General features: G+C 71.8%; 53 protein-coding genes (1 of these 53 running past the window's edge). 16 read left to right on the forward strand and 37 right to left on the reverse strand.

The window, feature by feature from the left end; translation table 11 throughout:
* Nucleotides 1-564: 564 nt before the first annotated feature.
* A complete protein-coding gene (msrA, locus tag E1289_RS09400; RefSeq protein ID WP_131977539.1) occupies nt 565-1,215 on the reverse strand; it encodes a peptide-methionine (S)-S-oxide reductase MsrA in 651 nt (216 codons plus the stop codon).
* A gap of 520 nt (nt 1,216-1,735) precedes the next feature.
* Here msrA and E1289_RS09405 point away from each other — a divergent pair.
* The 7 genes from E1289_RS09405 (at nt 1,736) to E1289_RS09435 (ending at nt 9,743) form a co-directional block, all read left to right on the forward strand.
* A complete protein-coding gene (locus E1289_RS09405) occupies nt 1,736-3,052 on the forward strand; it encodes a cytochrome P450 (RefSeq protein WP_243712720.1) in 1,317 nt (438 codons plus the stop codon).
* A gap of 44 nt (nt 3,053-3,096) precedes the next feature.
* Nucleotides 3,097-3,972, forward strand: coding sequence for a terpene synthase family protein (locus tag E1289_RS09410; RefSeq protein ID WP_207928881.1), 876 nt, complete (start codon nt 3,097-3,099; stop codon nt 3,970-3,972).
* Nucleotides 3,969-5,606, forward strand: coding sequence for a prenyltransferase/squalene oxidase repeat-containing protein (locus E1289_RS09415; protein WP_131977545.1), 1,638 nt, complete (start codon nt 3,969-3,971; stop codon nt 5,604-5,606). Before E1289_RS09410 ends, E1289_RS09415 begins: the two co-directional genes overlap by 4 nt.
* Before the next feature lie 205 nt (nt 5,607-5,811).
* Nucleotides 5,812-8,292, forward strand: a complete 2,481-nt coding sequence (locus tag E1289_RS09420; RefSeq protein WP_131977548.1) for a nitrate- and nitrite sensing domain-containing protein — start codon at nt 5,812-5,814, stop codon at nt 8,290-8,292.
* Entirely contained in the window at nt 8,289-8,714 is a 426-nt protein-coding gene (locus E1289_RS09425) for a roadblock/LC7 domain-containing protein (protein ID WP_131977551.1), read from the forward strand. Before E1289_RS09420 ends, E1289_RS09425 begins: the two co-directional genes overlap by 4 nt.
* Complete coding sequence (locus E1289_RS09430) at nt 8,711-9,133, forward strand: DUF742 domain-containing protein (RefSeq protein ID WP_131977554.1); 423 nt, start codon at nt 8,711-8,713, stop codon at nt 9,131-9,133. Before E1289_RS09425 ends, E1289_RS09430 begins: the two co-directional genes overlap by 4 nt.
* On the forward strand, nt 9,114-9,743 hold the full coding sequence (locus tag E1289_RS09435) for an ATP/GTP-binding protein (RefSeq protein WP_131977557.1): 630 nt from the start codon (nt 9,114-9,116) through the stop codon (nt 9,741-9,743). Before E1289_RS09430 ends, E1289_RS09435 begins: the two co-directional genes overlap by 20 nt.
* 89 nt (nt 9,744-9,832) lie before the next feature.
* On the opposite strand, the gene E1289_RS09440 is transcribed toward E1289_RS09435, so the two are convergent.
* From E1289_RS09440 to E1289_RS09530, 19 genes are all read right to left on the reverse strand, one after another.
* Nucleotides 9,833-10,753: a polyprenyl synthetase family protein gene (locus E1289_RS09440; protein WP_207928885.1), complete on the reverse strand. Its 921-nt coding sequence runs from the start codon at nt 10,751-10,753 to the stop codon at nt 9,833-9,835.
* Nucleotides 10,754-10,886: 133 nt separating this feature from the next.
* The gene (gene nuoN, locus E1289_RS09445) at nt 10,887-12,485 is read right to left on the reverse strand and encodes an NADH-quinone oxidoreductase subunit NuoN (RefSeq protein ID WP_131977563.1); all 1,599 of its coding nucleotides are present in this window, start codon (nt 12,483-12,485) and stop codon (nt 10,887-10,889) included.
* Nucleotides 12,482-14,062: an NADH-quinone oxidoreductase subunit M gene (locus E1289_RS09450; RefSeq protein WP_131977566.1), complete on the reverse strand. Its 1,581-nt coding sequence runs from the start codon at nt 14,060-14,062 to the stop codon at nt 12,482-12,484. The genes nuoN and E1289_RS09450 overlap by 4 nt, the downstream gene beginning before the upstream one ends.
* Nucleotides 14,059-15,975, reverse strand: coding sequence for an NADH-quinone oxidoreductase subunit L (gene nuoL / locus E1289_RS09455; protein ID WP_131977569.1), 1,917 nt, complete (start codon nt 15,973-15,975; stop codon nt 14,059-14,061). Before nuoL ends, E1289_RS09450 begins: the two co-directional genes overlap by 4 nt.
* A gap of 9 nt (nt 15,976-15,984) precedes the next feature.
* The gene (gene nuoK / locus E1289_RS09460; RefSeq protein WP_131977572.1) at nt 15,985-16,284 is read right to left on the reverse strand and encodes an NADH-quinone oxidoreductase subunit NuoK; all 300 of its coding nucleotides are present in this window, start codon (nt 16,282-16,284) and stop codon (nt 15,985-15,987) included.
* Nucleotides 16,281-17,201, reverse strand: coding sequence for an NADH-quinone oxidoreductase subunit J (locus tag E1289_RS09465; RefSeq protein ID WP_131977575.1), 921 nt, complete (start codon nt 17,199-17,201; stop codon nt 16,281-16,283). Before E1289_RS09465 ends, nuoK begins: the two co-directional genes overlap by 4 nt.
* Nucleotides 17,198-17,809, reverse strand: coding sequence for an NADH-quinone oxidoreductase subunit NuoI (nuoI, locus tag E1289_RS09470; protein ID WP_131977578.1), 612 nt, complete (start codon nt 17,807-17,809; stop codon nt 17,198-17,200). Before nuoI ends, E1289_RS09465 begins: the two co-directional genes overlap by 4 nt.
* Entirely contained in the window at nt 17,796-19,142 is a 1,347-nt protein-coding gene (nuoH, locus tag E1289_RS09475) for an NADH-quinone oxidoreductase subunit NuoH (protein ID WP_131977581.1), read from the reverse strand. The genes nuoI and nuoH overlap by 14 nt, the downstream gene beginning before the upstream one ends.
* Nucleotides 19,139-21,652, reverse strand: coding sequence for an NADH-quinone oxidoreductase subunit G (locus E1289_RS09480; protein ID WP_131977584.1), 2,514 nt, complete (start codon nt 21,650-21,652; stop codon nt 19,139-19,141). The genes nuoH and E1289_RS09480 overlap by 4 nt, the downstream gene beginning before the upstream one ends.
* Nucleotides 21,649-22,947 carry an NADH-quinone oxidoreductase subunit NuoF gene (gene nuoF, locus E1289_RS09485; RefSeq protein ID WP_131977587.1) on the reverse strand — a complete coding sequence of 433 codons (1,299 nt, stop codon included), beginning with the start codon at nt 22,945-22,947 and terminating at the stop codon, nt 21,649-21,651. The genes E1289_RS09480 and nuoF overlap by 4 nt, the downstream gene beginning before the upstream one ends.
* A complete protein-coding gene (gene nuoE / locus E1289_RS09490; protein ID WP_131977590.1) occupies nt 22,944-23,723 on the reverse strand; it encodes an NADH-quinone oxidoreductase subunit NuoE in 780 nt (259 codons plus the stop codon). The genes nuoF and nuoE overlap by 4 nt, the downstream gene beginning before the upstream one ends.
* Nucleotides 23,720-25,096, reverse strand: coding sequence for an NADH-quinone oxidoreductase subunit D (locus E1289_RS09495; RefSeq protein ID WP_131977593.1), 1,377 nt, complete (start codon nt 25,094-25,096; stop codon nt 23,720-23,722). The genes nuoE and E1289_RS09495 overlap by 4 nt, the downstream gene beginning before the upstream one ends.
* The gene (locus E1289_RS09500; protein ID WP_131977596.1) at nt 25,093-25,839 is read right to left on the reverse strand and encodes an NADH-quinone oxidoreductase subunit C; all 747 of its coding nucleotides are present in this window, start codon (nt 25,837-25,839) and stop codon (nt 25,093-25,095) included. The genes E1289_RS09495 and E1289_RS09500 overlap by 4 nt, the downstream gene beginning before the upstream one ends.
* A gap of 1 nt (nt 25,840) precedes the next feature.
* On the reverse strand, nt 25,841-26,386 hold the full coding sequence (locus E1289_RS09505) for an NADH-quinone oxidoreductase subunit B (protein WP_131977599.1): 546 nt from the start codon (nt 26,384-26,386) through the stop codon (nt 25,841-25,843).
* A complete protein-coding gene (locus E1289_RS09510) occupies nt 26,387-26,746 on the reverse strand; it encodes an NADH-quinone oxidoreductase subunit A (protein ID WP_131977602.1) in 360 nt (119 codons plus the stop codon).
* A gap of 263 nt (nt 26,747-27,009) precedes the next feature.
* Entirely contained in the window at nt 27,010-28,266 is a 1,257-nt protein-coding gene (locus E1289_RS09515) for a geranylgeranyl reductase family protein (protein ID WP_207928882.1), read from the reverse strand.
* Nucleotides 28,267-28,397: 131 nt separating this feature from the next.
* Nucleotides 28,398-29,099: a demethylmenaquinone methyltransferase gene (locus tag E1289_RS09520; protein WP_131977608.1), complete on the reverse strand. Its 702-nt coding sequence runs from the start codon at nt 29,097-29,099 to the stop codon at nt 28,398-28,400.
* Between the two features lie 351 nt (nt 29,100-29,450).
* The gene (locus E1289_RS09525) at nt 29,451-29,690 is read right to left on the reverse strand and encodes a DUF4229 domain-containing protein (RefSeq protein WP_131977611.1); all 240 of its coding nucleotides are present in this window, start codon (nt 29,688-29,690) and stop codon (nt 29,451-29,453) included.
* A 65-nt stretch (nt 29,691-29,755) separates the two neighbouring features.
* Nucleotides 29,756-30,736: a threonine/serine dehydratase gene (locus E1289_RS09530; RefSeq protein ID WP_131977614.1), complete on the reverse strand. Its 981-nt coding sequence runs from the start codon at nt 30,734-30,736 to the stop codon at nt 29,756-29,758.
* Between the two features lie 248 nt (nt 30,737-30,984).
* Here E1289_RS09530 and E1289_RS09535 point away from each other — a divergent pair, with 248 nt between their 5' ends.
* On the forward strand, nt 30,985-31,188 hold the full coding sequence (locus E1289_RS09535) for a BldC family transcriptional regulator (protein WP_021593176.1): 204 nt from the start codon (nt 30,985-30,987) through the stop codon (nt 31,186-31,188).
* Between the two features lie 75 nt (nt 31,189-31,263).
* Here E1289_RS09535 and E1289_RS09540 read toward each other — a convergent pair whose 3' ends face one another.
* Together E1289_RS09540 and E1289_RS09545 are read right to left on the reverse strand one after the other, a co-directional pair.
* Nucleotides 31,264-31,518 carry a hypothetical protein gene (locus E1289_RS09540; RefSeq protein ID WP_131977617.1) on the reverse strand — a complete coding sequence of 85 codons (255 nt, stop codon included), beginning with the start codon at nt 31,516-31,518 and terminating at the stop codon, nt 31,264-31,266.
* A 14-nt stretch (nt 31,519-31,532) separates the two neighbouring features.
* Nucleotides 31,533-32,528, reverse strand: a complete 996-nt coding sequence (locus tag E1289_RS09545; RefSeq protein ID WP_131977620.1) for a hypothetical protein — start codon at nt 32,526-32,528, stop codon at nt 31,533-31,535.
* Nucleotides 32,529-32,665: 137 nt separating this feature from the next.
* Between E1289_RS09545 and E1289_RS09550 the strand changes: the two genes are divergently transcribed.
* Entirely contained in the window at nt 32,666-32,950 is a 285-nt protein-coding gene (locus E1289_RS09550; RefSeq protein WP_131977623.1) for a PLD nuclease N-terminal domain-containing protein, read from the forward strand.
* A 39-nt stretch (nt 32,951-32,989) separates the two neighbouring features.
* Here the strand turns inward: E1289_RS09550 and ccsB are convergent, their stop codons facing one another.
* From ccsB to E1289_RS09580, 6 genes are all read right to left on the reverse strand, one after another.
* Complete coding sequence (gene ccsB, locus E1289_RS09555; RefSeq protein WP_131977626.1) at nt 32,990-33,982, reverse strand: c-type cytochrome biogenesis protein CcsB; 993 nt, start codon at nt 33,980-33,982, stop codon at nt 32,990-32,992.
* Nucleotides 33,983-33,986: 4 nt separating this feature from the next.
* Nucleotides 33,987-35,759 carry a cytochrome c biogenesis protein ResB gene (locus tag E1289_RS09560; RefSeq protein WP_131977629.1) on the reverse strand — a complete coding sequence of 591 codons (1,773 nt, stop codon included), beginning with the start codon at nt 35,757-35,759 and terminating at the stop codon, nt 33,987-33,989.
* A 1-nt stretch (nt 35,760) separates the two neighbouring features.
* Nucleotides 35,761-36,504: a cytochrome c biogenesis protein CcdA gene (locus E1289_RS09565; RefSeq protein WP_131977632.1), complete on the reverse strand. Its 744-nt coding sequence runs from the start codon at nt 36,502-36,504 to the stop codon at nt 35,761-35,763.
* Nucleotides 36,505-36,517: 13 nt separating this feature from the next.
* Entirely contained in the window at nt 36,518-37,108 is a 591-nt protein-coding gene (locus E1289_RS09570; protein ID WP_243712718.1) for a TlpA disulfide reductase family protein, read from the reverse strand.
* A gap of 45 nt (nt 37,109-37,153) precedes the next feature.
* Complete coding sequence (locus E1289_RS09575; protein WP_131977635.1) at nt 37,154-37,792, reverse strand: histidine phosphatase family protein; 639 nt, start codon at nt 37,790-37,792, stop codon at nt 37,154-37,156.
* Between the two features lie 73 nt (nt 37,793-37,865).
* Complete coding sequence (locus tag E1289_RS09580) at nt 37,866-38,792, reverse strand: LysR family transcriptional regulator (RefSeq protein WP_131977638.1); 927 nt, start codon at nt 38,790-38,792, stop codon at nt 37,866-37,868.
* Nucleotides 38,793-38,865: 73 nt separating this feature from the next.
* Here E1289_RS09580 and E1289_RS09585 point away from each other — a divergent pair, with 73 nt between their 5' ends.
* Together E1289_RS09585 and E1289_RS09590 are read left to right on the forward strand one after the other, a co-directional pair.
* Nucleotides 38,866-39,816, forward strand: coding sequence for an EamA family transporter (locus E1289_RS09585; RefSeq protein WP_131977641.1), 951 nt, complete (start codon nt 38,866-38,868; stop codon nt 39,814-39,816).
* Nucleotides 39,816-40,712, forward strand: coding sequence for a dihydrodipicolinate synthase family protein (locus E1289_RS09590; protein WP_131977644.1), 897 nt, complete (start codon nt 39,816-39,818; stop codon nt 40,710-40,712). Before E1289_RS09585 ends, E1289_RS09590 begins: the two co-directional genes overlap by 1 nt.
* Before the next feature lie 18 nt (nt 40,713-40,730).
* On the opposite strand, the gene hemL is transcribed toward E1289_RS09590, so the two are convergent.
* Nucleotides 40,731-42,026, reverse strand: coding sequence for a glutamate-1-semialdehyde 2,1-aminomutase (gene hemL / locus E1289_RS09595; RefSeq protein WP_131977647.1), 1,296 nt, complete (start codon nt 42,024-42,026; stop codon nt 40,731-40,733).
* Nucleotides 42,027-42,266: 240 nt separating this feature from the next.
* On the opposite strand from hemL, the gene E1289_RS09600 reads away from it, so the two are divergent.
* The gene (locus E1289_RS09600; protein WP_131977650.1) at nt 42,267-43,982 is read left to right on the forward strand and encodes a serine/threonine-protein kinase; all 1,716 of its coding nucleotides are present in this window, start codon (nt 42,267-42,269) and stop codon (nt 43,980-43,982) included.
* A gap of 31 nt (nt 43,983-44,013) precedes the next feature.
* On the opposite strand, the gene E1289_RS09605 is transcribed toward E1289_RS09600, so the two are convergent.
* The 8 genes from E1289_RS09605 to E1289_RS09640 all read right to left on the reverse strand — a co-directional run bounded on the left by E1289_RS09605 (nt 44,014) and on the right by E1289_RS09640 (nt 52,774).
* Entirely contained in the window at nt 44,014-44,658 is a 645-nt protein-coding gene (locus tag E1289_RS09605; protein WP_131977653.1) for a bifunctional DNA primase/polymerase, read from the reverse strand.
* 115 nt (nt 44,659-44,773) lie between these two features.
* Nucleotides 44,774-45,757 carry a porphobilinogen synthase gene (gene hemB, locus E1289_RS09610; protein ID WP_131977656.1) on the reverse strand — a complete coding sequence of 328 codons (984 nt, stop codon included), beginning with the start codon at nt 45,755-45,757 and terminating at the stop codon, nt 44,774-44,776.
* 84 nt (nt 45,758-45,841) lie between these two features.
* Nucleotides 45,842-47,371, reverse strand: coding sequence for a uroporphyrinogen-III synthase (locus E1289_RS09615; RefSeq protein WP_279487181.1), 1,530 nt, complete (start codon nt 47,369-47,371; stop codon nt 45,842-45,844).
* Nucleotides 47,372-47,502: 131 nt separating this feature from the next.
* A complete protein-coding gene (gene hemC, locus E1289_RS09620) occupies nt 47,503-48,432 on the reverse strand; it encodes a hydroxymethylbilane synthase (RefSeq protein WP_279487184.1) in 930 nt (309 codons plus the stop codon).
* A 61-nt stretch (nt 48,433-48,493) separates the two neighbouring features.
* Nucleotides 48,494-50,089 (reverse strand): glutamyl-tRNA reductase, encoded by a 1,596-nt coding sequence (locus E1289_RS09625; RefSeq protein WP_207928883.1) that lies wholly within the window; start codon nt 50,087-50,089, stop codon nt 48,494-48,496.
* A 46-nt stretch (nt 50,090-50,135) separates the two neighbouring features.
* The gene (locus E1289_RS09630; RefSeq protein ID WP_131977664.1) at nt 50,136-50,876 is read right to left on the reverse strand and encodes a redox-sensing transcriptional repressor Rex; all 741 of its coding nucleotides are present in this window, start codon (nt 50,874-50,876) and stop codon (nt 50,136-50,138) included.
* A gap of 343 nt (nt 50,877-51,219) precedes the next feature.
* Complete coding sequence (locus tag E1289_RS09635) at nt 51,220-51,498, reverse strand: glutaredoxin family protein (protein WP_131977667.1); 279 nt, start codon at nt 51,496-51,498, stop codon at nt 51,220-51,222.
* 1 nt (nt 51,499) lies between these two features.
* On the reverse strand, nt 51,500-52,774 hold the full coding sequence (locus E1289_RS09640; RefSeq protein ID WP_131977670.1) for an antibiotic biosynthesis monooxygenase: 1,275 nt from the start codon (nt 52,772-52,774) through the stop codon (nt 51,500-51,502).
* A 213-nt stretch (nt 52,775-52,987) separates the two neighbouring features.
* On the opposite strand from E1289_RS09640, the gene E1289_RS09645 reads away from it, so the two are divergent.
* The 4 genes from E1289_RS09645 to E1289_RS09660 form a co-directional block, all read left to right on the forward strand.
* A complete protein-coding gene (locus E1289_RS09645) occupies nt 52,988-53,641 on the forward strand; it encodes a sigma-70 family RNA polymerase sigma factor (RefSeq protein WP_131977673.1) in 654 nt (217 codons plus the stop codon).
* A gap of 191 nt (nt 53,642-53,832) precedes the next feature.
* The gene (locus E1289_RS09650; RefSeq protein ID WP_131977676.1) at nt 53,833-54,015 is read left to right on the forward strand and encodes a hypothetical protein; all 183 of its coding nucleotides are present in this window, start codon (nt 53,833-53,835) and stop codon (nt 54,013-54,015) included.
* Nucleotides 54,016-54,029: 14 nt separating this feature from the next.
* Nucleotides 54,030-54,902, forward strand: a complete 873-nt coding sequence (locus E1289_RS09655; protein ID WP_131977679.1) for an HAD-IB family hydrolase — start codon at nt 54,030-54,032, stop codon at nt 54,900-54,902.
* A gap of 27 nt (nt 54,903-54,929) precedes the next feature.
* On the forward strand, nt 54,930-57,203 hold the 5' portion of the coding sequence (locus E1289_RS09660) for a BTAD domain-containing putative transcriptional regulator (protein ID WP_131977682.1). 912 nt of this gene lie beyond the right edge of the window; the window shows 2,274 of its 3,186 coding nt (coding positions 1-2,274); its start codon is at nt 54,930-54,932; the stop codon falls past the right edge of the window.

Raw genomic sequence — 57,203 nt, forward strand, 5'->3', positions numbered from 1 at the left:
CAAGACGTGTATAAGAGACAGCCATCCTGACGCCTCCACGCCCCCTCCACCCCACACCGGCGTCAAGACGGGCGATCACCGCTCACACTCAAACGGCCAGCGAGCGAATGCCATGTGGCACTAAGCGACCTGCCAAGCGGAGTCGGCCTCCCCGCAACGACAGAATGCACGTGTGGAGCGCTTCGAGACGGCAAGCATGCAGCTCATCCCAGGACAGCTGATCCGGGCCAAGGGTTCTCAGCCATCACCCCTGGGGCGTGATCACAGAAATTGTCGGTCATCCTGGCGTGGGATCGTCAATCGACATGATCGAGCAGTTCGGCGCCACGCACCGAGGAGACGACCTGCAAGCGGCGTATCCACCGGTCGGCGCTGAGATCGACGCCGTGGTTGAGCAGACGCGCAGGTTCTCTGTCCCGGCATGGGTGAGAACTCCGCCAGCGACCGGACGGCCCGGCGAGGCCGCATCGTCCTCACCAAGCTAGAGCAGTACCGAGACATCCCCGCGGTCCGCAAGGTACTCGACACGCACGCGGCCTGAGGGCCGTTCCAGCAGTTCAGCCCTTACTCGGCAGGAGCGACGCCCACGGGACAGCTCAAGCCGGTTCCGCCGATGCCGCAGTAGCCGCCTGGGTTCTTGTGGAGGTACTGCTGGTGGTAGTGCTCGGCGTAGTAGAAGTCGGTGGCCTTGGTTATCTGGGTGGTTATGGGGCCGTGGCCGGCGGTGGTGAGGACGTCTTGGTAGGCGTCGCGGGAGGCTTCGGCGGCCTTTTGTTCCAGGTCGGTTCTGTAGAAGACGGCTGAGCGGTACTGGGTGCCGACGTCGTTGCCCTGGCGCATGCCCTGGGTCGGGTCGTGGGCTTCCCAGAAGATGCGGAGCAGGTCTTCGTAGGTGATTTTCGCGGGGTCGTAGACGACGCGGACGGTTTCGGTGTGGCCCGTCTGGCCGCTGCAGACCTCTTCGTAGGTGGGGTTCGGGGTGTAGCCGCCCTCGTAGCCGGCGGCGGTGGAGATGACGCCGGGGGTCTGCCAGAACTTGCGTTCGGCGCCCCAGAAGCAGCCGAGGGCGAACTCGGCGATCTGGGCGCCCTCCGGGTAGGGGGGTGCGAGGGGGGCGTCGAGGACCTCGTGGCGCGGTGGTACCGGGATGGGCTCGTCCCTGCCGGGGAGTGCCTTCTCCGGAGAGACCATCTGGGTCTTCGCAAAGCCGAACATGCCTCCAGGTTAGCTCGCCGGGGGAAGTGATGTCCGGGAGCAGGTTGGGCCCTTTGGGGTGTTTCGGGCGGCTGGAGGCGTCCTCACCCCGACTTTACGCGTGAGGTGGGGGTTCGGGTACGGGGCTTGGGTCAGGCGTGGCGCGCAAGGCCCTGATGTAGGCCAGTTGATCGATATTTCGGCAGTTCAAATGGTCAATCCATCGAACTGGTAATCGATTCTGAGAGTACCGACAGAGGTCGAACGATCAGTCAAATCGACTCCGACTTTTACGACGCATTGCTTGTGAAGTGAGGTATGTCACGCGCAGATCGTCATATTTCCTACCAAGAGGATGCTTGTTTTCGTTAAATGATCATGTGATACTCCCCTCGAACCCGGCAAGTCCCGACAAACCTCCTAAACCGCCCGTTCATCAATGCTCTCGGGTCTCCCGCCGCCCGGACCGCTTACGTCACAACGTCAAAGGGGTCGAAAGATGGCCATCGATGTCGGCACCCGGTCCGCCCGTAAAGCACCGATGTTGTCGTTCCGGCACGTCAGGAAGGTGCTAAGGGAGCCATTGGAGACGTTCGAGCGGCTCGGGCAGGAGGCGAACGGGGAGATCACAAGGGTGAATCTCGGGGTGTCCAGACCCTATCTGTTGACCCGGCCAGAGCACGTCCAGCACGTGCTGCGGGACAACGCCGCTAACTATCCGCGCGAGGGGATGATGTGGAAGCCGCTCACCCGGCTGGTCGGGGAGATCGCGGGTGAGGGGTCCGAATGGGCGCTCAACCGGGGCATCTTCCAGCGCCTGCTGTCGGGGCCGAACATCGCCTCGGTCACCGACGAGATGGCGCGTACGATCGCCGAGGGTGTCGGGCATTTGGCCGAGCGCGCCGGCGGGGACCCTGTGGACTCCCAGGCCGAGATGACCCGCATCGTGCAGCGCGCCATCATCCGCATCTTCTTCGGCGGCCGGATCTCCCTCACCGAGGCCGACCACCTGGCCGACGCGATCAGGACCGCGACCAGGTCGATCGGGTTCCGGATGCTGCTGCCGTTCGTCCCGCTGTCGGTCCCGCTGCCGGGCGACCGGTCGTTCAAGTCCGCGGTCCGGGCGGTGGACGAGGTCATCTTCCCGCTGGTCGAGGAGGCGCGCCGGGGCGAGGCCAAGGAGCGCGACATCGTCTCCATGCTGATCGAGACCAAGGACGAGCAGGGCCGCAGCCTCAACGACCAGCAGGTCCGCGACGGCGTGGTGGCGATGTTCACCGCCGGGACGGAGACGACCGCGACGGCCCTGACCTGGTTGTGGGTGGTGCTCGACTCGCATCCGGAGATAGCGGACAGGGTCTACTCCGAGATCGACGAGGTGCTCGGAACGGAGGCGCCGGGCAGGTCGCATCTGCCGGAGCTCCGCTACACCAAGATGGTCATCCAGGAGTTGCTCCGGGTGTACTCCGTCGGGTGGGTCATCCCCCGCACCTCCGTCGCCGACGACGTCATCGACGGGGTCAAGATCAAGGGCGGCAGCACGATCCTGATCAGTCCCTACCTCACCCATCGGCTCCACGACGTTTGGCCGCATCCCGAGGTCTTCGACCCTGAGCGGTTCTCCCACAGCCGGTCGAAGGGCCGCCACCGGTTCGCCTACATGGCGTTCGGCGCGGGTGCCCACCAGTGCGTGGGGACGCTCTTCTTCACCGTTGAAGCCCAGCTGATCGCCTCAACGCTGCTCCAGCGCTTCCGTCCCGTGGTGCGGAACGAGAACCCGATCAAGCCGCAGGTGAGACTCACGTTGATCCCGAAAGAGCAGGTGCAGATCGTCCTCGAGCCGGTGGGCCGGAGTTGAGGGCGCTGGAGGTCCCCGCAGCGGGGGATGAGATCCAGCGGGCATTGGAAGCGGGTAGGACCACCGCACTGGCGGCGGACTGCCAGCGCGACCTGCAGAAATGGGCAGAGTCCTACCCCGTTCTGTTCTCCGCACGGCCCTTCGACGCCCGGCTGTACAGCACGGTCGCCCTGGCCAACGCGTTCGGCGCGCCCTGGGAGTCCCCGGACCGGCTGCGCATCGCCGTCCGCGCGTCCCTGTGGGTGTTCGCCGCCGACTGGGTCGTGGACTACATCGCCAAGACGCGCGACGAGATCGACACGGTGGTGCGGGAATGCATGGCGGTACCGGACGGAACGGCACCCGTCGCGGAAGATACCGCGCCCGCAGCCGAACTCGCCCGGTGCCTGGCCGGTATCCAGGCCGACATCGCGACGGTGCCGGCGTTCAAGGCGCACGAGCCGGTGTGGCGCGAGCAGCTCCGGCGCTACCTGACCGCGATGGCCCAGGAGTGGGAGTGGAAGACCGCCGGCGCCCACCGGGACACCGGCGGGCTTACGTTCGAGCGGTACCTGGCCAATGCCGACAACTTCGGGTCATCGCTGGTCAACATCGGTCACTGGATCTTCACGGGCGACCGGGCCACGCTCGCTCACCTCGAAGCGCTGTGGAAGGTCAGCGCGGAGGTGCAACGCGTCCTGCGCCTTCTCAACGACCTCGCCACCTATGAGCGGGACGTCACCTGGGGCGACATCAACTCGCTGATGCTCGGCGTGGATCGTGCCACGGTCACCGGCCGTATCACCGCGATCGTCAACGAGTGCCGCGAACTGCTCCGCCCGCTCCGGGACACGTGCCCCACCGAAGCCACTTATCTCGAACGGCAGATCGGCTACAGCACCGGCTTCTACGGAATCACGGACTACTGGGGGCCCCTATGACCGTGGACGACCGTGCCGTGGCCGACCTGGCGCCCGCCGATCACGGGACGCAGGCTGACGAACTGGTGAGCGGGCTCCTCCGCGAGCCATGGGGGCAGGTCTCGCCATCGATCTACGAGACCGCGCGGCTCGTGGCCCTCGCCCCCTGGCTCGGCGGGCACGCGCGGCGCGTGACCTACCTCCTGGACTCCCAGCGGCCGGACGGCGGCTGGGGCGGGCCAGGGGGATACGCGCTCGTCCCGACGCTGAGCGCGGCCGACGCGCTCCTCGCCGTGCTGCGGCGGCCGCCGAACAGTACCGGCCACGCGGTTCTGGCACGTTCCGCCGACCGTGCGCTCGGAATGCTCACTGAGCTGATCCCGGCGCTCGGCGAGGACGGCATCCCGGACATGCCCGCGGTCGAGCTGATCACCGCCTCGCTCGTCGGCTCGGTCGGCGAGCACCTACGGGCCTTGCGGGACGCGCCACCCGCGGATCTCGGGCCCTGGCCGGACCGGCCGCCGCCCTCCCTGCCCGCCGGCATGGACCGCCGAAGGCTGGACCATATGCTCGCCGCGCTGGACGCGGGCCTCGTCCTGCCCGACAAGCTGTTCCACGCGCTGGAAACGGCGGGCCCGGCCGCGTCCCGCGCCATCGGCGTCCCTCCCACCCCGACGGGGACGATCGGCGCGTCACCGGCCGCCACTGCCGCGTGGCTCGGGGAGCGGGGGCCGCGCGAGCCCGACGCCCCGGCGCGCCGGTTCCTCGAGTCGGTCGTGACCCGCCATGACGGGCCCGTTCCGTGCGGCATCCCCATCACGGTGTTCGAGCGCTCCTGGGTGATCAGCACGTTGCTGCGCGCGGGCCTTTCCCCCGCCGTGCCGGCGGAGATGGTGGCGGACCTGTCCGCCGCCGTCGGCCCGGACGGCACCCCGGCCGCCGCCGGCCTGCCCGCCGACGCCGACACCACCGCGGTGACGCTCTACACGCTGTCGCTTCTCGGGGCCGGCCGGACGCCGGACGCTCTGTGGCGGTACGAGACCGACTCTCATTTCTGTACATGGCCCGGCGAGGACGGCTATTCGGCCAGCGTGAACGCGCACGCCCTCGACGCATTCGGGCAATATCTCAGGGACGCCCGCAGGAACCCGTCCACCGAAAATCCGCGGATCGTTCACCGCTGCGCTGCGACAGTAAGAAAACTCACATCCTGGCTTCAAGATCAACAACACGGGGACGGCAGCTGGCACGACAGGTGGCATGTGTCGCCCTATTACGCGACGGCATGTAGCGCGCTGGCGCTTTCCGAGTTCGGCGGCGAGCGGGCGCGGCCGGCGGTCGCCCGGTCGGTCCGCTGGGTGCTGGCAACGCAGCGTCCGGACGGCTCGTGGGGCACCTGGCACGGCACCGCCGAAGAAACGGCGTACGCACTCCAGATACTGATGCTCGTCCGGGTTCCGGCCGGGCACGCGATCGAACGAGCGGTGGCGGACGGCTCCCGGAGTCTGCGTCGCGCCGCCGGGAGCGCGCCGCGCCCGGCGCTTTGGCATGACAAAGATCTCTATCTGCCCACGGCAGTGGTCGAGGCCGCAATCCTCGCGGCGCTTCACCTCGTCGATCGCAAGGTGCCGCCGCAGTTGGACAGGTCACACTGACCTTACGAAAGCCGCAAAACCACCAAACCAGGACATCGCGCCTGCTGTGGGCATTCACCTTGAGTCGTTATGTCGGCGTTGCTAAAGTTCTTCCCAGCCCGGAACGCTAGCCTGTTTCGGTCACGCCCCCCGCGAGTCGGGTGCTTTGGCCCCGCCGGCCCCCTGGAAACGTCCGGGAGGCTTTCTATTTTCCTGGACAGGTAAAATGCGCTTGCGTAATTCACGTGTGCGGCTCAAGGTCACGGCGCTTCTGCTGTCGCTCGTAGCACTCTGGGGATTCGCCGCGTGGGTCACGCTGCGGGACGGGTTGAACCTCCTCTCGCTCAGCACGCTCGACACGAACACCGGGCGCCCCGGTTCCGACCTGATCACGTCCCTGCAGAACGAACGCCGTGCCACCTTGGTGTACCTGGGCCGTCCGAATCCCCAGCAGCGTGCCGCACTTGACGCACAGCGCGCACGCACCGACAAGACGGTGAAGCGGTTCCGCGAACTCGCGAGCGGCGACAACGTGAAAAGGGCATCGAGCGATGTCGGCTGGAAGCGCATCACGGAGACGCTCGACCAGCTCGACACCCTCGAGCACGGGCGCAGTGCCATCGACGCCGGGACGGATCGCGCGCAGGCGGCGCAGCCCTACAACGCCCTCATCGACTCCACGTTCCGCGTCTTCCGCGCCAGCGCCGGCCTCAACGAGGACGACATCGCCCGCGACAGCGCCACCCTCATCGACCTGACCCGGGCCAGGGAGGTGCTCTCCCGCGAGGACGCCCTGCTCGCCGGTGCCTTGGCGGCTGGCCGCCTCACCGGCGCGGAGGCGGTCGAGTTCACCCGGCTCGTCGGCGCGCAGCGATTCTTCTTCGACGAGGCGGTCGCCGAACTGCCGGACTCCGACCGCGCCGGCTACGAGCGGTACCTCGCGAGCGAGGAGTACCAGCGGTTCGCGTACCTTGAGGACCAGGTAATCCAGAAGTCGCGCACGGCCGCGAAGCCGCCGATCAGCGCGGCCGACTGGAAGTCTGCCGTGGAGCCCGTCATGGAGGGGCACGACAAGCTCGTCCTGGAAGGCGGCGACCGGATCGTCGAGCGCGCCGCGCCGGTCGCGACCGGCGTGATCATCCGGCTGGCGCTGGCCGGTGGTCTCGGACTGCTGGCGGTCATCGCGTCCATCATCGTGTCGATCACCACGGCCCGCGCCCTCGTGCGGCAGCTCGAACGGCTGCGCGCCGCCGCGTGGGAGCTGGCCGAGCAGCGGCTGCCCAGCGTGGTCGAGCGGCTGGGGCACGGCGAGAAGGTGGACGTGGCCGCCGAGGCCCCCGAGCTGCGGTTCGGTGACGACGAGATCGGCCAGGTAGGCAAGGCGTTCAACCAGGTCCAGCGGACCGCGCTGGCCACCGCCGTCGAGCAGGCCGAGTTGCGGCGCGGCATCCGGGACGTCCTGCTCAGCCTGGCCCGGCGCACCCAGACCCTCGTGCATCGGCAGCTCACCATGCTGGACACCATGGAGCGGCGCCGCGACATCGAGGTCAAGGAGCTGGAGGAGCTGTTCCGGCTCGACCACCTCGCGACCCGCATGCGGCGCAACGCCGAGAACCTCATCGTGCTGTCCGGCGCGCTGCCCGCCCGCGGGTGGCGCAACTCCGTCCCGATGGTGGACGTCGTCCGCGCCGCGGTCGGCGAGGTCGAGGACTACACCCGCGTCACCGTCCTGCCGTTCGGCCCGGTCGAGCTGGCCGGACGCGCCGTCGGCGACGTCACCCACCTGCTCGCCGAGCTGATCGAGAACGCCGTGTCGTTCTCCCCGCCCGACACCGTCGTGCAGGTCGGCGGGCACCTCGTCGCCAGCGGCTTCGCCATCGACATCGAGGACCGCGGGCTCGGCATGACCGACGACAAGCTCGCCGAGATCAACGAGCGGATCGCCGACCCGCCCGACTTCAACCTGCAAAGCTCCGTGCAGCTCGGCCTGTTCGTGGTCAGCAAGCTCGCCGAGCGGTACAACGTGCAGGTCTCGCTGAAGCGCTCCGCCTACGGCGGCACGACCGCCGTGGTCGTCATCCCCCGGGACCTGATCGCCGAGCCGAGCTCGGCGCCCGTCGAGGCCGGCGCCACCACGCGGAACGGCCTGGAGGTCCGCCGTCCGGCCGCGGCCGGCGCGTCCGCGGCCGGGCGGCCGGCGGCGCAGGGTGCCGACCGCCAGGCGGCCGGCACCAGGTCGTCCGGGGCGACGGCGACGCTGTCCCCGTCGTCCACCGGCCCGCAGTCCACCGGACCCGCGCTCGTGGCCGTGCCGCCGCCCGCGTCCGAGCCGGACGGCGGCGACGCACCGGACGGCGGCGCCGCGGACCGCGCACGCTCCCAGGAGGGCGCCGCCCCCGAAGACGGCGGTGAATCCGCAACCACCGAGCCGGAGGATCAGCCACCCGTGCCCGATATCTCCACCACACCGTCCGGTCTGCCCGTCCGGGTGCCCCAGGCGAACCTGGCCGAGCCCCTGCGGGCGGGCGAATCCACCGCCGAGGAGCAGGAGGAGGAGGAGGTGGCGGACCCCGGCCGCTCTCCCGAGGAGATCCAGCGGATCATGGGTTCCTACCAGCGGGGCACCAGGCAGGGCCGCTCTGCCGCGGCCCAGGCGGAACGGCAGGAAAGGCGCGAGAACGCAGCGGAAGGCGAGGAAGATCAGTGACGCAGAAGACCGGTTCGAGCTCCGATCTGGGCTGGCTGCTGGACGATCTGGTCCACCGGCTGCCGCACACCCGCAGTGCCGTGGTGCTGTCGGCGGACGGCCTGCTGATGGCGTCCTCCGAAGGCGTGACCCAGGATGACGGGGAGCATCTGGCCGCCGTCGCCGCCGGCATCCAGAGCCTCGCCAAGGGCGCGGGCGTCCGCTTCGGCGGCGGCCCCGTCCGGCAGACGATCATCGAGATGCAGTCGGCGTTCATGCTGGTGACGGTGGCGGGCAAGGGCGCCTGCCTCGCCGTGCTCGCCGAGGAGGACGCCGACGTCGGCCTCATCGCCTACGAGATGGCGATGCTCGTCACGGCCATGGGCCACCACCTCACCTCCCCGGCCCGGTCGGAGTCGGGCGCCGAGGGAGCGGCGACATGATGCCCCCCGAGGATCCGCAGGACCACTGGCCGGACGACACGGTGCCCCCCGCCGCCCGCGGCCGGCTGCTCGACGAGCAGGCCGGCCCGATGGTGCGGCCCTACGTGATGACCAGCGGCCGCATCGAGCCGACCCGCGGCGAGTTCGACCTCATCACCCTCGTGGTGGCGGTCGGCCCCGAGCCGGAGGGCGCGATCGGCCTCGGGCCGGAGCACCTGTCCATCATCCGGCTCTGCCAGTCGGTCATGTCGGTGGCGGAGATCACCGGCCACCTCGACCTTCCCGTCGCGACCGTGCGGGTGATGCTCGGCGACCTGCTCGACAAGGGGTTCGTCTCGATGCAGGAACCGGAACCCGAAGCGGACATGCACGACATCAGGCTCTACAAGGCGGTGATCGATGGTCTCCGGGCCCTCTAGCGCCGGGGGCGGACGGCACGGCGTGCGCGCCCGCAGGCTCCCCACGGCGGTCAAGATCGTGATCGCGGGCGGATTCGGCGTCGGCAAGACCACGATGGTCGCCACGGTGTCCGAGACCCGGCCGCTGCGCACCGAGGAGGTCCTCACCGACAAGAGCGTCGGCGTCGACGACATCTCCGGTGTGGAGCGCAAGGACACCACCACCGTCGCGATGGACTTCGGCCGCATCACGATGAAGGAGGACTACGTCCTCTACCTCTTCGGCACACCGGGCCAGGAACGCTTCTGGTTCATGTGGGACGAGGTCTCCCTCGGCGCCCTCGGCGCCGTCGTCCTCGCCGACACCCGCCGCCTGTCCGACTGCTTCCCGTCGGTCGACTACTTCGAGCGCCGCAACACCCCGTTCGTCGTCGCGGTCAACTGCTTCGAGGGCGCCAAGCGCTACGACCTGGCGGAGATCCAGATGGCCCTCAACCTGGGCCCCAAGGTCCCCGTCATGCTGTGCGACGCCCGCGACCTCGCCTCCTGCAAGCAGGTCCTCATCGACCTGGTCCTGCACGCCATGAAGGTCCGCGGCCTGTCCGAAGAACCCGAACCCCAGAAGGCGTAAGAGAACGAAGCGAGGCCGTGTGCCCGCCGACTGACATCGGCGGGCACACGGCCTCGCGCAGTAGATGCGGGGGCCTCGCCGCAGCGGGACTAACCGGTTCTCGACACTACGTAGTCGCAGAGGCCGGTGAAGGCGTCGCGGGCGGGGATCTCGGGGAGGGTGAGGAGTTCGGCGCGGGCGTCCTCGGCCCAGCGGCGCAGGTCGGCGCGGGCGCGGTCCATGGCCGGATGGGCGCGGAGGAGGGCGAGGGCCTCGGCGTGGCGGGCGTCGTCCTCGGAGAGGTCCTGGACGAGGAGCTCGCGGAGGCGGGCGTCGTCCGGGCCGGAGCCGATGCCGCCGAGGACGTGGTGGATCGGGAGGGTGCGGATGCCCTCGCGCAGGTCGGTGCCGGGCGTCTTGCCGGACTCCTCGGCCTCGGAGGCGATGTCGAGGATGTCGTCGGAGAGCTGGAAGGCCACGCCGATCTTCTCGCACGCCGAGGTGATGGTGTGCACCACGTGGGAGGAGGCGCCGGAGAGCAGGGCGCCGAAGTGGCCGGAGACGGCGATGAGGGACGCCGTCTTGTCGGCGACGACCTGCAGGTAGTGCTTGAGGGGGTCGTCGTCCGGGCGGGGGCCCACGGTCTCCTGCATCTGGCCGCGGACGAGGCGGCCGAACGCGCGGGCCTGCACCCGGACGGCCTCGGGGCCGAGGTCGGCCAGCAGGTCGGACGCGCGGGCGAACAGGTAGTCGCCGGTGAGGATGGCGACCGTGTTGGTCCAGCGCTGGTTGGCCGACTCCTGGCCGCGGCGGACGGTCGCCTCGTCCATGACGTCGTCGTGGTAGAGGGTGCCGAGGTGGGTGAGCTCGACGACGACCGCCGCGGGGACGACGCCGGGCGCCGCCGGGTCGCCGAAGTGGGAGGCCAGCAGTACCAGCATCGGCCGGAACCGCTTGCCGCCCGCCTCGACCAGGTGCTGGGACGCCTCGGTGAGCAGCGCGTCGTCGCCGCGGACGCACTCCATCAGCATTTCCTCGACGGTGCCGAGGCGGCGCCTGGCGTCGGCCGCCAGGGCGGCGTCGACGGGAAGCCCGAACGGGCCGGTCTCCGCTACGGCCGGCCCGCCGGACTTCTCAGCAGATGGGTGGCTCACCCAAGACTCCCTACCGGACGAACATGTCGGTCGTGGCTTGTCCCGCAAGGTCCAGAATGGGTTGTGGGAGTACGCCGAGTACCACAGTAGCCGTCAGGCCGAGCGCGACCGCGACCGCGGTCGCCGGCCCGGCCACCACGACCGGGCCGTCCGGGTCCGGATCGCTGAAGAACATGAGGACGATCACCCGGACGTAGAAGAACGCCGCGATGGCGGAGGCGATCACGGCGACGATGACCAGCGGGGTCGCGCCCTCCTCGACCGCCGCCTTGAACACCGCGAACTTCCCGGTGAAACCGCTGGTCAGCGGGATTCCGGCGAACGCCAGCAGGAAGAAGGCGAACGTTCCGGCGACGACCGGGGAGCGCTTGCCGAGCCCCGCCCAGCGCGACAGGTGGCCGGCCTCGCCGCCCGCGTCCCGCACCATCGTGACGACGGCGAACGCGCCGACCGAGGCGAACCCGTAGGCGAGCAGGTAGAACAGGGTGCTCGACAGGCCGTTCGGCGACGTGGCGATCACACCGAGGAGCAGGAACCCCGCGTGCGCGACCGAGGAGTAGGCCAGCATCCGCTTGATGTCGGTCTGCGTGATCGCGACGATCGACCCGACGACCATTGTGAGAATGGCCACAGCCCACATGAACGGCCGCCAGTCCCACTCCAGCGTCTCGAACGCGACGTAGTAGACGCGGACGATCGCGCCGAACGCGGACACGACGGTGCACGACGCCATCAGCGCCGTGATCGGCGTGGGGGCGCCCTGGTAGACGTCCGGCTTCCACATGTGGAACGGGACGCCGCCGAGCTTGAACAGCAGCCCGACCGACAGCAGCGCGACGCCCGCGAGCAGCAGGCTCTCGTTGCCCGCGTCCCTGCCGATCTGCGCGGCGATGTCCGACAGGCGCACCGACCCGGCGTACCCGTACAGCAGCGCGATCCCGTACAGGAAGAACGCCGAGGAGAACGCGCCCAGCAGGAAGTACTTGACCGCGGCCTCCTGCGAGAGGAGGCGCCTGCGGCGGGCGAGCCCGCACAGCAGGTACAGCGGCAGCGACAGCACCTCCAGCGCCACGAACATCGTGAGCAGGTCGTTCGACGCCGGGAACATGATCATGCCGCCGACGGCGAACATCATCAGCGGGTACACCTCGGTCTGCACGGCCCCCGCCTCGGCGGTGCGCTGCTCCGCCTCGCTGCCCGGCAGGGCGGACGCCTGCGCGGCGAAGTGCCCCTCGACGGCGCCGCCCGCCCGGCCGCTGCCGCGGTCGGCGATCAGCAGGAGGCTGACCAGCGCCAGCACCAGGATGGTGCCCTGCAGGAACAGGGTCGGGCCGTCCACGCCGAGGGCGCCCTCGGCGGCGACGCTGTGCGGGTTCTCGCGCCAGCCCAGCACGATCGTCCACCCGAAGGCGCCGGCGAGGCCGAGGAACGCGATCGGCACCTGGACGAAGTAGCGCGAGCGGCGTCCGACGAACGCCTCGACGACGACGCCGAGGATGGCCGCGCCGAAGACCAGCAGCATCGGGGCGACCTGCCCGTACTCGATGTGCGGCGCGGGGATGTCACCCCCCTGCGCGAGGACCGCGCTCACGTGACTGCTGGGGCTCATGGACGGGCTCCGTTCTCGGCGACGTTACCGGTGATGTCCGGCGCCGGGTCCCGCTGGTCGACCCGGGCCAGCGTCTCGTTCACCGAAGGGTTGATCACGTGCAGTACCGGCTGCGGGAAGAAGCCCATCGCCACGATGATCGCGAGGATCGGCGCGATGACCCACTTCTCCCGCACGGACAGGTCCTTCAGGCCCGCGACGGCGGGCACGGCCGGGCCGCCCATGGTCCGCTGGTACATCCACAGGATGTAGACGGCGGCGAGCACGACCGCGATGACGGACGCGATCGCGGCCCACTGGTAGCGGCCGTACGTGCCGACGATGACGAGGAACTCCGACACGAACGGCGCCAGGCCGGGCAGCGACAGGCTCGACAGGCCGGCGATGAGGAACGACCCGGCGAGGACGGGCGCCACCTTCTGCATGCCCCCGTAGTCGGCGATCCGCGCCGACCGCCGCCGGACGATCATGAATCCGACGACCAGGAACAGCGCGCCGGTGGCGAACCCGTGGTTCACCATGTACAGCGCCGCGCCCGACTGGGCCTGCGACGTCATCGCGAAGATGCCGAGCACGATGAACCCGAAGTGGGAGATCGACGTGTAGGCGACCAGCCGCTTCATGTCGACCTGCCCGATCGCGAGGACCGCGCCGTAGATGATGCTGGCGACGGCGAACACGATCACGACCGGGGTCGCCCACCGGGCCGCGCCGGGGAACAGCTCCAGGCAGAACCGGAGCATCCCGTACGTGCCGACCTTGTCGAGGACGCCGACGAGCAGCACCAGCGCGGGCGCCGGGGACTGCTGCGCCGCGTCCGGCAGCCAGGTGTGCACCGGCGCCATCGGCGCCTTGATCGCGAACGCGATGAAGAAGCCGAGGAACAGCCACTTCGCCGTCGTCGGGTCGATGTTCAGCCGCGCCAGCTCGGCGAACATGAACGTGCCCTGGCCGAGGCCGCCCTCGGCGGCCGGCTTCGCCGACAGCGGGTAGAGCCAGATGACCGCGACGAGCATCAGCAGCCCGCCGAACAGCGAGTACAGCAGGAACTTCACCGCGGCGTAGGAGCGCTGCGCGCCGCCGTAGGACCCGATGATGAAGTACATCGGGATGAGCAGCGCCTCGAAGAAGACGTAGAAGACGAACACGTCGGTCGCCGCGAAGACGCCGATCATCGTCGCCTCAAGGGACAGCAGCAGCGCGAAGTAGGTCTTCACCGACCGCTTCGGCGGGACGTCCACCCCGCCGGACCGGTCGGCCGCGCCCCACGAGCCGAGGATGACCAGCGGGACGAGGATGACCGACAGCAGGATCAGCGTCAGCGAGACGCCGTCGACGCCGAGCGCCCAGTGGATCCCGAACTCCCTGATCCACCAGTACTTCTCTTCGAACTGGAACCGCGGCCCGCCCGCGTCGAACCCCGCCGCCATGACCCCGGTGAGGGCCGCGACGAGGAGGGACACGCCGAGCGCGACCTGCTTGACCAGTGTCTCCCGTTCGCGCGGGATGAGGCTGACCAGCACCGCGCCCACCACCGGCAGCGCGATGAGGACGCTCAGCCAGGGAAAGTCGCTCATGAAATGTTCACCACCAGGAGCGCGGCCACCACGAGCGCGGCGCCGAAGGTCATCGAAAGGGCGTAGGAGCGGGCGAAGCCGGTCTGGACGCGCCGGAGCCGGCCGGACGTGCCGCCGATGCCGGCGGCGGTGCCGTTGACGAGGCCGTCGACGCCGCGCCCGTCGAACCAGACGGCGAGCCGGGTCAGCCACTGCCCGGGACGCATCAGCAGCGACTCGTTAAGCGCGTCGCCGTAGAGGTCCTTGCGCGCCGCGACCGTGACGAACGAGCCCTTGGGCGCCTCACGCGGCACCTTCCGGCTGCCGTACTGCCGCCACGCGACGGCCACCCCGATCACCATCAGGACGAGGGCGACCGCGCCGGTCTCGGTGATCAGGGCGAAGTGGTGTTCCTTCTCGGGCGCCCCGACGACCGGCTCCAGGAAGTGGGCGAACCCGCCGAGGATGAGGAAACCGCCCGCGGCGAGCGAGCCGACCGCCAGCAGGATCAGCGGGACGGTCATGATCTTGGGCGACTCGTGCGGGTGGACGTCGTCCGCCCAGCGCTTCTCGCCGAAGAACGTCATGAACATCACCCGCGACATGTAGTACGCGGTGATGCCGGCGCCGAGCAGCGCGCACGCGCCGAGGATCGCGCCGGACGTGCCGCCCTTGTCGAACGCCGCCTCGATGATCCCTTCCTTGGTGAACCAGCCGGACAGCCCGGGGAAACCGATGATCGCGAGGTATCCGAGGCCGAACGTGGCGTAGGTGATCATCATGACCGAGCGGAGCCCGCCGTAGTGGCGCATGTTCACGTCGTCCTTCATGCCGTGCATGACGGACCCGGCGCCGAGGAACAGGCCGGCCTTGAAGAAGCCGTGCGCGATGAGGTGCGCGATCGCGAAGACGTATCCGGCCTTGCCGAGCCCGGCGGCCAGCGTCATGTAGCCGATCTGCGACATCGTCGAGCCGGCGAGGGCCTTCTTGATGTCGTCCTTGGCGCACCCGATGATCGCACCGAACAGCAGCGTCGCCGCACCGACGATCGTCACCACGAGCTGCGCGGTCTCCGACATCTCGAAGATCGGCCCGGCGCGGACGATGAGGTACACGCCGGCGGTCACCATCGTGGCGGCGTGGATGAGCGCCGACACCGGGGTCGGGCCCTCCATCGCGTCCAGGAGCCAGGACTGCAGCGGGAGCTGCGCCGACTTGCCGCACGCGCCGAGCAGGAGCAGCAGCCCGATCGCGGTGGCCGTGCCGGTGCTGAGCTGCGACGCCAGCCCCGCGTGCTCGGCGCCGGTGCCGAGCACGGCCCCGTACTCGATGGTGCCGAACGTCGCGAAGATCAGCGCGATCGCGATGATCAGCCCCATGTCGCCGACGCGGTTGACGACGAACGCCTTCTTCGCCGCGGTCGCGGCGGTCGGCTTGTACTGCCAGAACCCGATCAGGAGGTACGAGGCGAGGCCGACGCCCTCCCAGCCGATGAACATGACCAGGAAGTTGTCCCCGAGCACCAGCAGCAGCATCGCCGCGACGAACAGGTTCAGGTACGCGAAGAACCTGCGGCGCTCGGGGTCCTCGGCCATGTAGCCGATGGAGTAGACGTGGATGAGCGAGCCCACCCCGGTGATCAGCAGGACGAAGCTGATGGACAGCGGGTCCACCAGCAGGTCCATGCCGACCTTGAACGCGCCGACGTCGATGAAGTCCCACAGGTGCACGGTGCGCCGCCGCTCGTCGGCGGCGTAGCCGAGCATCTGGGCGAACATCGCGAGGCCCACCGCGAACGAGGCCACCGACATGGCGACACCGAGCAGGTGTCCCCACCGGTCGGTGCGCCTCCCCCCGAGCAGGAGGATCGCGGCGCCCGCGAGCGGGAGCGCTATGAGGAGCCAGGACGCGGCCTGGATGCCTTCCGCTTTCATCCCAGCCTCTCAGTACTTCAGCAGGTTCACGTCGTCGACCGACGCGGATCTGCGGGTCCGGAAGACGGTCATGATGATCGCCAGGCCCACCACGACCTCCGCGGCGGCCACCACCATCACGAAGAAGGCGATGATCTGACCGTCCAGGTTGCCGTGCATGCGGGAGAACGAGATGAACGCCAGGTTCGTCGCGTTCAGCATCAGCTCGACGCACATGAAGACCACGAGCGCGTTGCGGCGCACGAGGACGCCGAGCGCCCCGATGGTGAACAGGATCGCCGAAAGCGCCAGGTAGTGCCCGGGACTCATGAACCAGCCTCGCCTTCACCCTCGTTGCCGCCCGCGGCCCGTGTCCCGGGCTTGGCGGCGCGCGTCTCGGCATCCGCGTCCGCGGCCTCCGCGGTGACGGCCTTGACGTCCCGCACGTTCCGCTCGACCGCCTCCTCCGCGGTCGAACCGTGCAGGTCGGCGTGCCGCTCGGCCGTGTCGACGCGGGCGGCGATGACCGGGTTGACCGACAGCTCCGACGTGGTCCCGTCGGGCAGCAGCGCCGGCATGTCGACGGCGTTGTGCCGCGCGTAGGTGCCGGGGCCGGGCAGCGGCCCGGGGTGGTCGCCGGACAGGAACCGCCGCTTGGACAGGACCTTCTGCGTCGGCTTCTCCCCGATCCGCTCGCGGTGCGCCAGCACCATCGCGCCCAGCGCCGCGGTGATCAGCAGTGCGCTGGTGGCCTCGAACGCGAACACGTACTTGGAGAACAGCAGCCGGGCCAGGCCGACGACGTTGCCCTCGGCGTTGGCCTGCTGCAGGCCCGCCGTGCGGCCGAGCGCCGCGTTCGCGAGCCCGGCGCCGAGCAGGGCGACGAACCCGATCGCGGCGACCGCCGCCCAGAAGCGCTGCCCGCGGATCGTCTCCACCAGCGAGTCGGTGGAGCTGACGCCGACGAGCATCACCACGAACAGGAACAGCATCAGCACCGCGCCGGTGTAGACGATCACCTGCACGAACGCCAGGAACGGGGCGCTCTGGATCGCGTACAGCGCGGCGAGCGACAGCATCACGGTCGCCAGCAGCAGCGCCGAGTGGACCGCCTTCCGCATGAAGACCATGCCGAGGGCGGCGGAGACCGACACGATGGCCAGCAGCCAGAAGAAGAACGGCTCGCCGGCCTGCTTGTCGGCCACCTCCGCCGCGAGGACGGGGGCGCCCGGAATCGCGGAGATCACGCGCTCTCACCCCGCTTGCGGGACTTCTCGCGCTTGACCGCCTGGTCGGCGCTCGCGCGTCCGCCCTCCTCGGACGGCACGGCGGGCGCGGGCTCCTCGGGCTGGAGGCCGAGGCGGTAGTAGTCCTCCTCGGTGTCGCCGAGCCGCATCTCGTGCGGCGGCGGCTCCATGCCCTCGCGCAGCGGTGCGAGCAGCATCTCCTTGGTGTAGATCAGGCTCTCGCGGCTGTCGTCGGCGAGCTCGTACTCGTTGGTCATCGTGAGCGCCCGCGTCGGGCACGCCTCGATGCACAGCCCGCACAGGATGCAGCGCAGGTAGTTGATCTGGTAGATGCGGCCGTACCGCTCACCGGGCGAGTAGCGCTCGTCGGCGGTGTTGTCGGCGCCCTCGACGAAGATCGCGTCGGCGGGGCACGCCCAGGCGCACAGCTCGCAGCCGATGCACTTCTCCAGGCCGTCCGGCCACCGGTTGAGCTGGTGCCGTCCGTGGAAGCGCGGTGCGGTCGGCTTCTTCACCTCGGGGTACTGAACGGTCTCGCTCTTCATGAAAATCTGGTGGAACGAGACCCCGAACCCCTTCACCGGGTTCAGGAAATCAGTTAGTCCCACTGGTGACCTCCTCAGGAGGGGTTCTCGTCTTGGATGCGCCGGCCGGCCCACCTCGGTAGTGGGGCGCGTCCATCGGCGGCACCGGGAAACCGCCGGCCGCGGGGCCGGGCTTCACGCCCTCGTCCGCACCCGGCACGATCTCCTTCTCGTCCTCGCCGCCCCGGAACATCTCCCAGAGCACCGTGGCCACCAGGACCACCGCCGCGGCCACCGCGGCGACGACCACGATCTGCTGCATGTCGTAGCCGTCGTTGCGCAGCGCGCGGATGGTGGCGACGAGCAGGATCCAGCCGAGCGAGAAGGGCATCAGCACCTTCCAGCCGAGCTTCATCAGCTGGTCGTAGCGGACGCGCGGCAGCGTGCCGCGCAGCCAGATGAAGAAGAAGATGAACAGGAACACCTTGGCCAGGAACCACAGGACCGGCCACCAGCCGGTGTTGGCCCCCGCCCACACCGTGGAGATCGGCGCGGGAGCGCGCCAGCCGCCGAGGAACAGCGTGGTGGCGAGCGCCGACAGCGTCGCGAGGTTGATGTACTCCGCGAGGAAGAACATCGCGAACTTCAGCGACGAGTACTCGGTGTGGAAGCCGCCGACCAGCTCGCCCTCGCCCTCGGGCAGGTCGAACGGGATGCGGTTCGACTCGCCCATCATCGTGATCACGTACACGATGAAGGACGGGGCCAGCAGCAGCACGAACCACCGGTCGTGCTGCGCCGCGACGATCTCCGAGGTGGACATCGAGCCCGCGAACATGAACACGGCCACGAACGACAGCGCCATCGCGATCTCGTAGGAGATCACCTGCGCGGAGGAGCGGAGCCCGCCGAGCAGCGAGTACGGCGACATCGACGACCAGCCGGCCAGCACGATCCCGTAGACGCCCATCGACGCCATCGCCAGCACCAGCAGCACCGCGACCGGCAGGTCGGTGACCTGCAGCGGCGTCTGGTGCCCGAAGATCGACACCGTCGGCCCCATCGGGATGATGGCGAACGAGATGAACGCGGGCACCGCGGCCATGACCGGCGCCAGGACGAACACGACCTTGTCGACCTGGCGGGGGACGATGTCCTCCTTCAGGGCGAGCTTCACGCCGTCCGCGAGGCCCTGCAGCAGCCCGAACGGGCCCGCGCGGTTCGGGCCGACGCGCAGCTGCATCCGGCCGATGACGCGGCGCTCGATCCACATCGTCAGCAGCACGGTCACGACGAGGAACGCGAAGACGGCGATGACCTTGCCACCGATCAGCCACCACGGGTCCGAGCCGAAGTCCTCCAGCGTCGGCTCCGCGGCGACCGGCGCCAGGGGCGCCACCGCAGCGAGCGGGCTCATTTGCTCCCTCCAGCGTTCTCGTCGGACGCCGCCGCCGTCGTCGCGCCGGACTCCGCGGCGGTCGCGCCGGTCGCGGACCGGAGCACCCCGCTCGCGATCCCGACCACGCCGCCCGCCGCCGCGCCCAGATCCCGGTACAGCGAGCACCCGGCCGAGTTCGTCGGCAGCCACACCACCCGGTCGGGCAGGTCGGCGGTCACTTCGAGCGGCAGCGTGACCTCGCCGCGCGCCGCCGACACCGTCACCGCCTCGGTGGCGCCGATCTCCGCGGCCGTCGCGGGCGACAGCCGCGCGACCGCGGCCTTCGCGGTGCCCGCGAGGAACGGCTCGCCGTCCTGCAGGCGACCCCGGTCCAGCAGCAGCCGCCACGTCGCCAGCAGCGCCGCACCGCGCTCCGGGCGCGGCGGGAGCGCCTGCGCCACGTCCGGCGCGTCCGGGCGCTCGCCGCGGTAGGCGCCGAGCTCGGTCAGCTCGCGGCGCGCCGCCTCCGGGCCGGGCAGGCCCAGGTGGACGTCCAGCTCGTCGGCGAGGGAGTCCAGCACCCGCAGGTCGGACATCCGCCCGGCGGCCTTGAGCACGACGTCGAAGGAGCGGCCGCGGCCCTCCCAGTCGACGAACGTGCCGGACTTCTCCGCGACGGCCGCGACCGGGAAGACGACGTCGGCGCGGTCGGTGACCGCGCTCGGCCGCTGCTCCAGGCTCACCACGAACGCCGTGGCGTCGAGGGCCCGCAGCATCGCCTCCGGGTCGGGCAGGTCGTAGGGGTCGACGCCGCCGACGAGCAGCGCGCCGCGATCCCCCCGGGCCGCCGACGCGATGATGCCGGCGGTGTCCGCGCCGGGCGCGTCGGGCAGTGCGGCGACGCCCCAGACGCGGGCGACCTCGGCCCGCGCGGCCGGGTCGGCCACCGGGCGGCCGATCGGCAGCAGGCCGGGCAGCGCACCGGCCTCCACCGCGCCGCGCTCCCCGGCCCGGCGCGGCACCCACGCCAGCCGGGCGCCGGTCACCCGCGCCAGCCGGACCGCCGCGGTCAGCGCGCCGGGGCTGGCGGCGAGCCGCTCGCCCACCAGGATCACGGCGCCGGGCGTCTCCAGCAGCAACCGGACGTCGGACCGGTCCGCGTCCCCGATCAGCGAGGCGAGCGTGTCGGCCTCCGCGCCGGGCGCGGTCGGCAGCAGCGTGCCGCCGACCTTGCTCAGCCCGCGGGTCGCGAACGGCGCCGCCGCGTACACCTTCAGCGCGTGCTTGCGGTACGCCTTGCGGAGCCGCAGGAACACGATCGGCGACTCCTCCTCCGGCTCGAAGCCGGCCAGGAGCACCGCGGGCGCCTTCTCCAGGTCGGTGTAGGACACCTCGATCGAGCGTCCCGCGACCGACGAGGCGAGGAAGCGCGCCTCCTCGTCCGACAGCGGCCGGGCCCGGAAGTCGACGTCGTTGCTGCCGAGCGCGATCCGGGCGAACTTGGCGTAGGCGTAGGCGTCCTCAAGGGTGACGCGGCCGCCGGTCAGCACGCCCGCGGAGCCGCGCGCCGCCGCGAGGCCCTCGGCCGCGATGGTGAGCGCCTCCGGCCAGGACGCGGGCTCCAGCACGCCGTCCTCGTTGCGGACCAGCGGGTGCGTGAGCCGGTCCGGCTGCGTCGTGTAGGTGAACGCCCAGCGGCCCTTGTCGCAGTTCCACTCCTCGTTGACCTGCGGGTCGTCCCCGGCCAGCCGCCGGGTGACCTTGCCGCGCCGGTGGTCGGTCCGCATCGCGCAGCCGGAGGCGCAGTGCTCGCAGACGCTCGGCGAAGACACCAGGTCGAACGGGCGGGACCGGAACCGGTACGCGGTGCCGGTGAGCGCGCCCACCGGGCAGATCTGCACGGTGTTGCCGGAGAAGTAGGACTGGAACGGCCGGTCCTCGGCGATCCCGATCTCTTCCTTCGCGCCGCGGTTGGTCAGCTCGATGAACGCGTCGCCGGCGATCTCCTCGGAGAACCGGGTGCAGCGCGTGCACTGGATGCAGCGCTCCCGGTCGAGCAGCACCTGGCTGGACAGCGGGATCGGCTTCGGCCACGTCCGCTTGGTCTCCACGAACCGCGTCTCACCGCGCCCGTTGGACATCGCCTGGTTCTGCAGCGGGCACTCGCCGCCCTTGTCGCAGACCGGGCAGTCCAGCGGGTGGTTGATGAGCAGGAACTCCATGACGCCGTGCTGCGCCTTGTCGGCCACCGGCGAGGTGAGCTGGGTCTTGACGACCATGCCCGGCATCACGGGGGTGGTGCACGACGCCTGCGGCTTCGGCATCCCGCGGCCGTTGCCGGCGTCGGGGATCTCCACCAGGCACTGCCGGCACGCCCCGATCGGGTCGAGCAGCGGGTGCTCGCAGAACCGCGGGATCTGGATGCCGAGCAGCTCCGCGGCCCGGATGATCAGCGTGCCCTTCGGCACCTCGATCTCGAAGCCGTCGATGGTGCAGGAGACCATGTCCTCGCGCTTCTCCACCGCCGACTTGTCGTCGGTGACGGTCACTTGGCACCTCCCCAGAGGGTGGACTCGGCCGGGTCGAACGGGCAGCGGCCCTGCTCGAAGTGCTGGAGGTACTCGGCCCGGAACAGCTTGATGGACGACACGACCGGGCTCGTCGCGCCGTCGCCGAGGGCGCAGAACGCGCGGCCGAGGATGTTGTCGGAGATGTCCAGCAGGGTCTCCAGGTCCTCCTCGGTGCCCTGGCCGGCCTCCAGCCGCTTCAGCATGAGCTTGTACCAGTAGGTGCCCTCGCGGCACGGCGTGCACTTGCCGCACGACTCGTGTGCGTAGAACTCCGACCAGCGCAGCACCGCCCGGACGACGCACGTCGTCTCGTCGAAGATCTGCAGCGCGCGGGTGCCGAGCATCGACCCGGCGGCGCCGACGGACTCGAAGTCCAGCGGCACGTCCAGGTGCTCGTCGGTGAAGATCGGGGTGGACGACCCGCCGGGCGTCCAGAACTTCAGCCGGTGCCCCGCCCGGATGCCGCCCGCCATGTCGAGCAGCTCCCGCAGCGTGATGCCGAGCGGCGCCTCGTACTGGCCGGGCCGCGTCACGTGCCCGGACAGCGAGAAGATCCCGAAGCCCTGCGACTTCTCGGTGCCCATCGCGGCGAACCACTCCGGGCCGTTCCCGACGATCGAGGGAACCGACGCGATCGACTCGACGTTGTTGATGACGGTGGGCCCGCCGTACAGGCCCGCCACCGCCGGGAAGGGGGGCTTCAGCCTGGGCCAGCCGCGGAACCCCTCCAGGGAGTCCAGCAGCGCCGTCTCCTCGCCGCAGATGTAGGCACCGGCGCCGCTGTGGACGACGATGTCCAGGTCGTAGCCGGACCCGAGGATGTCCTTGCCGAGGTAGCCCGCCTCGTACGCCTCCGCGACCGCCTGGTGCAGCCGGCGGATCACGTGCAGCACCTCGCCGCGCACGTAGATGAACGCGACGTTCGACCTGATGGCGAAGGAGCTGATGATGGTGCCCTCGATGAGCACGTGCGGGTTGGCCATCATCAGCGGGATGTCCTTGCACGTGCCCGGCTCGGACTCGTCGGCGTTGACGACCAGGTACCGCGGGTTCGGGCTGGACGGCGGCAGGAAGCCCCACTTCATGCCGGTGGGGAAGCCCGCGCCGCCGCGGCCGCGGAGCCCGGAGTCCTTGACCGCCTGGACGATGCCGTCCGGGTCCATCCCGAACGCCTTGCGCAGCGCCTTGTAGCCGCCCCCGCGCTCGTAGCCCGCGCGGGTGAACGAGTCGGCCTGGTCCCAGTTGCCGGTGAGGACCGGTGTCAGCGTGGTCACTTGCTCCGTCCCTCCTGGCTGCCGGGCTTCGCCTCGCCGGGGATCGGCTTGCCCGGCTCGTGCGGCGGTGCGGAGATCTGCTCCGGCTTCACCGGCTCGTCCGGCCGCGCCCGGTCGACGTCGGCCGCCGGGGCGGACCAGCCACGCTCACGCGCCAGTTCCAGCCCGCGCAGCGACTCCGGACCGGCCTGGACGCCCTCGCCGGCGCGCCCGTCGGGGAACCCGGCGAGGATGCGGGACGCCTCCCGCCAGGTGGCCAGGTGCTCGGGGCCGCGCGTGGGCAGCACCCGCTGCCCCGACCGCAGGTCGTCGACGAGCTTCTTGGCCTTCTCGGGAGTCATGTTGTCGAAGAACTCCCAGTTGACCGTCATCACGGGCGCGAAGTCGCAGGCCGCGTTGCACTCGATCCGCTCCAGGCTGACCTTGCCGTCCGGGGTCGCCTCGTCGTTGCCGACCCCGGCGTGCTCGCTCAGCTCGTCCCAGATCTGGTCGCCGCCCATGATCGCGCACAGCGTGTTGATGCAGACGCCGACGTGGTACTCCCCGACGGGCGCCTGCTTGTACTGCGTGTAGAACGTCACGACGCCCGTGACCTGCGCGGGCGTGATGCCGAGCTGCTCGGCGCAGAACTCGATGCCGTCCTGCGTGACGTGCCCGTCCTCCGACTGGACGAGGTGCAGCATCGGCAGCAGCGCCGACCTCGGCCGCGGATAGCGGCCGATGATCTCCTTGGCGTCGCGCTCCAGGCGTTCCCGAACCTCCGGCTCGTACGTCATCGGTCCACACCTCCCATGACCGGGTCGAGGCTGGCCACCGCGGCGATGATGTCGGCGACCATGCCGCCCTCCGACATCGCCGGGACGGCCTGCAGGTTGACGAAGGACGGGTCGCGGAAGTGGGCGCGGAACGGGCGGGTGCCGCCGTCGCTGACCACGTGCGCCGCGAGCTCGCCGCGCGGCGACTCGATCGGCACGTACGCCTGCCCGGCCGGCACCCGGAAGCCCTCGGTCACCAGCTTGAAGTGGTGGATCAGCGCCTCCATCGAGGTGCCCATGATGTGGGCGATGTGCCGGGGCGAGTTGCCCAGGCCGTCCGCGCCCATCGCCAGCTGCGCCGGCCAGCCGATCTTCTTGTCCTCGATCATCACCGGGCCCTTGACGGTCTGCAGCCGGTCCAGGCACTGCTCGATGATCTTCAGCGACTCCTCCATCTCCGCCATCCGGACGAGATAGCGGCCGTACACGTCGCAGGTGTCCTGCGTCGGGACCTCGAAGTCGTAGGTCTCGTAGCCGCAGTACGGCTGCGACTTGCGCAGGTCCCACGGGAGGCCCGTCGAGCGCAGCACCGGGCCGGTGACGCCGAGCGCCATGCAGCCGGTGAGGTCGAGGTACGCGATGTCCTTCGTGCGGGCCAGGAAGACCGGGTTGGCGTCCAGCAGCTTGCGCAGCTGCCGGATGCGCTTCGGCATCCGGTCCAGGTAGTCGCGGATCTTGCTGGCCGCGCCGCTCGGCAGGTCCTGCGCCACCCCGCCCGGACGGATGTAGGCGTGGTTCATCCGCAGGCCGGTGATCTCCTCGAACAGGTCGAGGGTGTACTCGCGCTCGATGAAGCCGTTCAGCATCACCGTCGTCGCGCCGAGCTCCAGCCCGAACGTCGCGGTCGCCACCAGGTGCGAGGAGATCCGGTTCAGCTCCATCATCAGCACGCGGATGATCTGGGCGCGCTCCGGGATCTGGTCCTCGATGCCGAGCAGCCGCTCGACGCTCAGGCAGTACGCCGTCTCGTTGAACAGCGGCGCCAGGTAGTCCATCCGGGTGCAGAACGTGGTGCCCTGCGTCCAGGTACGGAACTCCATGTTCTTCTCGATGCCGGTGTGCAGATAGCCGATCACCAGCCGGACCTCGTTGATCGTCTCACCGTCGAGCGTGAGGATCAGCCGGAGCACCCCGTGCGTGGACGGGTGCTGCGGGCCCATGTTGACGACGAGGCGCTCGTCGTCCGCCTCCTCGGCACCGGCGACGACCTGGTCCCAGTCCTGCCCGCCGACGTCGAAGATCCGGCCCTGGGTCTCGCCGCCGGAGCCGGCCGTCCCCGACGCCGCCTCCTCCGCCGCGTAGGCGTCGTACTCGGTGTACTTGGTCGAGCTCATACGTACGACCGCCTTTCGTCCGGCGGGGGAATCTCCGCACCTCGGTACTCGACGGGGATGCCGCCGAGGGGGTAGTCCTTGCGCTGCGGATGGCCGACCCAGTCGTCCGGCATCTCGATCCGCGTCAGCGCGGGGTGACCGTCGTAGACGATCCCGAAGAAGTCGTAGGTCTCGCGCTCGTGCCAGTCGCTCGTCGGGTACACCGGGACGAGCGACGGGATGTGCGGGTCGGCGTCCGGGCAGGTCGCCTCCAGCCGCACCCGCCGGTTGTGGGTGATCGACAGCAGGTGCGCGACGGAGTGCAGCTCCGCGCCCTCGTCCATCGGGTAGTGGACGCCCGACACGCCCGAGCACAGCTCGAAGCGCAGGGACGGGTCGTCCCGCATGGTGCGCGCCACCTCGCGCAGGTGCTCCCGCTTGACGTAGAACGTCAGCTCGCCGCGGTCGACCACGACCCGCTCGATCGCGTCGCCGAAGTCGGGGTAGGCGCGCTCCAGCTCGTCGGCGATCTCGTCGAACTCGCCGGGCTCGGCCGCGCCGCGGGGCCCGCCGTAGGGGCGCGGCGTCGACACCTTCGGGGTCTGCCGGACGACGAGGCCGCCGTAGCCGGAGGTGTCGCCGGTCGTCTTCGCGCCGAACATGCCGCGGCGGACGACCGGCTGCTCGCGGCGCTCCTCCTCGGTGTGCGCGGGCAGCTGGTCGGCGGCCTGCTCGGCCCGCTGCTCCGGGTGCTCGGAACTCATGTCAGGCCCCCTGTCCCAGCAGCGGAAGCCGGCGGCGCTTCGCCTCTTCCAGCTCGGCGATCTGCTTCTTGCGCTGCGGGCCGAGCTTGGTGTTCTGGATCTGGTCGTGCAGCTTCACGATCGAGTCGAGCAGCATCTCCGGCCGCGGCGGGCAGCCGGGCAGGTAGATGTCCACCGGGACGACGTGGTCGACGCCCTGCACGATCGCGTAGTTGTTGAACATGCCGCCGGACGAGGCGCACACGCCCATCGCGATGACCCACTTCGGCTCGGTCATCTGGTCGTAGATCTGCCGCAGCACCGGCGCCATCTTCTGGCTCACCCGGCCCGCGACGATCATCAGGTCGGCCTGCCGCGGCGTCGCCGAGGCGCGCTCCATGCCCCACCGGGAGAAGTCGTGCCGGGGGTCGCCCGTCGCCATCATCTCGATCGCGCAGCAGGCGAGGCCGAACGTCGCCGGCCACACCGAGCTCTTGCGCGCCCATCCGGCGACCTGCTCGACCGTGGTCAGCAGGAAACCGCTGGGGAGTTTCTCCTCGATACCCATTTAGTCCCACTCCAGACCGCCGCGCCGCCACACATAGGCGTACGCGACGAGAACGGCGGCGATGAAAAGGACCATCTCGACAAGGGCGAACAGCCCCATCCGGTCGAACGCGACCGCCCAGGGGAAGAGGAAGATGATCTCAATGTCGAAGACGATGAACAGCATCGCCGTCACGTAGTACTTGATCGGAAAACGCCCGCCGCCCACCGGCTGCGGGGTCGGCTCGATACCGCACTCGTAGGCGTCGAGCCTGGCGCGGTTCCATCGCTTGGGCCCCGTGAGGGAGGCCATCACCACCGAGAAGGCGGCGAAGGCGAAGCCGAGCACGCCGAGCGCGATGAGCGGAATATAGAGATCCATGCTCTACGGCCTCTCCTCGGAACGTACGACGTTGTACGGAACGGCCCCGCCGCGGGCCGACACCCTGGCCAAGGTGTTCAATAGCGCTCCCCTCGGGGGGTCGGTCATGCACTGTAGTCCGCTCACCTGCGGAAGCCTGAATCGCGGAACCGAACTCATGCCGGGTTTCCCGCGAGACCTCCGGGGCGCTGCAAGGCGGCGCCTTCCCTCCTCGCTCGTCCCTCGCTCGTCAGTCCAGGCGCCGCCGCGCCCCTGCGGTTCGCTCATGCCGTCGGCGCCACCTTCTGCATCGCGTTGATGACGCGGTCCATGGCGTCCCCGCCCTTGGGATCGGTCAGGTTCGCCAGCAGCTTGAGGGTGAACCGCATCAGCGTGGGGTGGGGCAGCCCGTGCGAGGTGAGGAACTTCATGATGCGCGGGTCGCCGATGGCCTGCACGAACACCCGGGCCAGCGTGAAGTAGCCGCCGTGCTCGTCCTTCAGGATGCGCGGGTACTCGTACAGCGTCCGCTCCCGCTGGGCGGGGGTGCGCCGCGCGAGCGCCTGCACCATGATGTCGGCGGCCAGCCGGCCGGACTCCAGCGCGTAGTCGATGCCCTCCCCGTTGAACGGGTTGATCATGCCGCCGGCGTCGCCGACCAGCAGCATCCCGCGGGTGTAGTGCGGCTGCCGGTTGAAGCCCATCGGCAGCGCCGCGCCGCGGATCTTCGAGGTCGCGTGCTCCTCGTCGAACTGCCAGTCCTCCGGCATCTGCGCGCACCAGCGCTTGAGGAGCCCGCGGTAGTCGACGTTCTGGAACGCCTGGCTGGTGTTGAGCAGGCCGCAGCCGACGTTGGACGTGCCGTCCCCGACACCGAAGACCCAGCCGTAGCCGGGCAGGAGGCGCTCACCGTCCCACAGCTCCAGCCACGCCTCCATGTAGTCGTCGTCGTGGCGCGGCGTCTGGAAGTAGCGGCGGACCGCGACGCCCATCGGACGGTCCTCGCGCCGCCGCAGGCCCATCGCGAGCGACAGCCGGGTCGAGTTGCCGTCGGCGGCGACGACGAGCGGCGCATGGAACTCGACCTCCTCGCCCTGGTACGTCGCGGTGACGCCGGTGATGCGCTGGGTGCGCTCGTCGAGGATCGGGCCGGTCACGGTGCAGCCCTGCAGCAGCCGGGCACCGGCCTTCGCGGCGTGCTCGGCGAGGAACTGGTCGAAGTCGGTGCGCTTGCGGACGAGCCCGAAGTCGGGGAAGGACGCGAGCTCCGGCCACGGCAGCTCCACCTTGACGCCGCCACCGTAGATGCGCAGCCCCTTGTTGCGTCCCCAGCCGGGGTCGTTGACGTCGACGCCCATCCCGATGAGGGCGCGGACGGCGCGGGGGGTGAGGCCGTCACCGCAGATCTTGTCGCGGGGGAAGGTGGCCTTCTCCAGCAGGAACACCTCAAGGCCGGCCTGCGCCAGCCAGTAGGCGGTCGACGATCCGGCGGGGCCTGCCCCGACGACGATGACGTCTGCGTGTCGGGCGGAGTCGGTCACGGCGTTCCTCTTCAGCTCGTTCGCTTGTGAAGCACTTCACAAACATCCGACGGGGAGTCTATTCCTTTATCAGGACTGGTGGGTACTTCTGGGTGGTCCGGATCTGGATCGCTCCCAACGGCCGGCCGTCCTCACCCCGGATTCACCGCATGGTGGAGCGCGGCCACCCCGAACGTGAGGTCCCGCCAGCGCACCTCGCCCCAGCCCGCGTCCTGAAGCAGCCGCGCCAGCGCCGCCTGGTCCGGCCAGGCGAGCGTCGACTCGGCGAGGTAGCGGTAGGAGTCGGGATTGGAACTGACCCGGGCCAGCAGCGGCAGCCCGACCCTCAGGTGCGTCCGGTGGCCGAGCGCCAGCAGCGCGTTCGGGGGGTGGCTCACCTCGCACACCAGCAGCCGCCCGCCCGGCCTGGCCACCCGCCGCAGCTCGCGCAGCGCCAGCCCGGTGTCGGCGACGTTGCGCAGGCCGAACGAGATCGTCACGGCGTCGAACACGCCGTCCGCGAACGGCAGCCGCAGCGCGTCCCCCGCCACGAAGCTCAACCGCCGCACGCCCGCTTGCCGCCGCACCCCGACCCGCAGCATGCCGAGGGAGAAGTCGCACGCCACGGTCTGCGCGCCCGCCACGGCGAACGGCACCGAGGACGTCCCCGTCCCCGCCGCGAGGTCGAGAATCCGCTCACCCGGCCGCGCCCGCACGGCCCGCACGACCTCCCGCCGCCACCGCCGGTCCTGCCCACCGGTCATCAGCGTGTTCAGCAGGTCGTACCGCTCAGCGGTGCCGTCGAACATCGCCGCGACGTCGGCGGGCTTCTTGTCAAGGGAGGCGCGGCTCATACTTCTACCCTATTGCCCAGGGGGGCGACCCCCTGGAACCCCCGTCGCGCACGGCGCACCGTTTCCCGGTCCGCTGGCGCGTCTCGTGAAACGGCGCCCCGTGCGTCGGGTCCTGCGGCCTGCGCTCGCTGCACTCGCTCCGGCCGCACGACCCGGGATGGTGCTGGTCCAGGGGGCGACCCCTGGAACCCCGTCACGAGCCGGTCGATCCTCACGCCACCGTTGCGGTCCGGTGTGACCGTGCGCGTTGCGCGGTGTCGCTGCGGTCGCCCGGCTCGACGGGTCCTGCGGCCTGCGCTCGCTGCACTCGCTCCGGCCGCACGACCCGGGACGCCGGTCGGGTGGGTGTCTTCAGGCGTCTTCTTTGGTGAGCGACCTGTGGAACTTCTGCCGCTTGGCGCGGACGCCGGACACCACGACAGAGGACATCCGGTCGCGCTGCGCGGACAGCAGGACGTAGCTGACGACCCCGCTGATCAGCAGCGCCATCAGCAGCAGCAGGAACCCGCGCGCCCCGAGCAGCGCCAGCACACCCGCGGTCGCCGCGAAGATCGCGAGCCGCGCCAAGGTATAGAGAACGACGGTACGCATGACCCTCCCGAGGCTACCCCCACCCCCACCGGCCCGGACCCGGGCCCCCGGCGGGCACGGCACACCTACTTGAGGAGGTCGAGGAGGAGTGCGGGGTCGATGTTGCCGCCTGAGAGGACGGAAGCGTAGGTGCGGGCGGTGGGAAGCTCGGGCCGGTGGTAGAGGTAGGCGGCGGTGGCCACGGCGCCGCCGGGTTCGGCTATGAGGCGGGCTTCGCGGGCCAGGCGGCGCATCGACGTTTCGATCTCGTCTTCGGTGACGGTGACGATGCCGTCCACGTGGGCGCGCATGTGGGCGAAGGGGAGGTCGCCGACCCGCTGGACGCGCAGGGCGTCGGCGATGGTGCGGCCGGTCTTCTCCGCGTCCCAGGTGACGGGGCGTCCGGCGCCCATGGAGTCGCGGGCGTCGGCGGCGAGTTCCGGTTCGACGCCGATGACCACGGCCTCGGGGCGCAGGGCCTTGACCGCGGCGGAGATGCCGGCGATCAGGCCGCCGCCGCTGACCGGGACGAGCACGACGTCCACGTCGGGGCGGTCCTGGACGATCTCGATGCCGACGGTGCCCTGGCCGGCGATTACGCGGGCGTCGTCGTAGGGCGGGATCATCGCGAAGCCGTGCGCCTCGGCGAGCTTGGCGGCGGTCTCGGCGCGGGCCTGCGAGGTCGGCTCGACGTAGACGACCTCGGCGCCCAGGGCGATGCACGCGTCGACCTTCACGCCGGGGGTCGTGTGCGGCATGACCACGACGGCCCGGATGCCGAGGGCGCGGGCCGAGTAGGCGACGGCCTGCGCGTGGTTGCCGCTGGAGTGCGTCACGACGCCGCGTTCGCGCTCGGCCGGCGAGAGGGCGGAGATGGCGGCGTACGCGCCGCGCAGCTTGAACGCGCCGATCGGCTGCAGCGACTCGGCCTTCACCAGAAGTGCCGGCTCGCCCGCCGCCGCGGGTGCGGGGTCGCGGGTGAATGGCACGAGCGGGGTGCGGACCGCCACGCCCGCAATGCGCTCTGCGGCGCGCTCTATCTCCGGCAGGGATACGAGGTCGGACATGTTCTGGGAGACTACTTCGCACGGCGGACAGGGGCTGCCCCGCGGCCCGTCCCGGACGTGACATGGCAGGTCAAACGGGGTCAACGCGCACGGCGTTGACCATGTCCCGGGTACCGAGAGTCATCGCTCCTGCTCGACGTACTACAGACCGTGATCTTTTCCGAAAACAAGGGAGAAATCGGTCTTGACCCGCCACACTGTTAAACAGTCCACCCGCGCCGAGAGCGGGACAAAGGGGGAGAGAAAACGTGGAGAGCACGAGCGAGCGCCTGCTGACCCCAGGAGAGGTCGCCGCCCTCTTCCGGGTCGACCCGAAGACGGTCACCCGGTGGGCCGCCGCGGGCCGGATCAGCAGCATCCGCACTCCGGGAGGGCACCGGCGCTTCCGCGAGTCCGAGGTGCACGCGCTGCTGCGCGGCGAGGAGCCCGTCGCCGAGCATTCGGCCCGCTGACCGGACCTCAGCCGCCCGGACCGCCGCGCCGTGGTAGTCCCCTCCGCCCGGGCGGCCGGGGCCCTTCCCTCCCCGTTATGCCTGGTCGCCCGCGTCGCCCGCCTTCCACTCCTCGAACCGGCGGAGCAGGTCCGCGTCCTCGTCCCGCCAGCGGCGCCGCCGCTCCGCCAGCTCCTCCTCGGTGAGCGACTCGCCCAGGAGCCGGTCGTAGTCCGGGTCGCCCGGCCCGATCTCGACGTAGGCGTCGGCGATGATCCGTCCCTCGCCGGGTTCGGTGAGGACGCTGTGCGGAACCCGGAGCGTGCCATCGGGGAGCCGGATCACGTACATCCTCGATCGCCCTCCTAGATCCCGTACCTGCGGTTGAAGAAGAGCATGACCTCCAGGGCCGTCCGGATGTTGCCGCCGAGCATATCCACGAGGGCGGGACGCTGGCGGGAGGAGATCGCGGCGAACGCGTCGGCGAAGAACTCGCGGCGCCCGAGCGCGTTCGGCTGGCGGTGGAAGTCGCTCGCCAGGAGCGGTCTGCACTCCTCGTACAGCCTCCGGAACGCCGGGCTGTCGGACGTCCATTCGCCGTCGTCGCCGTCGATGTCGTCGAGCGCGTGGCCGACCTCGTGCAGCATCACGTCGGGCGTGGGGGACGGCCGGTCTCCCACGACGATCTTGCGGTCGCCGTACGCGCCGGCGCAGATGTCCCAGGTGGCGCGGCCCGAGGGGAGCGGCCGGTCGCGCAGGTGGCCCATGTCGTCGAGCTGCGGGACGCCGCCCGGCCCCACGTAGATCCCGTCGAGCCCGGCCGCGAGCTTCTCCTTCAGCGGCGCGGGCAGCGACGCCAGGCTGTCGATGGCGCCGATGACCTCGGGTGTCGGCGGCCCGTCCCGGACGTCCCACTGCCGGTAGAGGATGCCCTCCAGCGGCCCGCAGTGGCGGCGCCCGTCGGCGGCGTGCGGCACGCCCGGCGGGTACGGCTCCACGCGCAGCCGGTCGTCCTCCAGCTCGAAGTCGCTCCACGAGTAGTCGCCGGACCGCGGGCGGCCGAGCCTGCGCCGTACCGGCCCGCGCCGCTCCGGCCGGCCGGTGAGCTCGGCCACCGGGTCCGGTCCGTCCGCGCCGCCTTCCACGCCGCCCGCGCCGGGGCCGAGCGCGTAGTCGTCGTCGCGGCCCGCCTTGCGGAACCGCCCGAACCGGTCGCGGGGCTGGTTGCTGCGCGGCCGCACCTGCCCCGAGTCGGGCGGCGACGGGGAGTACGCGGTGTCGTCCTTGCGGCTCCGCACGCCGCGCGGCGACTCCCGGCTCCGGAACTCCCGGGGCTTGCGGTGGACGCCTTTGAAGCGCATCAGGCTCCTCTGTCAGCGGGCCCCGCGGGGGTCACGAGCGACGCTCGTCGAGTCCGGTGCCGGACAGGGCCCCTCCGGAAGGGTAAGCCGGAACCCGACTCGGCGTCATCCCCGCAAGTCACGGATACCCTTTAAGGGTGATCTACGTGCTGGTAACGCTGCTTTTGGTTGGCTTCTGGGTCTTCTGCATCCTGGACGTGCTCCGGACCGATACGTCCGAGGTGCAGCACCTGCCGAAGGGCGCCTGGTTCGCGATCGTCCTCGTCCCCCTCGTCGGCTCCGTGCTGTGGCTGCTGGAGGGGCGGGCCCGCCGGCAGGCCGCCCCGGGGCCGCGGGTCACCGCCAAGGCTCCGAAGGGCCCGGAGGACGACCCGGCGTTCCTCCGCGATCTGGAGCGCCGCCTCCGCGACGAGGACGGCTGAGGACGACCCTCCGGGCTCCCGGGGGACGGGTCCGCGGGGTCACGCGTAGGAGTGCAGCCCCGAGAACATGTAGTTCACGCCGAAGAAGTTGAACATCAGGGCCGCGAAGGCGATCAGGGAGAGGACCGCGGCCTTGCGGCCCTTCCACCCGGCCGTGGCGCGCGCGTGCAGGTAGGCGGCGTAGATGATCCACGTGACGAAGGACCAGACCTCCTTCGGGTCCCAGCCCCAGTAGCGGCCCCACGCCTGGTCGGCCCAGATGGCGCCCATGACGATCGCGGCCGTCCAGATCGGGAAGGCGAACATCGTGACCCGCATCGCGAGGCGGTCCAGGCTCTCGGCGGACGGGATGCGGGACAGGACGCCGCCGTCCGCGGCGGTGCCGCGGGACTCGGCGCGGGCCTTCAGCAGGTAGAGGATCGTGGCGGCGCCCGCGACGGTGAACGCGCCCGTCGCGACGATCGCGGCGCTGACGTGGATGGCGATCCAGTACGAGTTCAGCGCCGGGGTGACCGGGCCCACCGAGTCGTACAGCCAGATGTTCGCGACGCCCAGCGCGATGACGGCGGCCAGCATGACGAACGCGCCGAGGAACCGCGCCCTGTACCGGTACATCACGAACAGGAACGCGGTGACGGCGGCGAACGCGATGGCGGTGAGGAACTCGTACATGTTCCCCCACGGCCAGCGGCTCGCGGCCAGCCCGCGGGACACCATGACGCCGAGGTGCGCGGCCCAGCCGAGCACGCTCATGAAGATCGCGAGGCGGACCCAGTCGACCTGCGGGCGCTCGCCCTCGGCCGCGTCCCCGGCCGCGTCCTCGTCCTCGTCCGCGGTTTCGCCGGTGGCCGCGGTGGCGGCGCCCGACGCGCCCACCAGGACCTTCGCCTCCGGCTTCTCCGTGGCCTCCGCCGCCGCGCGGCGGCGGCCGAAGCCGAGGTCGACGGCGTAGGCCGCCAGCGCGACCACGTACATCACCACGGTGGTCAGCATGAGCTTGTCGCTCAGGTTCGCGAGGTCGGCGTCGCTCACCTCGTCACTCCTTCGGTTGGGTCGCCGGACCGGATCCGCGGTCGGCGTCGGGCTCGCTGCCGGGACCCTCATCGGGCCCGTCGGACTCGTCGTCGGGCCCGTCGCCGGGCTCGTCCTGCGGACCGCGCAGCGCGGTCACGATCTCGTCGAACTCGGGGGTCGGATTCCCCAGCGTGAGACCTCCGACCTCGACCACCGTACGCCCGCCCTCCGCGGCGCTCGCACGGACCCACACCCTGCGCCGCCTGACCATGAACGACGCCACCACGCCCAGCACCGCGAGAACGGCCGCGACCAGGGCGGGGATGCGCCCCGGGTCCCGGTTGACCGAGAGGGTCACGTACTCCCGCAGCCCGTCGAACGTGATCGAGCCGCCGCCGGGCACCTCGAACGTCTCGCCCGGTTCGAGCAGCTTCTGGCCGTCCTTGACCGGGTGCAGCGTCTCGCCGATGCCCTCCAGTTTGTAGACCGACTGGGGGCTTCCGGAGTCGAGGCCGATGTCGCCCTTGAACGAGGTGATCGTGACGACCGGGCGGAGCGGCGCGGGGAACCCCGAGACGATCTGCTTGCCGTCCTGGCTCGCCACCGCGGTCGGCCACAGGATCGCGTAGAAGGCGAGCTGGTCGGGCTGCGCGTCCGGGGCCTTGATGACGCCCTCGGACGTCAGGTTCCGCGGCTCCATCTCCAGGAACGGCACCGAGTCCTGGAACGCGATGTCGCCCTCGGCGTCCCGCACGGTGAAGACCGGCGCGTAGCCGTGCCCGAGCAGGTACACCTTCGCCCCGCCGACGTTCAGCGGATGGTTGATCCGCAGGTCGTACGGCTTCTCCGCGGCGTCCGGGCCGGGGCGGTAGCGGATGTCGGCGTTGAACGCGGTGGCCTGGCCGCGCTTGTCGCCCTCGGTCTCGTACTCGGCCTTGAAGTCGTCCAGGGTGAGGGTGAACGGGGCCAGCTCGCCGTCGTCGAACGCCCGCCCAGGGGTGAACTGGTCGTACAGGCTCAGCGAGTTGGCGAACGTCTTGCCCTCGGTCAGCAGCACGTTGCCCTGGTAACCGAGCAGGTTGCCGAGGCCGAGCGCGAACAGCAGCGCGAGCAGCGAGACGTGGAAGAGCAGGTTGCCGGTCTCGCCCAGGTAGCCCTTCTCGGCGGACGCGGCGCCGCCCGACACGTCCACCCGGAACCGCCGCCCGCGCAGGACCTTGCGGGCCTCGGCGAGGACGTCCTCCGGGGACGCGTCCGTCTCGTACTTGGCGGACTGCGGCAGCCGCCCGAGGTTCCGGGGCGCCGCCGGCGGCCGGGCCCGCATCGACCGGTAGTGCTGGAACGCGCGCGGGACGACGCAGCCGGCGAGGGAGACGAACAGCAGGATGTAGATCGCCGCGAACCAGGGCGCGGCGAACACGTCGAACATCGACAGCCGGTCCAGCCACGGCCCCGCGGTCTTGTGCTCCGCCAGGTACGCCGCGACCTGATCGGGCGCCTGTCCGCGCTGCGGCAGGATCGACCCGGGCACCGCGCCGAGCGCCACCAGGAACAGCAGGACCAGCGCCGTGCGCATCGTGGTGAGCTGCCGCCAGGCCCACCGCAGCCAGCCGAGCGGGCCGAGCCCGGCGGGGCGCGGCGTCTCCCCCGGCGCCTGCCGCGCGGCGGGCGCCCGGGTGCCCGAGGTGTCGGCGGTGTCCGTGCCCTTGCCGCCGCTGTCCTCGGTACCGGTGTCCTTGGTACCGGTGTCCGTGGTGCCGGTGTCCGTGGTGTCCGTGCCCTGGTAGTCAGTCATCTCAAATAACCGGTTGGAAGCCGCTGATCCACGACTTCAGCTCGATGTTCAGGTCACCCCACAGGCCGCTCACCAGCAGCACCCCGATGAGGACGAGCATCCCCCCGCCGATCCGCATGACCAGGGGGTAGTGGCGCTTCACCGCGCCGAACGCCCCGAGCGCCCGGCGGTAGGCGATCGCGGCCGCCACGAACGGCAGCCCGAGGCCGAGGCAGTACGCCAGCGACAGTAGTGCGCCGCGCCCCGCGCTCGCCTCCGTGACGGCGAGACTCTGCACCGCCCCGAGCGTCGGCCCGATGCACGGCGTCCAGCCGATCCCGAACAGGACGCCGAGGAGCGGCGCGCCCGCGAGGCCCGCCGCGGGCAGCCGTCCCGACTTCATCGTCCGCTGCAACCCTGGGACGAACCCCATGAACGCGAGGCCGAACAGGATCGTGATGACGCCGAGGACGCGGGTGATGGGCTCCTGGTACTCCAGCAGCCAACGGCCCAGCCCCCCGAAGACGACGCCGTAGCTGACGAACACGACGCTGAAGCCCGCGACGAACAGCAGGACGCCGGCGAGCAGCCGTCCCCGCTTCTGCTCGGCCAGGTCGACGCCGGACATGCCCGTCACGTACGACAGGTAGCCGGGCACCAGCGGCAGCACGCACGGCGAGGCGAACGAGACGAGCCCGGCGAGCGCCGCCAGCGGCGCCGCCGCCACGAGCGACCCGCTGACGACCGTCTCGTCGACCGAGCTCACTGGTCCGCCGTGCTCATCGTTCGGCGGAGACCTTGGCGACCAGGGGGGCGAGCTTGGAGACGGTCGTCGCGCCGATGATGCGGGCGGCGACCCGGCCCTCCCGGTCGAGGACGAGCGTGCTCGGGATCGCGCTCGGCGGCACCTCGCGGAAGGCCAGCGTCACCTGGCCGCCGGCGTCGAACAGGCTCGGGTAGGTGATCTTGAACTTGCGCTCGAACGCCTCGGCGTTGGCCTTGGAGTCCTTGAAGTTGACGCCGAGGAACTCGACGCCCTCGTCCTTTTTCTCCGTGTAGACGTGCTGCAGCGACGGCGCCTCGCCCCGGCACGGCGCGCACCAGGACGCCCAGAAGTTGACGACCACGACCTTGCCCTGGAAGTCCGACAGCTTGAACGCCTCGCCGGTCAGGAGTTCGCCGCCGACACCCCGCACGCTCGTGCGGTCGGCGGGCTTGTACTCGGTGACGTTCCCGTCGCCCGAGATGAAGCGGTTGTCGGCACCGCCCGTCCCGTTCCCGGCCGCGCCGGTCCCGGCACAACCGGCCAGCAGCCCGCAGAGCGCCGCCGCGGCGGCCGCGACGCGCAGTGGGGAGACTCGGGGGCTCAACGGACCCTCCTACTACAGGACGTAGTACACAATCTACCGGTGCCGTCAGGCACCCGGGACACTGGGGCCCTTCGCGATCCCCGCGGCGGGCTCGTTGTAGGCGACCTCCACCAGCCGGGTGCCGTTGAAGGTCAGGCTGGTGACGCTGGCCAGGGAGCACTCGCGCCTGTTCGGCAGGTGCCAGAGGCGGCGGCGCTCGGCGTGCAGCCGCAGGGTGTAGATGGGCAGCTGGTGGCTGACGCACACGGCCTCGTGCCCCCGCGCCGCCTCCCGCGCCCTGATCACGGCGCCGCGCATCCGGGCGGCGAGCGCCCGGTACGGCTCGCCCCAGGACGGGCGGAACGGGTTGCGCAGGTGGTACCAGTGCTCGGGACGCTTCAGCGACCCCGCCCCGGCCCCGAACGTCAGCCCCTCGAACCGGTTGTCGGCCTCGATGAGCCGGTCCTCCACCGTCACGGGCAGGTCGAACGCGTCGGCGAGCGGCGCGGCCGTCTCCAGCGCCCGCTGCATCGGCGAGGAGAACAGCGCGGCCACGTCCCGGTCGGCGAACCATTTGGCGGCGGCCTTCGCCATGAGGACGCCGTCCTCGCTGAGGCGGTAGCCGGGCAACCGCCCGTAAAGGATCCCCTCGGGGTTGTGCACCTCGCCGTGCCGCATCAGGTGAACGATCGTCTTGTCAGTCATCGCGAGGTCAGGGTACCTTCGCCGCCCCCTCCTCCGGCCCACCGGTCCACCGGCGGCCACGGCGGAGGGCGGCTCAGCAGGACGCGTCCGTGCAGACGGGGATGTCGGGGGGCACGGCGGCGCGCAGCGCGGTGACGACGGCGCGGATCGCGGGCCTGCGGGCGGCCTCCTCGCGCCACAGGGCGTAGACCCGGCGCGACAGCGGGTCGGCCAGCGGGACGACCGCCACCCCGGGCGGCACGTCGCAGCGGCCGAGCCGCGGCAGGATCACGTTGCCGAACCCCGCCGCGACCAGGGACAGCTGCGAGGCGAACTCGTAGACCATGTGCTCGATGCGGGGCTCGCTGTCGACGGCGCGGAGCGTCCGCAGCAGCCAGTCGCAGCAGATGCTGTCCGGGGAGGAGCTGATCCACGGGTCGCCGGCCAGCTCCTTGAGGTCGATCGCGTCGCGGCCGGCGAGCGGGTGCCCGGCCGGCAGCGCCACGTCGGCGACGTCGTCGCAGATGACGCCCTTGTGCAGGCCCTCCGGCAGCGGGAGCGGCTCGTTGTTCCAGTCCTGGACGACCGCCATGTCGAAGTCGCCGCGCGACACGAGCGGCATGCTCCGGTTCGGGTCCTCCTCGCGGACCAGGATGCGCAGGTCGGGATGGTCGGCGCGCAGCACGCGCAGCGCGGCGGGCATCAGCCCGCGGACCGCGGTCGGGAACGCGGCGACGGTGAGCTGACCGACGACGGAGCCGCGGTGCGCCTCCAGGTCGGCCTGCGCCTGCTCGACCAGCGACAGGATGCGCTCGGCGTGCGCGACGAGGAGCTCGGCGGCGTCGGTGAGACGGACACCGCGCCCGTTGCGTTCGAGGAGCTTCTGGCCGGTCTCCCGCTCCAGCTTGGCGAGCTGCTGGGAGACCGCGGAGGTCGTCACGTGCAGGACGTCGGCGGCCGCGCTGACCGAGCCGTAGGTCGCGACGGAGTGCAGCGCGCGCAGCCGTTCGAGATCAAGCATGAAGCAATACTAAAACGAAACCTCAAGAAATTCTCGCTTGCCCTAAAGCAAGTGGCCGACGACGATCGGACGCATGACCCCACGCCATGTTCTTGTCGCCACCCTGGTCGCCGCGATGTGGGGGTTCAACTTCGTCCCGATCAGTGTGGCGCTGGACGACTTCCCGCCGCTGCTGATGGGGGCGCTGCGGTTCACCGCCGCGGCCGTGCCCGCGGTCTTCCTCGTGCGGCGGCCGCCGGTGCCGGCGCGCTGGCTCGTGCTGGTCGGCCTCCCGCTCGGCGTGGGGCAGTTCGGCCTGCTGTTCATCGGCATGCACATGGGGATGCCGGCGGGGCTCGCGTCGGTCGTGCTGCAGGTCCAGGCGATCTTCACCGCGCTGTTCGCGGCCGTGCTGCTGCGGGAGCGGCTGAGCGCCCGGCAGGTCGCGGGCATGATCGTCGCGTTCGGCGGCGTCGCGCTCATCGGCACGGCGCAGTCCGGGGGCGGCGGCCCCGCCGGGGCGTTCCTCGTCTGCCTCGCCGCCGCCGCGAGCTGGGGCCTGGCGAACATCGCCATGCGGCGGATGAACCAGCACGCGAGCGGGCCGGTCGACGCGTTCGGGTTCATGGTGTGGGTGTCGCTGGTGCCGCCGCTCCCCCTGTTCGCCCTGTCGCTGGTCTTCGAGGGGCCGGGCGCCGTCCCGGAGGCGGCGCGGAACCTGTCGTTCGCCGGCGTCGCCTCGCTGGCGTTCATCGCCTACGTCGCGACCCTCGGCGGGTTCGGCGCGTGGGGATGGCTGATGCGCCGGTACGAGGCCAGCACGGTCGCCATGTACTCGCTGCTCGTCCCGCCGTTCGGGCTCCTCTCCGCGGTCGTCCTGCTCGGCGAGCGGGTGGACGCGGCGCGCCTCGCCGGCGCCGTCCTCGTCGTCGCGGGCGTCGCCGCCGGCACCGTCCGGCTGCGGCAGCGCGCCGCCGTCCCCCCGCCCGCGGACCCGCCCGTCGAACTGCCGCCCGCCGACACCCGGCTCGCGGAGACAAGGTGATGACCATGCAGGGAATCCACGCCTCGCTCGTGACGCCGTTCACCCCGTCCGGCGAGGTGGACGTCGCGTCGCTGGAACGGCTCGCCGTCCACTGCCTGCGGAACGGAGCGGACGGCCTGGTGGCGCTGGGCACGACCGGCGAGGCCGCCATGCTGAGCCCGGCCGAGCAGCACACGGTGCTGGAGGTGTGCCGGGCGGTGTCGATCGAGCACGGCACACCGCTGATCGCCGGCGCCGGGACGATGGGCACCGCGGAGTCGATCCGGCAGGCCCGCGAACGCGCCCCGCTGGCCGACGCGCTGCTCGTCGTCGTCCCGTACTACCTGCGCCCGTCGGACGAGGCCGTCCTCGACCACTTCGCGGCGATCGGCAACGCCGTGGACGTGCCGATCCTCCCGTACAACATCCCGTACCGGACGGGGAAGCACCTGCCGGCCGACACGCTCGTCCGGCTGCTGTCACTCGGCTGTGTCGCCGGGATGAAGCACTGCGCGGGCGCCATCGACCGCGACACCCTCGCCGTGCTGGCGACCGGCACGGGCAAGGCGGTCCTGGCCGGGGACGACGCGTACGTCTTCCCGATGCTCCAGCTCGGCGCGTCCGGCGCCGTCGCCGCGTCGGCCTGCCTCGCGCCGGCCGCCTACGCCGCGCTGGCTCGCGCGGCGCGCGACGGCGACGCGGCGCGCGGGCTGGCGCTCCACAACGCGCTGTTCCCGCTGGCGGAGGCGCTTTACAGCGAGCCGGCCCCGGCCGTCCTCAAGGCGTGCCTCGCCGAGGTGGGCGTGATCGACGAACCCGCGGTGCGCGCTCCGCTGGTGGCACCGGACCCCCGATCGGTCTCCGCCGCCCTGGCCGCCTTTTACGCCCTCCCTGCACCCGCCCTGGAAGGCGTTTAGGACGACGCAGGAGGCCGTTTAGGACGAAGCGCGGGCCGCGGCTCGGGCAGCGTGCGGAAGGGCGTCCAGGACGCGTCCCAGGGCTTCCTCATCATGCGCCGACGACAGGAACCACACCTCGTACGCCGACGGGGGCAGGTAGACGCCGCGTTCCAGGGCGGCGTGGAAGAACGCCGCGTACGCCTTGGAGTCCTGGTGCTGCGCGGCGGTGAAGTCCCCCACCTCGCCGTCGGTGAAGAAGATCGAGAACAGGTTGCCGGCGTGCTGCGCCGAGTGGGCGACGCCCTCCCGGGCCAGCGCCTCCGAGGCGGCCTTCGACACGAGCTCCGCCGAGCGGTCGATCGCCGCGTACACCTCGTCCGTGGCGTTCCGGAGCGTGGCGAGCCCGGCGGCGGTGGCGAGCGGGTTCCCCGACAGGGTGCCCGCCTGGTAGACGGGACCGGCGGGGGCGAGGCGGTCCATGACGTCGGCGCGGCCGCCGAACGCGGCGGCGGGCAGCCCGCCGCCCATCACCTTCCCGAACGTCATCAGGTCGCCCGGCACGCCCTCGATCCCGAACCAGCCGGACCGCGACGCCCGGAACCCGGTGAGGACCTCGTCGATCACCAGCAGCGCGCCGTACCGCTCGCACAGCCGCTTCAGCAGCGCGTTGAAGCCGGACAGCGGCGGCACCACGCCCATGTTGCAGGGCACCGCCTCGGTGATGACGCAGGCGATGTCGGTGCCGTGGTCGTGGAACGCGTCCTCCACCGCCGTGACGTCGTTGTAGGGCAGGATCAGCGTGTCGGCGGTGGTCGCGCCCGTCACGCCCGGGGTGTCGGGCAGGCCGAACGTGGCGACGCCGGAGCCCGCCGCGGCGAGCAGCGCGTCGACGTGCCCGTGGTAGCAGCCGGCGAACTTCACGATCTTGGTGCGCCCGGTGAAGCCGCGCGCCAGCCGGATCGCCGACATCGTCGCCTCGGTGCCCGAGTTGACCAGCCGGACCTTCTCCACCGGCGTGCGCGCCGTGATCTCCTCGGCGAGCTCCACCTCGCCCGGCGTCGGCGCCCCGTAGGACGTGCCGCGGCCCGCCGCGTCCCGCACCGCCTCGACGACGGCCGGGTGCGCGTGCCCGAGGATCATCGGGCCCCAGGAGCACACCAGGTCGACGTACTCGTTGCCGTCCGCGTCCGTCAGGTACGGGCCGCGCCCCGACACCATGAAGCGGGGCGTGCCGCCCACGGCCCCGAAGGCCCGCACCGGCGAGTTGACGCCCCCGGGCACGAGCCCGGCGGCACGGTCGAACAACTGCTGCGAGCGCTCAATACCAGTCACGCGGTCCAGTGAACCACTCCCGTCCGGGACGCCGTGCGCCCCCGCCGCTGCGCCCGGAGTGACCGAAATGAGGCAGTCCGTCAGTTGCAGTTCGGCGACTTGCCTTGACCTCGCACGGTACGGGCCGATATTCCACCAAGTACGACATCGGCGCCCTGTCTCGCTCACGGTCTCAGGCGCCTCCCGCACTCACCGGCTGTACTCACCGGCCGTACTCATCTGACAGGCCGTATCGGAGGGATGGCTTTCAACGTGGTTGACGGCTGGACGGTCCCGGGCTTCACCCACGACCGGGAGCTCGGCGGCGGCGCCTCGGGCCGGGTGATGCTGGCGACCGACGACCTGACCAGCACCAAGGTCGCGATCAAGTACCTCGACGGCGCGCTCGCCGGCGACGAGGCGTTCCTCGCGCGGTTCCGCGCGTCCGCGCGCAGCCTGTCGCAGATCGAGGACCCCAACGTGGTCGACCTGTACGACTTCGTGGAGACCCCGGACGGCGCCGCGATCGTGATGCAGTACGCCGAGGGCGTCAGCCTGCGCCGCGTCCTGGCCGCGCAGGGCCCCACCGGTCCCCTGGCGGCCCTGTCGATGCTGGGCGGCACGCTCCTCGGCCTCGCCGCGGCGCACGACCAGGACGTCGTGCACGGCACGCTGCGTCCGGCGAACATCCTCGTGGACCCGAACGGCAACGCGCGGCTCACCGACTTCGCGACGTCGCCCGCGGGCACCGAGGCGCAGTCCGCTCCCCCGTACGCGGCGCCCGAGCTGTGGGACGGCGCGCCCGCCACCGTCGCCACCGACCTGTACGCCGCCACCGCGATCTTCTACGAGTGCCTCACCGGGCGGGCCCCGTACGCCGGGCGGAACATGGCGCGGCTGCACCGCGAGGCGCCGGTGCCCGCCGACGAGGTGCCCGGGCCGCTGCGCGACCTGATCCGCAAGGGCCTCGCCAAGGACCCGGCGCAGCGGCCGCGGTCCGTCGCCGACTTCCTCGGCGCGCTGGAGGACGCGGCCGTCTCCGCGTACGGCCCGTCCTGGGAGGCGCAGGGCCGCGGGCGGCTCACCGAGCTGGCCGCGCAGGCGGCGGCGCACCCGGAGCCGCCGAAGCCGAAGGCGGCCCGCGCCAGCGGCCGCAACCCGATCGTCGCGGGCAAGCAGCCCGGTGGCGGCGGTGCCCGGGGACGCTGGATCCTCGCGGCGGTCGCCGTCCTCGTGGTCGTCGGCGCCGGCGCGAGCGCCATGACGCTGCTGAGGGGCGACGACAAGCCGCCGCCCGACCCGGCGCCCGCGCAGAGCAGCACACCGCAGCCCTCGCTGCCCGCCGGGGGCGTCGACCCGGCGCCGCTCGTCGCGCAGATCGACCAGGCCGTCGCCCAGGCCCCCGGCGCCCTGTTCAGCTACCGGCAGACGGGCTGCTGCGGCTTCCCCGCCACGGCCAAGGGGACGTTCGGCCTGGCGCAGGGCGGGGAGGCGTCCTACTCGCTGACGCTCGCGGGGACCGGCGCGGCGCGCAAGCCGGTGCGCGCCTTCATCGTCCAGGACCGGCTCTACGTGCGCGTGGGCCGGCAGTGGAAGGCGTCGGCGCTCGGCGGACGCGGCTACCCGGCGACGGCCGACCAGGTCCGCCAGGGCAGCTCGGTGGCCAACCTGACGGCGCTGCTGCGGTCGGCGACCAAGCTCGCCAAGGGCGAGAGCAACGAGACCGGAACGATCTACGAGGGCGAGGCCCCGGCGGCGAAGCTCGCGGAGGAGCCCGGCATCGGCCCGATGTACGCGCAGATGGCGCAGGCGACCGGCGCTCAGCAGCTGGCCTTCGCGATCAAGATCGACGCGGGCTACCGGCCCACCGGGTTCTGGGTCCGTGCCGGCGCGGAGGACGGCCGCAACCAGACGATGCGCGGCTCGTACTCCAAGTGGGGCCGCAAGGCACCGATCCAGGCGCCCCGGACGACCTGACAGCGGACGACCTGATCACCGGACGGCCTGATCAGGCGTCCTCGCAGCTGTCCGCGAGGACCTCCAGCAGCCGCAGCGGGTCGGGGAGCGGACCGCGGGCCGGCGGCCGCAGCCAGCTGACCTCGCGCCCGTACGGGAGGACGGACGGCGGCGCCACCACGTAGCTGTCGCGGCAGTGCCACCGCATGCCGGGCGTCTCCGCGACGTCCTCCGGCAGGGTGTCGAGGTGGCAGGACCACCATTCGTCCTCGTCCACGGGCGCGCCGCGCGTCGCGACGAAGAACAGGTGCCGGTCCCCGCCGAAGGACGCGACGGGCCCGACGGGGAGGTCCTCGTCCTCGATCCGGTCGAGCGCGACGGTGCCCGCCGCTGCCGGGACGTCGAACACGTCGAACACCCGGCCGGTCGGCAGGATGATGTTGGCCAGGGGGCGTTTCACCCACCAGCGGTCGATGACGCCGGTGTCCACACTGGCCTGGTGCGCCCAGGCCGCCGACACCGGATGCGCGCCCGGGTCGGGACAGCCGATCCGGTCGCACGAGCACGCCCGGTCGCCGCCGTTGGGGGGATGCTCCCCGGGGAACGAGGGCCAGCCCAGCCCGGCGTACCGCCGCGCCGCGGAGGCCATCCGGTCACGCGCCGCCTTCTGCCGCCTGCTCCCCGACACCACCAGCATGTACGCCCCCAATACCCAAGGTCGAAGCGCGGTCCCTGACTAACGATGATGCCCGCCGCGCAAACCCCCGGGCACGGCAACCCCCGCATACGACCGAAATTGACTAGGGAGTGTCCTAGGACAGGCGGCGGGCCACCTCTGTCGCCCAGTAGGTGAGGGCTATGTCGGCGCCGGCGCGGCGGATCGAGAGGAGGGATTCCATGATGGTGCGCTCGCGGTCGATCCAGCCCTTCTCCGCGGCGGCCTCGATCATCGCGTACTCGCCGCTGACCTGGTAGGCGACGACGGGGACGTCCACCGTGTCGCGGACGCGGCGGATGACGTCGAGGTAGGCCCCGGCGGGCTTCACCATGACCATGTCGGCGCCCTCGCCGAGGTCGAGGAGCACCTCGCGCAGCGACTCGTCGGCGTTCGCCGGGTCCTGCTGGTGGCTGGCGCGGTCGCCGAACCGCGGCGCGCACTCGGCGGCCTCGCGGAACGGGCCGTAGTACGCCGAGGCGTACTTCGCCGAGTACGCCATGATCGCGATGTCCGGGTGGCCGGCGCCGTCGAGCGCGGCGCGGATCGCGGCGACCTGGCCGTCCATCATGCCGCTCGGGCCGACGACGGCCGCGCCCGCCTCGGCCTGCGCGACCGCGATCGACGCGTACCGCTCCAGCGTCGCGTCGTTGTCGATCTCGCCGGAGCCGGTGAGGACGCCGCAGTGCCCGTGGTCGGTGTACTCGTCCAGGCACAGGTCCGTCATGATCACGGTGGCGTCGCCCAGGTCGGCGTTCAGGTCGCGCAGCGCGAGCTGGACGATGCCGTCCGGGTCGTCGGCGGCCGAGCCCGTCCCGTCCTTGACCGCCGGGACGCCGAACAGGATGATCCCGCTGACGCCGGCCTCCACCGCCTCGTGCGCGGCCTTGCGCAGGCTGTCGCGGGTGTGCTGGTACACCCCCGGCATGGACGTGACGGGCTGCGGCTCGGCGATGCCCTCTTTGACGAACATCGGCAGGACGAGATCGGCGGGCGCGAGCCGTGTCTCGGCCACGAGCCGGCGCAGCGCGGGCGTGCGGCGCAGCCGTCGCGGCCTGGCGACGGGGAACTGTGCGGACATGTCCTTCTCCCGGTTCGGGTGTTCCGCGCCGGCGCGCCCCGGCGACTTGGGGTCGTTACGGTGTGAGCTACGGCGTCACGGGTGTCATCTGCGGCGCCGGGCACCCCGGCGCATCTGGCTGGGCTTGCGAAGCGGGTCGCCCGCCTCGATCTGTGCGGCCCTCCGGTTGGCACCGTACTCCGCGAGCGCCGCCGCGAGGGTCGATACGGACGGTTTCTCCGCCATAACGTCCACGCGCAGCCCGTACTCCCGGGCGGTCCGCGCGGTCTGCGGGCCGATCACGGCGATCACCGTCACGTTGTGCGGCTTGCCCGCGATCCCGATCAGGTTCTTCACCGTGGACGACGAGGTGAACAGCACGGCGTCGAACCCGCCGCCCTTGATCGCCTCGCGGATCGGCGCGGGCGGCGGCGCGGCCCGGACCGTCCGGTAGGCGGTCACGTCCTCGCACTCCCAGCCGAGCTCGGTCAGCCTGGCGATGAGCACGTCGGTGGCGATGTCGGCGCGCGGCAGCAGCACTCGGTTGATCGGGTCGAGGTCCTCGTCGTAGGGCGGCCACTCCGCCGCGAGGCCCTCGCCGGACTGCTCCCCGGACGGCGTCAGGTCGGGCTGGACGCCGAACTCCACCAGCGCGGCGGCGGTCTGCTCGCCGACGGCGGCGACCTTCAGCCCGGCGAACGCGCGGGCGTCGAGGCCGTAGTCGACGAACTTCTCCCGGACGGCCTTGACGGCGTTGACGGAGGTGAACACCACCCACTCGTACCGCCCGGTGACCAGGCCCTTCACGGCGCGGTCCATCTGCTGCGGGGTGCGCGGCGGCTCGACGGAGATCGTCGGGACCTCGTCGGGGACGGCCCCGTACCCGCGCAGCTGGTCCGACAGCGACGCGGCCTGCTCCTTCGTCCGCGGCACCAGGACCCGCCACCCGAACAGCGGCTTGGTCTCGAACCAGGACAGCTTGTCGCGCCAGCCGACCACGTCCCCGACGATGATCAGCGCGGGCGCCTCCATGCCCTTCGCCGCGGACGCCAGCTTCTGCAGGGTCGACACGACGGTCTCCTGCTCGGTGGTCGTGCCGAGGCTGGTCATCGCGGCGGGCGTGGAGTCGGGACGGCCGGCGGAGACCAGGCCCTTGCACACCTCGGCCACCGCGTGCTCCGCGCCCATGATCACGAGCGTGGCGTCCGGGGCGGCGAACCGCTCCCAGTCCACCCCGCCGCCGGAGGCGTCCACGACCCGGATCTCGCGGTGGTCTGCGTCGGTCAGCGGGATGCCCGCGTACCCCGGCACGCCCGTCACCGCGGACACGCCCGGCACGACCTCGAACGGGACACCGGCCTTGGCCAGCGCGGACCCCTCGGCCGCCAGCCCGCAGCCGAGGCCCGGGTCACCGCTCACCAGCCGGACGACCCGCCGCCCCGCCTTCGCGGCGCGCACGGCGAGCCGGACGGGGTCGCCCTCCGCCGAGTCGATGATCTCCACGTCGGGACGGCAGTGGGAGAGGATCTCCTCCGGGCAGTGGGCACGGCTGACGAGGACCGTGTCGGCGCGTCCGAGTTCGGACGCGGCGCGCAGGGTCAGCAGGCCCGGGTCGCCCGGCCCCATCCCGACGATCGAGACGGTGCCGAGCGCGGTCGGCGCCCCGGCGGGCGTGTTCGGCGCGCCGGTGCTCTCAGCCTCGGTGCTCGTCGCCTCGGTGTTCTCGGCGGCCGTGTTCTTGGCGGCGGTGCTCTTCGCGGCGGGGCTCAATCGCGCTCCCCCATCAACTGGTCGGCCCCCTGCGCGAGCAGCCGGGCCGCGAGGTCGCGGCCGAGCTGCTCGGCGGCATCCGGGTGGCCGCTTGCGGACAGCCTGACCTGACGGCTCCCGTCGTACGCGGCGACGGTGGCCGTCAGGTGCAGTTCTTCTTCTACTTCGGCAGCGTACGTCCCCACGGGCGCGGAGCAACCCGCCTCCAGGACGGCGAGGATCGTCCGCTCGGCGGTGACGGCCCTCCTGGTCGCGGCGTCGTCGACCGTTCCAAGCAGTGCGCGGAGGTCCGCCCGGTCGGACCGGCACTCCAGCGCGAGTGCGCCCTGTCCGGGTGCGGGCAGCATCTGGTCCGGCTCGAAGACCTCGCCGACCGCATCGACCCGCCCGATCCGCTTGAGGCCCGCGTGCGCGAGCACGACGGCGTCCAGTTCCCCGTCGGTGACCTTCGCCAGCCGGGTGTCGGCGTTGCCGCGGATCGGGACGACCGCGAGGTCCGGACGCAGCGCCCGCAGCTGCGCGACGCGGCGCGGCGAACCGGTGCCGACGCGCGCCGCGTGCGGGAGGTCGGCGAGCTTCGCCGGGCTGCACAGGGCGTCGCGGGGGTCGTCGCGGGGCGGGGTCGCGGCGAGCGCGATCCCGGGCGTCTCGGACGTCGGCAGGTCCTTCAGCGAGTGCACAGCGAAGTCCACCTCGCCGGAGAGGATCTTGTCGCGGAGCGCGTTGACGAAGACCCCGGTCCCGCCGATCTGGGCGAGCAGGGCCTTGGAGACATCACCCTGCGTGGTTACCCCCACCAGCTCGACGGCATGCCCCGTACGCTCCGTCAACAGGTCCGCCACCCGCTGCGACTGCGTCATCGCCATCAGGCTCTTCCGGGTCCCGAGCCGCAGCGGGCCCCCCGTGCCACCCGGCCGCCCGCTCAATCCCTGACTCACTGGCTCGCTCCGCTCGGCTCCCGGCGGGCGGCGCCGGCGCCGCCCGCGATCACGTCGTCTCTCCTTCGCGCGCCGCGACGGCGCCGCGGGCGCTGACCGCCCGGACGCTCGCGGTCTGCGCGTTCACCGTCTCGGCGTTCACGCCCTCCAGCCGGTGGGCGTTGACGTCCTGCACGCTCACGTCGTCCATGCGCACGCCGTCCATGCGCACGGCGTCCGGACCGGTCCCTCGCGCGCCCTCGGGCGGGGACGGGGTGCTCACACAATCGGCCTCGGCGCACTCGGCGTCAACCGCGGGGGCCGAAGCGTTCCAGGGCGCCGCGGCCGCCGGTTCGTCCTCGCTCATGTCGGCGCGGGCGACCGCCTCGGGCGCCTTCGGGTCCAGGTCGAACAGCTCGCGCAGCGCGTCGGCGTAGGAGTCGCCGCCCGGCGCCGCCGCCAGCTCCTTCACCCGGACGGTCGGCGCGTGCAGCAGCTTGTCCACCACCCGCCGGACGGTGTGGCCGATCTCTCCGCGGGCCCGCTCGTCCATCTCGGGGAGCCGCCCGCTCAGCCGGTTCAGCTCCGCCTCCACGACCTCCGCGGCCTTGCTGCGCAGCGCGACGACCGTCGGGGCGACGGCGGCGGCGCGGGCCGCGCCGAGGAACGCCTCGACCTCCGCGCGCACGATCCGCCGGACGGCCTCGACGGCCTCCGGGCCGATGGCCTCCGCCGCCTCCTGCTCGGTGCGCAGGTCGTCCAGCCCGGCCAGCCGGACGCCCGGCAGGTCGCCGGCGCTCCGCTCGATGTCGTGCGGCAGCGCCAGGTCGAGGAGGAATCGCTTGCGCCCGTCGGCGCCGACGCCCCGCGCCGCGAGCTGCGCCGCGGTCAGCACGAGGCCGGTCGCGCCGGTGCAGGAGACCACCAGGTCGGCCTCGGCTATGGCGGCGTCCAGCAGCGACAGCTCGACCGCCCGGGACGGCACCTCCAGCGACTCCGCGAGCCGCACCGCCCGCTCGTGGGTGCGGTTCGCCACCACGACCTCGCCGGCACCGGAGCGGCTCAGCGTCGCCGCGGCCAGGGAGCTCATCGAGCCGGCGCCGACGACGAGCGCGCGGACGCCGTCCAGCGGCCCGAGGTGCCGGACGGCGACGTCGAGGCCCACGCTGACCAGGGACGCGCCCGCCTTGTCGATGCCTGTCTCGTGGTGGGCGCGCTTGCCCACCCGCAGCGACTTCTGGAGGACGTCGTGCAGGTCGCTGCCGAGCGTGCCCTCGTCCTTGGCGAGCCGGAACGCCTGCCGGATCTGCCCGAGGATCTGCCCCTCGCCGACGACCATCGACTCCAGGCCGCACGCCACCGCGAACACGTGCTGGACGGCCCGCTCCTCGTAGTGGACGTACAGGTGCCGCGTCAGGTCGTCCATCGGGATGCCGGAGTGGAGGGCGAGCAGTTCGGAGATCGCCGAGACGCCGCCGTGGAACTTGTCCACCACCGCGTAGATCTCGACGCGGTTGCACGTCGACACGATGGCCGTCTCCGCGACGTTCCCGGACTTGTGGACGGCGTGCAGCAGCTTGACCAGGTCGTCCCCGGCCACCGCGGCGCGCTCCAGCACCGCGACGGGCGCGCTCCGGTGGCTGAGTCCCACGACCAGAATGCTCATATGGCCTCTCCCGCGTCTCCCTGGTTTCCCGGCCGGACTGCCCCGATCATGCCTCTACAGTCTCCACGTACTGTGTCGTACCGGGAGGTGCGTCCCCCTCTTGGAGGGGGGCGAGACCGTCCGGTCCCCCGGCCTTGCGCTGCTCGTGGAACGCAAGGATCTGCAGTTCGATCGACAGGTCGACCTTTCGCACGTCGACGCCCTCCGGCACCGAGAGGACGACCGGCGCGAAGTTCAGCACGCTGGTCACGCCCGCGGCCACCACGCGATCGCAGACCCCCTGGGCCGCGCCCGCGGGGGTCGCGATCACGGCGATGGACACGCCGTGGTCAGCGATGATGTCCTCCAGCCGGTCGATGTGCTCCACCGTCATCCCGGAGATCTCCTGGCCGACGATGGACTCGTCCGCGTCGAGCAGCCCCGCCACGCGGAAGCCGCGGGACGCGAAACCCCCATAACCGGCCAGTGCCCGGCCCAGGTTACCGACGCCGATGATGGCGACCACCCAGTCCTGGGTGAGGCCGAGTTCGCGGGAGATCTGGTAGACGAGGTACTCGACCTCGTACCCGACCCCGCGCGTCCCATACGAGCCCAGGTGGGACAGGTCCTTGCGGAGCTTGGCCGAGTTGACGCCCGCCGCCGCGGCCAGTTCCTCCGAGGAGACGGTGGCGACGGCGCGCTCCTGCAGCGCGGTCAGCGCGCGCAGGTACACCGGCAGCCGCGCCACGGTGGCTTCGGGGATGCCACGGCCCGCGCGGTCACGGGGTCGGTTCTGTCGAGATGTCACGGCCTGCTCTTCGGGCTCGTCGCTGGGCACGGGGACGCGGACCCGCGGCTCCGGTTTGGCGCGGCCTGGCGGGCGGCCTCGCACCGCTTCCTGACCGCCCCGGGGCTGGCCCTCAGGTTAAGCCTTTGTGAACAGGCGCACAAAGTCACCCCCGGTTCCGCGGGCGCCGCCGGGGCCGCACAAGACACCACAAACACCGTCCATCAGGGGCTTTCCAGCGTACGCCGCGCGCACCGGACCGCCACGGGATGTGATCGACCCGACATACCCGGCACCCGGAACGGAGGCCCCGGGGTGGCTCACGGCCGGCCGTACGGCCCGGCGGTCAGGCCGGTTCGGCCGGTTAGGCCGGTTCGCGCAGCTTCGCGATGGCGGCGCGGAGGCGGTCCTCGTCGACGCGCCAGAAATCGTGCTGCACGCCGTTGATGAGCGTGACCGGGATCTGCTCCCAGTACTGCTCGGTGTCCTGCTCCGAGCGGGTGATGTCGCGCTCCTCCCACGGCACGTCAAGCTCGCGGGCGACCCGCTCGATCACCGCGCGGGCGTCGTCGCACAGGTGGCAGCCGGGCTTGCCGAGCAGCGTGATCACGATGCCGGGCCCGTCCCGCTCGGTACCGGTCATGTCACCTCCCGGGGAACTCCGGCGCCGGAAGCGGCACCTTCGCGGCGCCGAGGCGCAGCTCGATCACGTTGGTCGCCAGCACGTGCGTGCGGGACTCCGCCAGGAACCGCTGCAGGTGCGGCTGCCGCCGGTGCGCGGCGAACGCGGTGTCGTCCCGGAAGAGCTGGTAGAAGATCCGCTGGGTGGGGCCGCCGACCACCTCGTGGCAGGCGAAGATCACGGTCTCCGGCTCCAGCGCGCGGGCGGCCTTGACGAGTTCGGCGGCGAGCCGGTCGAAGGCGTCCTCGCGGCCCTCCAGGAGCGTGTAGACGGTGATCTGCCCGCACGCCCCGGCCAGCCCGCCGTTCCGGGCATGGTCGGGGGCCGGGACGCTCCCCAGCGCGGCGGCGGCGCCGCCGACCCCGTCCACGGCCGTGGGGCCGGCGGGGTTGTCCCGGAAGCGCAGGTCCTCGGCCGGCGCCGGCTCGGGGAAGCGCAGCTCGCCGCGGCGCGGGTCCTGCGGAGGGGTCGGCGCCGGGACGGGCTCGTGCCGTCCGGGCGGGTAGCCCTGCTGTTCGTATCCGGTCACCGGCTCATCCCCGTAGTCGTCCCCGTAGTCGTCATAGTCCTCGTCGTCGTACACCGGAATGGTGCGCATCGCCCCGTACCAGACCAGTCCCGCCGCCCCGCCGAGCGCGAGCACCGCGAGCGGCGCGGGGAGGAACCCGCGGCTGCCGCTCACCACCAGCACGCCGCCCAGCGCGACCAGCGCGATGGGGATCAGCAGCTCGGCGGCCTCCCGGTCCTGCTTGCTCGCCAGCCAGGCGGTGACCCCGGTGCATCCGGCCAGCGCGAGCACCGCGACGACGTGCGCGCCGTCGATCAGCAGCAGCGGCAGCGCGTCGTAGGTGTCGCGGGGCTTCGGCAGGTCCTTCGACAGCTTGCCCTTGAGCGGGTCCAGCAGCAGGATCACGATCGCGACGACCGTGTAAGAGATCACGAACAGCCAGGCGGCGAACCTGACCTGCACGTACCGCGCGATCAGCTCGATCATGCCGAGGGCCAGCCAGACCGGCGCGATCAGCGCGGCGCCGAGCTCCATGACGCGGAAGAACACGCCGTTGAACCCGGCGAGGAAGCCGACGCCCATGGACAGCAGCGCGAGCGACAACCCGACCTGCGTGAACGACCACGCGATGAGGTAGAGCAGCCGGTCCTTGTGGGCGCGCTGGATCAGCAACCCGGTGACGAGTAATGCACCAAGGGCTGCCAGGAGCGCGAGCAGAGCAGAGAGCATCGCGCCCCATGGTGCCCGATGCCGGGGGAAGACGGGTAACCGCTCACGTGAACCGCCATGCCCCGGCGGTGCCGCCCGCCCGTGCCGTCCCTTGTGTGGTCCGCACATGTTACGGCGTGCACGTACATCTGCACGCACCATTGCCTGGCGTACGTATCGGTATCTAGAGTGGCAAATCACGCCGGAGGTCGCGTACGCCCCGAGGAGAACTGCATGAGCAGCCTGACCCTCGATGGCGGGGCGCTTCCGATCCCCCGGCGGTTCCGGGACGGCGCCGCCCGCGCCCCCGGACACGCCTCCGGACAGGACACCGACCGGGCCGAGGTGCTCAAGGCCCTGGTCCTGCGGGCAAGGGACGGCGACGCCGAGGCGTTCGGTTCCCTCTACGACCACTACGTCGAGCTGGTCTACCGCTACATCTACTACCGCGTGGGAACGCACTCGCAGACCGAGGACCTCACCAGCGAGACGTTCCTCCGCGCCCTGCGCCGGATGTGCGACTTCCACTGGCAGGGCAAGGACTTCGGGGCCTGGCTGGTGACGATCGCGCGGAACCTGGTCGCCGACCACTTCAAGTCCGGCCGCTACCGGCTGGAGATCTGCACCGCCGAGCTCCTTGAGCCCGACCGGCACCAGGAGGGACCCGAGCGGGCCGTCCTGGACGCGATGACGAACCGCACGCTGCTGCAGGCCGTCCGCCGGCTCGGCTCCGAGCAGCAGGAGTGCGTCGTCCTGCGGTTCCTGCACGGGCTGTCGGTCGCGGAGACCGCGCTGATCATGGGCAAGAAGCCGGGCGCGATCAAGGCACTGCAGTACCGCGCCGTCCGGTCCCTGGCCCGGATGATCCCACCCGACCTGCGCCTTTAGCCCGCGAAGGACCCATGCGCCGCCCATGAAGGGGTAGTGCGCGGCCTCGCCGCAGGCTTCGGCGGGCCGCGCGGCGGGCATCATTGAATCGTCTATCAATCTGTGCACCGGGCCGTAACCCGCGCCGCCGCACGATCGTTTTGCGGGCAGGAGCGCGTTCGTGTCCGGATACCGCAAGGGAGCGGCTGTTGATGACCGGGCGAGGGAAGATCGCCGAGCAGGGGAACGCGCTGGCCCGGCTGCGGGTGAGCGACGCCGGGCCGGACCCGCGGTTCCGTGCCGGGCTGCGCGAGCGGCTCGTCGCGGCCGCGAGCGGCGAGGGTGACGACGGTCCCAATCACGGGCGGCGCGACGATCTCGGGCGAGGGGGTTGACTAGGCTCGGCCCCATGCGGCGATTCTGGCAGCGCGCCAAGGACGAAGATCACAAGAGCGCCGGGGAGGTCGCCGCGGCCGCGGCGGCCGAGCCCGAGCCGCTTCCGGAGCCCGATCCGTCCGCGGCGGCGTTCTTCGACGTCGACAACACGATGATGCGCGGGGCGTCGATCTACTACTTCGCGCGCGGCCTCGCCGCCCGCAAGCTGTTCACGATGCGCGACCTCGCCATGTTCGCCTGGGGGCAGGCCGCGTTCCGGCTGCGCGGCACCGAGAACTCCGAGCACATCGGCAGCGCCAAGGAGGCCGCGCTGTCGTTCGTCGCCGGCCAGCGGGTCGACAAGATCGTCGCGCTCAGCGAGGAGATCTACGACGAGGTCATGGCCGACCGGATCTGGCACGGCACCCGGACCCTCGCCCTCCAGCACCTGGACGCGGGCCAGCAGGTCTGGCTCGTCACCGCCACGCCCGTCGAGGTCGCCCGGACGATCGCGCACCGCCTCGGCCTCACCGGCGCGCTCGGCACCGTCGCCGAGACGCGCGACGGCCTCTACACGGGCCGGCTCGTCGGGAACCTGCTGCACGGCCCCGCGAAGGCCGAGGCCGTCCGCGCCCTCGCGCAGCGCGAGGGCCTCGACCTGGCGCGCTGCGCCGCCTACAGCGACTCGGTCAACGACCTGCCGATGCTGACCGCCGTCGGCCACCCGCACGCCGTGAACCCCGACCCCGAGCTGCGCGCGCACGCCAGGGAGAACGGCTGGCCCATCCACGACTTCCGCACCGGCCGCAGGGTCACGATGGTGGCGCTGCCCGTCGCGGCCGGCGCGGGCGCCGTCGCGGGCGGGGTCGCCGCGGGCGTCGCCCTCCGCCGCCACTATCGCGCCTGACCCTTCCCGCGGGCTTAGCCTTCTCCTGTGGCCGTCGAGCTGAGTTTGCTGTCGCGGGTCTCCTGCCGCGGGCGGGACGTCACCGGCCCCCGGCTGCGCGGCCTGCTCGCGCTCCTGGCGGACGAGCCGCGGGCGGGCGTGCCCGTCGCCCGCCTGGTCGAGGGGCTGTGGCCGGACGAGCGTCCGGAGAACCCCGCCAAAGCGCTCCAGGTCGTCGTCTCGCGGGCCCGTTCGCAGCTCGGCGCGGACGTCGTCGCGCGCACGCCGGCCGGGTACCGGCTGGGGCTGGACGAGTCCCGGGTGGACGCGTCCGCCGTGCTGCTCGCCGCGTCCGCGAGCGCACGGTGCCTCCGCGAGGGCGACCACGCGGGCGCCCTCGCCCGCGCCGAGGAGGGCCTCGCCCTGTGGGACGCGCCCCCGGGTCCGGGCACCGGCGACGATCCCCTGTCGGCGCTGCGCGCGGCACGGGCCTCGGCCTACCGGGCGCTGGCGCGCACCCGCGCCCTGGCGCTGGCCGGGCTCGGCCGGCACGCCGAGGGGTTCGACGCGCTCACCGCCGTGGCCCGCGAGCGCCCCCACGACGAGGAGGTCCTCGCCGGGCTGCTGCGCTGCGAGGCGGCGACCGCGGGGCCGTCCGCCGCGCTGACCAGGTACGAGACCTACCGGCGAACGCTGCGCGACGACCTCGGCGCCGATCCGGGCGCGGCGCTCCAGGACGTCCAGCGGGAGCTGCTCCGCGCGGACGCCCCGGCCGTCCGGACGGGCGTCGCGCACGAGCCGAACCCGCTGCTCGGCCGCGCCGCCGACCTCGCGGCCGTGCTGGACCTGGTGCGCACGTCCCGCGTCACCTCGATCGTCGGGGCGGGCGGGCTCGGCAAGACGCGGCTCGCGCACGCGGTGGCGCGCGACGCCCCGCAGCGGACCGTGCACCTCGTCCCGCTCGCGGGCGTCGCCCGGGACGCGGACGTCGCGGCCGAGGTGGCGTCCGTCCTCGGCGCCGGCGACCCGCGCCGCGCGCCGCCGGGCCGCCCCGGCGGGACGGCGGGCCCGCTCACCGGAATCGCCGAGGCGCTCGGGCCGGGTCCGGTGCTGCTCGTCCTGGACAACTGCGAGCACGTCGTCGACGGCGTCGCCGGCCTCGTCGGCGGCCTGGTGGCGATGACGCGGGACCTGCGGGTGCTCACCACGAGCCGCGCGCCGCTCGGCCTGTCGTCGGAGTCGGTGTACCCGCTCCCCGCGCTGGGCCTGCCGACGGCCGTCGAGCTGTTCCGGCAGCGTGCGCGTGCGGCACGGCCGGGCGCCGCCGTCCCCGCGGACGCGGTGGCGGAGCTGTGCCGTCGCCTGGACGGCCTGCCGCTCGCCGTGGAGCTCGCGGCGGCGCGGGTCCGCGTCATGTCGGTGCCGGAGATCGCCCGCGGGCTGGACGACCGGTTCGCGCTGCTGCGCGGGAACGTGCGCGACGCGCCGTCGAGGCACCGGACCATGCACGCCGTCATCGGCTGGAGCTGGAACCTCCTCGGCCCGTCCGGGCGGGCGGCCATGCGGGCACTGTCGGTCTTCTCCGCCGGTTTCACCGCGGACGCGGCGCGCCACCTCCTGGACGGCGACGTCCTGGAGACCCTGGAGGACCTCGTCGGCCAGTCGCTCCTCGAAACGACCGAGGGCGAAGCGGGGACGCGGTTCCGGATGCTGGAGAGCGTCCGCGAGTTCAGCGCGGCGCACCGCGACGCCGAAGGCGAGACGGACGGCGCGGTCGGCGGGCTGCTCGCCTGGGCCCGGGAGTTCGGGGCCGCGCACCACGAGTCCCTCTTCGGGGCCGATCCGTTCGCTCCCCTGGCCCGCGTCCGGGTCGAGCAGGACAACCTGGTGCAGGCGCTCCGCCACGCCCTCGCCCGGGACGACCGCCCGGCCGTCGCGGCGGTGGCCGCCGTCCTCGGCGGCCTGTGGACGCTGGAGGCCGCCTACAGCCGGCTGATCGTCATGGCGGAGGAGACCGCCGGGCCGCTGAGCCGCTTCCGCCCCGGCCCCGGGGACGTCGAGACGGCCCGGACGGCCCTCACCCTCAACGTCCTCACCGCGCTCCTGATGAAGGGGCCGCGGCCGACCCGGACCCTCGTCGCGCTGCGCCGCCTGCCGCCCGCCGCGCCGACCGGCTTCGTCCAGGCCATGGCGACCCTGATGGCGGCGGGACCGGAGATCCTGGACCCGGACGGCGGCCCGGCCGCCCTCGACCGGATGCGCGCGAGCGGCGAACCGTCCCTCGCCGCCATCGCGAACTGCGTCGCCGGCTACGTCCGGGAA

The sequence above is a fragment of the Actinomadura sp. 6K520 genome, assembly GCF_004349245.1.
GTDB lineage: Bacteria > Actinomycetota > Actinomycetes > Streptosporangiales > Streptosporangiaceae > Spirillospora.

Coding starts and splice junctions, on each gene's coding strand:
- E1289_RS09430 (WP_131977554.1), top strand. CDS start 8,711: ATGATGCCCCCCGAGGATCCGCAGGACCACTGGCCGGACGACACGGTG.
- E1289_RS09495 (WP_131977593.1), bottom strand. CDS start 25,096: ATGAGCTCGACCAAGTACACCGAGTACGACGCCTACGCGGCGGAGGAG.
- E1289_RS09585 (WP_131977641.1), top strand. CDS start 38,866: ATGACCCCACGCCATGTTCTTGTCGCCACCCTGGTCGCCGCGATGTGG.
- E1289_RS09415 (WP_131977545.1), top strand. CDS start 3,969: ATGACCGTGGACGACCGTGCCGTGGCCGACCTGGCGCCCGCCGATCAC.
- nuoL (WP_131977569.1), bottom strand. CDS start 15,975: ATGAAAGCGGAAGGCATCCAGGCCGCGTCCTGGCTCCTCATAGCGCTC.
- E1289_RS09520 (WP_131977608.1), bottom strand. CDS start 29,099: ATGAGCCGCGCCTCCCTTGACAAGAAGCCCGCCGACGTCGCGGCGATG.
- E1289_RS09655 (WP_131977679.1), top strand. CDS start 54,030: ATGCGGCGATTCTGGCAGCGCGCCAAGGACGAAGATCACAAGAGCGCC.
- nuoK (WP_131977572.1), bottom strand. CDS start 16,284: ATGAGTCCCGGGCACTACCTGGCGCTTTCGGCGATCCTGTTCACCATC.
- E1289_RS09605 (WP_131977653.1), bottom strand. CDS start 44,658: ATGCTGGTGGTGTCGGGGAGCAGGCGGCAGAAGGCGGCGCGTGACCGG.
- E1289_RS09625 (WP_207928883.1), bottom strand. CDS start 50,089: ATGAGCATTCTGGTCGTGGGACTCAGCCACCGGAGCGCGCCCGTCGCG.
- E1289_RS09635 (WP_131977667.1), bottom strand. CDS start 51,498: ATGACCGGTACCGAGCGGGACGGGCCCGGCATCGTGATCACGCTGCTC.
- E1289_RS09560 (WP_131977629.1), bottom strand. CDS start 35,759: ATGACTGACTACCAGGGCACGGACACCACGGACACCGGCACCACGGAC.
- E1289_RS09575 (WP_131977635.1), bottom strand. CDS start 37,792: ATGACTGACAAGACGATCGTTCACCTGATGCGGCACGGCGAGGTGCAC.
- nuoH (WP_131977581.1), bottom strand. CDS start 19,142: ATGAGCCCGCTCGCTGCGGTGGCGCCCCTGGCGCCGGTCGCCGCGGAG.
- E1289_RS09420 (WP_131977548.1), top strand. CDS start 5,812: ATGCGCTTGCGTAATTCACGTGTGCGGCTCAAGGTCACGGCGCTTCTG.
- E1289_RS09590 (WP_131977644.1), top strand. CDS start 39,816: ATGACCATGCAGGGAATCCACGCCTCGCTCGTGACGCCGTTCACCCCG.
- E1289_RS09505 (WP_131977599.1), bottom strand. CDS start 26,386: ATGGGTATCGAGGAGAAACTCCCCAGCGGTTTCCTGCTGACCACGGTC.
- E1289_RS09530 (WP_131977614.1), bottom strand. CDS start 30,736: ATGTCCGACCTCGTATCCCTGCCGGAGATAGAGCGCGCCGCAGAGCGC.
- E1289_RS09440 (WP_207928885.1), bottom strand. CDS start 10,753: ATGCTGATGGAGTGCGTCCGCGGCGACGACGCGCTGCTCACCGAGGCG.
- E1289_RS09525 (WP_131977611.1), bottom strand. CDS start 29,690: ATGCGTACCGTCGTTCTCTATACCTTGGCGCGGCTCGCGATCTTCGCG.
- E1289_RS09645 (WP_131977673.1), top strand. CDS start 52,988: ATGAGCAGCCTGACCCTCGATGGCGGGGCGCTTCCGATCCCCCGGCGG.
- hemB (WP_131977656.1), bottom strand. CDS start 45,757: ATGTCCGCACAGTTCCCCGTCGCCAGGCCGCGACGGCTGCGCCGCACG.
- E1289_RS09650 (WP_131977676.1), top strand. CDS start 53,833: ATGACCGGGCGAGGGAAGATCGCCGAGCAGGGGAACGCGCTGGCCCGG.
- E1289_RS09435 (WP_131977557.1), top strand. CDS start 9,114: ATGGTCTCCGGGCCCTCTAGCGCCGGGGGCGGACGGCACGGCGTGCGC.
- E1289_RS09640 (WP_131977670.1), bottom strand. CDS start 52,774: ATGCTCTCTGCTCTGCTCGCGCTCCTGGCAGCCCTTGGTGCATTACTC.
- E1289_RS09600 (WP_131977650.1), top strand. CDS start 42,267: ATGGCTTTCAACGTGGTTGACGGCTGGACGGTCCCGGGCTTCACCCAC.
- E1289_RS09450 (WP_131977566.1), bottom strand. CDS start 14,062: ATGAGCGACTTTCCCTGGCTGAGCGTCCTCATCGCGCTGCCGGTGGTG.
- E1289_RS09405 (WP_243712720.1), top strand. CDS start 1,736: ATGTTGTCGTTCCGGCACGTCAGGAAGGTGCTAAGGGAGCCATTGGAG.
- nuoE (WP_131977590.1), bottom strand. CDS start 23,723: ATGACGTACGAGCCGGAGGTTCGGGAACGCCTGGAGCGCGACGCCAAG.
- E1289_RS09540 (WP_131977617.1), bottom strand. CDS start 31,518: ATGTACGTGATCCGGCTCCCCGATGGCACGCTCCGGGTTCCGCACAGC.
- E1289_RS09580 (WP_131977638.1), bottom strand. CDS start 38,792: ATGCTTGATCTCGAACGGCTGCGCGCGCTGCACTCCGTCGCGACCTAC.
- E1289_RS09500 (WP_131977596.1), bottom strand. CDS start 25,839: ATGAGTTCCGAGCACCCGGAGCAGCGGGCCGAGCAGGCCGCCGACCAG.
- E1289_RS09510 (WP_131977602.1), bottom strand. CDS start 26,746: ATGGATCTCTATATTCCGCTCATCGCGCTCGGCGTGCTCGGCTTCGCC.
- E1289_RS09545 (WP_131977620.1), bottom strand. CDS start 32,528: ATGCGCTTCAAAGGCGTCCACCGCAAGCCCCGGGAGTTCCGGAGCCGG.
- nuoN (WP_131977563.1), bottom strand. CDS start 12,485: ATGAGCCCCAGCAGTCACGTGAGCGCGGTCCTCGCGCAGGGGGGTGAC.
- msrA (WP_131977539.1), bottom strand. CDS start 1,215: ATGTTCGGCTTTGCGAAGACCCAGATGGTCTCTCCGGAGAAGGCACTC.